This is a genomic window from uncultured Comamonas sp. (assembly GCF_964277875.1).
In the GTDB taxonomy this organism is placed as follows: Bacteria; Pseudomonadota; Gammaproteobacteria; order Burkholderiales; family Burkholderiaceae_C; genus Comamonas; species Comamonas sediminis.
Genome location: NZ_CAXYJV010000020.1, coordinates 1 through 55,521, shown reverse-complemented (window position 1 = coordinate 55,521; position 55,521 = coordinate 1). Strand labels below are relative to the sequence as shown.

The 55,521-nt window shown below is 64.0% G+C and carries 53 protein-coding genes (1 of these 53 only partly in view); 30 read left to right on the top strand and 23 right to left on the bottom strand.

Annotation, left to right across the window (positions count from 1 at the left end):
- The 3 genes in view from ACHWUQ_RS07765 to ACHWUQ_RS07755 are tightly spaced (at most 24 nt apart) and all read left to right on the top strand, a layout consistent with a single transcriptional unit that may run on beyond the window.
- On the top strand, positions 1-100 hold the final stretch of the coding sequence (locus ACHWUQ_RS07765) for an amidase (RefSeq protein WP_394680792.1). It extends 1,337 nt beyond the left edge of the window; only the last 100 of its 1,437 coding nucleotides appear in the window; its start codon lies off the left edge, out of view; its stop codon occupies positions 98-100.
- 24 nt (positions 101-124) lie between these two features.
- Positions 125-760, top strand: coding sequence for an FMN-binding negative transcriptional regulator (locus ACHWUQ_RS07760; RefSeq protein WP_394680791.1), 636 nt, complete (start codon positions 125-127; stop codon positions 758-760).
- Positions 757-1,545, top strand: coding sequence for a peptidoglycan DD-metalloendopeptidase family protein (locus ACHWUQ_RS07755; RefSeq protein ID WP_394680790.1), 789 nt, complete (start codon positions 757-759; stop codon positions 1,543-1,545). The genes ACHWUQ_RS07760 and ACHWUQ_RS07755 overlap by 4 nt, the downstream gene beginning before the upstream one ends.
- Before the next feature lie 9 nt (positions 1,546-1,554).
- Here ACHWUQ_RS07755 and ACHWUQ_RS07750 read toward each other — a convergent pair whose 3' ends face one another.
- Both ACHWUQ_RS07750 and ACHWUQ_RS07745 read right to left on the bottom strand, forming a co-directional pair.
- Positions 1,555-1,854 (bottom strand): hypothetical protein, encoded by a 300-nt coding sequence (locus ACHWUQ_RS07750; protein WP_312414581.1) that lies wholly within the window; start codon positions 1,852-1,854, stop codon positions 1,555-1,557.
- A 68-nt stretch (positions 1,855-1,922) separates the two neighbouring features.
- Positions 1,923-2,183, bottom strand: coding sequence for a DUF2061 domain-containing protein (locus ACHWUQ_RS07745; RefSeq protein ID WP_394680789.1), 261 nt, complete (start codon positions 2,181-2,183; stop codon positions 1,923-1,925).
- Between the two features lie 214 nt (positions 2,184-2,397).
- Between ACHWUQ_RS07745 and ACHWUQ_RS07740 the strand changes: the two genes are divergently transcribed.
- The 4 genes from ACHWUQ_RS07740 (at position 2,398) to ACHWUQ_RS07725 (ending at position 7,815) form a co-directional block, all read left to right on the top strand.
- A complete protein-coding gene (locus ACHWUQ_RS07740; RefSeq protein ID WP_394680788.1) occupies positions 2,398-3,963 on the top strand; it encodes a DUF4178 domain-containing protein in 1,566 nt (521 codons plus the stop codon).
- Positions 3,964-4,031: 68 nt separating this feature from the next.
- Positions 4,032-4,250: a DUF350 domain-containing protein gene (locus ACHWUQ_RS07735; RefSeq protein ID WP_021027983.1), complete on the top strand. Its 219-nt coding sequence runs from the start codon at positions 4,032-4,034 to the stop codon at positions 4,248-4,250.
- Positions 4,251-4,557: 307 nt separating this feature from the next.
- Entirely contained in the window at positions 4,558-6,045 is a 1,488-nt protein-coding gene (locus tag ACHWUQ_RS07730; RefSeq protein ID WP_312526622.1) for a polyamine aminopropyltransferase, read from the top strand.
- 42 nt (positions 6,046-6,087) lie between these two features.
- Complete coding sequence (locus ACHWUQ_RS07725; protein WP_394680787.1) at positions 6,088-7,815, top strand: FAD-dependent oxidoreductase; 1,728 nt, start codon at positions 6,088-6,090, stop codon at positions 7,813-7,815.
- Between the two features lie 57 nt (positions 7,816-7,872).
- Here ACHWUQ_RS07725 and ACHWUQ_RS07720 read toward each other — a convergent pair whose 3' ends face one another.
- Positions 7,873-8,856: a Bug family tripartite tricarboxylate transporter substrate binding protein gene (locus ACHWUQ_RS07720; protein WP_394680786.1), complete on the bottom strand. Its 984-nt coding sequence runs from the start codon at positions 8,854-8,856 to the stop codon at positions 7,873-7,875.
- A 236-nt stretch (positions 8,857-9,092) separates the two neighbouring features.
- On the opposite strand from ACHWUQ_RS07720, the gene ACHWUQ_RS07715 reads away from it, so the two are divergent.
- Positions 9,093-9,878, top strand: coding sequence for an enoyl-CoA hydratase/isomerase family protein (locus ACHWUQ_RS07715; protein WP_394680785.1), 786 nt, complete (start codon positions 9,093-9,095; stop codon positions 9,876-9,878).
- Between the two features lie 40 nt (positions 9,879-9,918).
- On the opposite strand, the gene ACHWUQ_RS07710 is transcribed toward ACHWUQ_RS07715, so the two are convergent.
- The 7 genes from ACHWUQ_RS07710 to ACHWUQ_RS07680 all read right to left on the bottom strand — a co-directional run bounded on the left by ACHWUQ_RS07710 (position 9,919) and on the right by ACHWUQ_RS07680 (position 16,394).
- Entirely contained in the window at positions 9,919-10,734 is an 816-nt protein-coding gene (locus ACHWUQ_RS07710; RefSeq protein WP_394680784.1) for an amidohydrolase family protein, read from the bottom strand.
- A complete protein-coding gene (locus ACHWUQ_RS07705; protein ID WP_394680783.1) occupies positions 10,731-11,306 on the bottom strand; it encodes a carboxymuconolactone decarboxylase family protein in 576 nt (191 codons plus the stop codon). Before ACHWUQ_RS07705 ends, ACHWUQ_RS07710 begins: the two co-directional genes overlap by 4 nt.
- 76 nt (positions 11,307-11,382) lie before the next feature.
- Complete coding sequence (locus tag ACHWUQ_RS07700; protein WP_312526342.1) at positions 11,383-12,351, bottom strand: LysR substrate-binding domain-containing protein; 969 nt, start codon at positions 12,349-12,351, stop codon at positions 11,383-11,385.
- Between the two features lie 33 nt (positions 12,352-12,384).
- Positions 12,385-13,239 (bottom strand): alpha/beta fold hydrolase, encoded by an 855-nt coding sequence (locus tag ACHWUQ_RS07695; protein WP_394680782.1) that lies wholly within the window; start codon positions 13,237-13,239, stop codon positions 12,385-12,387.
- A 4-nt stretch (positions 13,240-13,243) separates the two neighbouring features.
- A complete protein-coding gene (locus ACHWUQ_RS07690; protein WP_394680781.1) occupies positions 13,244-14,269 on the bottom strand; it encodes a Bug family tripartite tricarboxylate transporter substrate binding protein in 1,026 nt (341 codons plus the stop codon).
- 83 nt (positions 14,270-14,352) lie between these two features.
- Positions 14,353-15,420: a mandelate racemase/muconate lactonizing enzyme family protein gene (locus tag ACHWUQ_RS07685; RefSeq protein ID WP_394680780.1), complete on the bottom strand. Its 1,068-nt coding sequence runs from the start codon at positions 15,418-15,420 to the stop codon at positions 14,353-14,355.
- 5 nt (positions 15,421-15,425) lie between these two features.
- Positions 15,426-16,394: a tripartite tricarboxylate transporter substrate binding protein gene (locus tag ACHWUQ_RS07680; RefSeq protein ID WP_312526334.1), complete on the bottom strand. Its 969-nt coding sequence runs from the start codon at positions 16,392-16,394 to the stop codon at positions 15,426-15,428.
- A 175-nt stretch (positions 16,395-16,569) separates the two neighbouring features.
- Between ACHWUQ_RS07680 and ACHWUQ_RS07675 the strand changes: the two genes are divergently transcribed.
- The 4 genes from ACHWUQ_RS07675 (at position 16,570) to ACHWUQ_RS07660 (ending at position 20,446) form a co-directional block, all read left to right on the top strand.
- Positions 16,570-17,808: a CaiB/BaiF CoA-transferase family protein gene (locus ACHWUQ_RS07675; protein WP_312526332.1), complete on the top strand. Its 1,239-nt coding sequence runs from the start codon at positions 16,570-16,572 to the stop codon at positions 17,806-17,808.
- A gap of 67 nt (positions 17,809-17,875) precedes the next feature.
- On the top strand, positions 17,876-18,481 hold the full coding sequence (locus ACHWUQ_RS07670) for a glutathione S-transferase (protein WP_312834851.1): 606 nt from the start codon (positions 17,876-17,878) through the stop codon (positions 18,479-18,481).
- A 147-nt stretch (positions 18,482-18,628) separates the two neighbouring features.
- A complete protein-coding gene (locus ACHWUQ_RS07665; protein ID WP_394680779.1) occupies positions 18,629-19,366 on the top strand; it encodes a hypothetical protein in 738 nt (245 codons plus the stop codon).
- 237 nt (positions 19,367-19,603) lie between these two features.
- Positions 19,604-20,446: a siderophore-interacting protein gene (locus tag ACHWUQ_RS07660; RefSeq protein WP_394680778.1), complete on the top strand. Its 843-nt coding sequence runs from the start codon at positions 19,604-19,606 to the stop codon at positions 20,444-20,446.
- Between the two features lie 13 nt (positions 20,447-20,459).
- Here ACHWUQ_RS07660 and ACHWUQ_RS07655 read toward each other — a convergent pair whose 3' ends face one another.
- From ACHWUQ_RS07655 to ACHWUQ_RS07645, 3 genes are all read right to left on the bottom strand, one after another.
- A complete protein-coding gene (locus tag ACHWUQ_RS07655) occupies positions 20,460-20,933 on the bottom strand; it encodes a lysozyme inhibitor LprI family protein (protein ID WP_394680777.1) in 474 nt (157 codons plus the stop codon).
- Between the two features lie 40 nt (positions 20,934-20,973).
- Complete coding sequence (locus ACHWUQ_RS07650) at positions 20,974-23,664, bottom strand: transglycosylase domain-containing protein (protein WP_394680776.1); 2,691 nt, start codon at positions 23,662-23,664, stop codon at positions 20,974-20,976.
- A 277-nt stretch (positions 23,665-23,941) separates the two neighbouring features.
- Positions 23,942-24,730 (bottom strand): 3-hydroxybutyrate dehydrogenase, encoded by a 789-nt coding sequence (locus tag ACHWUQ_RS07645; protein ID WP_312526322.1) that lies wholly within the window; start codon positions 24,728-24,730, stop codon positions 23,942-23,944.
- 199 nt (positions 24,731-24,929) lie between these two features.
- Here ACHWUQ_RS07645 and ACHWUQ_RS07640 point away from each other — a divergent pair, with 199 nt between their 5' ends.
- The 4 genes from ACHWUQ_RS07640 (at position 24,930) to ACHWUQ_RS07625 (ending at position 27,629) form a co-directional block, all read left to right on the top strand.
- Positions 24,930-25,400 carry a peptidylprolyl isomerase gene (locus ACHWUQ_RS07640; RefSeq protein ID WP_239810051.1) on the top strand — a complete coding sequence of 157 codons (471 nt, stop codon included), beginning with the start codon at positions 24,930-24,932 and terminating at the stop codon, positions 25,398-25,400.
- Positions 25,401-25,515: 115 nt separating this feature from the next.
- Positions 25,516-26,079: a GNAT family N-acetyltransferase gene (locus ACHWUQ_RS07635; protein WP_394680775.1), complete on the top strand. Its 564-nt coding sequence runs from the start codon at positions 25,516-25,518 to the stop codon at positions 26,077-26,079.
- A gap of 279 nt (positions 26,080-26,358) precedes the next feature.
- Positions 26,359-26,721, top strand: coding sequence for an HPF/RaiA family ribosome-associated protein (locus ACHWUQ_RS07630; protein WP_239810053.1), 363 nt, complete (start codon positions 26,359-26,361; stop codon positions 26,719-26,721).
- Positions 26,722-27,341: 620 nt separating this feature from the next.
- Complete coding sequence (locus tag ACHWUQ_RS07625) at positions 27,342-27,629, top strand: hypothetical protein (protein ID WP_394680774.1); 288 nt, start codon at positions 27,342-27,344, stop codon at positions 27,627-27,629.
- Between the two features lie 2,533 nt (positions 27,630-30,162).
- Here ACHWUQ_RS07625 and ACHWUQ_RS07620 read toward each other — a convergent pair.
- A complete protein-coding gene (locus ACHWUQ_RS07620) occupies positions 30,163-30,726 on the bottom strand; it encodes an acyloxyacyl hydrolase (RefSeq protein ID WP_239810054.1) in 564 nt (187 codons plus the stop codon).
- 159 nt (positions 30,727-30,885) lie between these two features.
- Positions 30,886-31,440, bottom strand: a complete 555-nt coding sequence (locus ACHWUQ_RS07615; protein ID WP_312414544.1) for a Spy/CpxP family protein refolding chaperone — start codon at positions 31,438-31,440, stop codon at positions 30,886-30,888.
- A 310-nt stretch (positions 31,441-31,750) separates the two neighbouring features.
- On the opposite strand from ACHWUQ_RS07615, the gene ACHWUQ_RS07610 reads away from it, so the two are divergent.
- Entirely contained in the window at positions 31,751-32,830 is a 1,080-nt protein-coding gene (locus tag ACHWUQ_RS07610) for a recombination-associated protein RdgC (protein ID WP_312834844.1), read from the top strand.
- A gap of 76 nt (positions 32,831-32,906) precedes the next feature.
- Here the strand turns inward: ACHWUQ_RS07610 and cueR are convergent, their stop codons facing one another.
- The 3 genes from cueR to gstA all read right to left on the bottom strand — a co-directional run bounded on the left by cueR (position 32,907) and on the right by gstA (position 34,359).
- Positions 32,907-33,383 carry a Cu(I)-responsive transcriptional regulator gene (gene cueR, locus ACHWUQ_RS07605; RefSeq protein WP_312414541.1) on the bottom strand — a complete coding sequence of 159 codons (477 nt, stop codon included), beginning with the start codon at positions 33,381-33,383 and terminating at the stop codon, positions 32,907-32,909.
- 2 nt (positions 33,384-33,385) lie between these two features.
- Positions 33,386-33,580: a heavy-metal-associated domain-containing protein gene (locus ACHWUQ_RS07600; RefSeq protein WP_394680773.1), complete on the bottom strand. Its 195-nt coding sequence runs from the start codon at positions 33,578-33,580 to the stop codon at positions 33,386-33,388.
- Between the two features lie 176 nt (positions 33,581-33,756).
- Positions 33,757-34,359 carry a glutathione transferase GstA gene (gstA, locus tag ACHWUQ_RS07595; protein WP_239810059.1) on the bottom strand — a complete coding sequence of 201 codons (603 nt, stop codon included), beginning with the start codon at positions 34,357-34,359 and terminating at the stop codon, positions 33,757-33,759.
- 210 nt (positions 34,360-34,569) lie between these two features.
- Between gstA and mnmG the strand changes: the two genes are divergently transcribed.
- From mnmG to ACHWUQ_RS07560, 7 genes are all read left to right on the top strand, one after another.
- Positions 34,570-36,549, top strand: coding sequence for a tRNA uridine-5-carboxymethylaminomethyl(34) synthesis enzyme MnmG (gene mnmG, locus ACHWUQ_RS07590; protein ID WP_394680772.1), 1,980 nt, complete (start codon positions 34,570-34,572; stop codon positions 36,547-36,549).
- Positions 36,546-37,202 (top strand): 16S rRNA (guanine(527)-N(7))-methyltransferase RsmG, encoded by a 657-nt coding sequence (gene rsmG, locus ACHWUQ_RS07585; protein ID WP_312453212.1) that lies wholly within the window; start codon positions 36,546-36,548, stop codon positions 37,200-37,202. The genes mnmG and rsmG overlap by 4 nt, the downstream gene beginning before the upstream one ends.
- 163 nt (positions 37,203-37,365) lie before the next feature.
- Entirely contained in the window at positions 37,366-37,980 is a 615-nt protein-coding gene (locus tag ACHWUQ_RS07580) for a LysE family translocator (RefSeq protein ID WP_394680771.1), read from the top strand.
- Between the two features lie 23 nt (positions 37,981-38,003).
- Positions 38,004-38,777 (top strand): ParA family protein, encoded by a 774-nt coding sequence (locus ACHWUQ_RS07575; protein WP_230774034.1) that lies wholly within the window; start codon positions 38,004-38,006, stop codon positions 38,775-38,777.
- A gap of 177 nt (positions 38,778-38,954) precedes the next feature.
- Positions 38,955-39,518 carry an RBBP9/YdeN family alpha/beta hydrolase gene (locus tag ACHWUQ_RS07570; protein WP_373449284.1) on the top strand — a complete coding sequence of 188 codons (564 nt, stop codon included), beginning with the start codon at positions 38,955-38,957 and terminating at the stop codon, positions 39,516-39,518.
- 5 nt (positions 39,519-39,523) lie between these two features.
- Positions 39,524-40,441, top strand: a complete 918-nt coding sequence (locus ACHWUQ_RS07565; RefSeq protein WP_312414524.1) for a ParB/RepB/Spo0J family partition protein — start codon at positions 39,524-39,526, stop codon at positions 40,439-40,441.
- Positions 40,442-40,648: 207 nt separating this feature from the next.
- A complete protein-coding gene (locus tag ACHWUQ_RS07560) occupies positions 40,649-41,689 on the top strand; it encodes a peptidoglycan-binding protein (protein WP_312453210.1) in 1,041 nt (346 codons plus the stop codon).
- Positions 41,690-41,752: 63 nt separating this feature from the next.
- Here ACHWUQ_RS07560 and ACHWUQ_RS07555 read toward each other — a convergent pair whose 3' ends face one another.
- The 3 genes from ACHWUQ_RS07555 to ACHWUQ_RS07545 form a co-directional block, all read right to left on the bottom strand.
- Positions 41,753-43,822, bottom strand: a complete 2,070-nt coding sequence (locus tag ACHWUQ_RS07555; RefSeq protein WP_394680770.1) for a hybrid sensor histidine kinase/response regulator — start codon at positions 43,820-43,822, stop codon at positions 41,753-41,755.
- A 5-nt stretch (positions 43,823-43,827) separates the two neighbouring features.
- Complete coding sequence (locus ACHWUQ_RS07550; RefSeq protein WP_394680769.1) at positions 43,828-45,336, bottom strand: ABC transporter substrate-binding protein; 1,509 nt, start codon at positions 45,334-45,336, stop codon at positions 43,828-43,830.
- A gap of 83 nt (positions 45,337-45,419) precedes the next feature.
- Entirely contained in the window at positions 45,420-46,073 is a 654-nt protein-coding gene (locus ACHWUQ_RS07545; protein ID WP_239810066.1) for a response regulator transcription factor, read from the bottom strand.
- A gap of 136 nt (positions 46,074-46,209) precedes the next feature.
- Between ACHWUQ_RS07545 and ACHWUQ_RS07540 the strand changes: the two genes are divergently transcribed.
- The 5 genes from ACHWUQ_RS07540 (at position 46,210) to ACHWUQ_RS07520 (ending at position 52,324) form a co-directional block, all read left to right on the top strand.
- A complete protein-coding gene (locus tag ACHWUQ_RS07540) occupies positions 46,210-46,434 on the top strand; it encodes a hypothetical protein (protein ID WP_312453206.1) in 225 nt (74 codons plus the stop codon).
- Positions 46,435-46,441: 7 nt separating this feature from the next.
- Positions 46,442-47,017, top strand: coding sequence for a hypothetical protein (locus ACHWUQ_RS07535; protein ID WP_394680768.1), 576 nt, complete (start codon positions 46,442-46,444; stop codon positions 47,015-47,017).
- Positions 47,018-47,035: 18 nt separating this feature from the next.
- Complete coding sequence (locus tag ACHWUQ_RS07530; protein ID WP_394680767.1) at positions 47,036-48,418, top strand: CsgG/HfaB family protein; 1,383 nt, start codon at positions 47,036-47,038, stop codon at positions 48,416-48,418.
- A gap of 119 nt (positions 48,419-48,537) precedes the next feature.
- Entirely contained in the window at positions 48,538-51,549 is a 3,012-nt protein-coding gene (locus ACHWUQ_RS07525) for a beta strand repeat-containing protein (protein WP_394680766.1), read from the top strand.
- A 145-nt stretch (positions 51,550-51,694) separates the two neighbouring features.
- Positions 51,695-52,324 (top strand): N-acetyltransferase, encoded by a 630-nt coding sequence (locus ACHWUQ_RS07520; RefSeq protein ID WP_312414495.1) that lies wholly within the window; start codon positions 51,695-51,697, stop codon positions 52,322-52,324.
- 15 nt (positions 52,325-52,339) lie between these two features.
- Here the strand turns inward: ACHWUQ_RS07520 and ACHWUQ_RS07515 are convergent, their stop codons facing one another.
- Positions 52,340-52,954: a flavin reductase family protein gene (locus ACHWUQ_RS07515; protein WP_394680765.1), complete on the bottom strand. Its 615-nt coding sequence runs from the start codon at positions 52,952-52,954 to the stop codon at positions 52,340-52,342.
- 48 nt (positions 52,955-53,002) lie between these two features.
- A complete protein-coding gene (locus ACHWUQ_RS07510) occupies positions 53,003-53,914 on the bottom strand; it encodes an AraC family transcriptional regulator (RefSeq protein WP_394680764.1) in 912 nt (303 codons plus the stop codon).
- A gap of 131 nt (positions 53,915-54,045) precedes the next feature.
- Between ACHWUQ_RS07510 and ACHWUQ_RS07505 the strand changes: the two genes are divergently transcribed.
- A complete protein-coding gene (locus ACHWUQ_RS07505) occupies positions 54,046-55,347 on the top strand; it encodes an MFS transporter (protein ID WP_394680763.1) in 1,302 nt (433 codons plus the stop codon).
- Positions 55,348-55,521: the final 174 nt, after the last annotated feature.

Here is a 55,521-nt window from a genome sequence, read left to right as displayed (position 1 = left end):
CATCGCCCCCTATGGCGCAGAAAGCCGGCTGCTGCAGCTGGCCGCGCAGCTGGAGCAGGCCCTGCCCTGGAACCAGCGCCTGCCCCCCGTCCACGCCTGATTTTTCTCTGACCCGCCCCCCCTCATGCTCTACACCAAACCCTATTACCAACCCCAGCAGCCCGCGCAGATCAAGGAGCTGGTCGACCGCGTGGTGCTGGGCACCCTGGTCACGCCGCACAGCGAAGGCGTGGCGCTGTCCCACCCGGTGTTCCGGCTCGACCCCACGCGTGGCGCGCTGGGCACGGTGGTGTCGCACGTCGCATCGGCCAGCGACCATGTGCGCTTTCTGCGCCAGGGCCTGCCGAGCATCGCCATCCTGATGGACCCGGGCAGCTATATATCGCCGTCCTGGTACCCCCACTACCCGCATCGCGACAGCGCGCCGACATGGGGCTTCCAGGTGGTGCACCTGCATGGCACCCCGCGCATGCTGGAAGAAGATGAACTGGTCGCCCACCTGCAGGACCTGGTGGGCCATATGGAGCGCGGCCGCCGCTGCCCCTGGGACAGCAGCGAGCTGGGCCCCGGCGGCCTGGAGCGGCGCCTGCCCGGCATTGTGGGCTATGAGATGCCGGTGGCGCGCTGTGAAGCCAAGTTCAAGCTCGGCCAGGACGAGCGCCCCGCTGACATGCGCGGCGCCGTGGCGCGCCTGCGCGAGCAGAACCAGCATGCGCTGGCCGATACCATAGAGCAACACTGCCAACTCCAACAACCATGACCACCGCCGACACACAGACCGACCCCATCGCCCAGGCCATTGCGCGCCACCAAAGCGGCCTCAGCGCCGTGCCGGAGGCTGCCGCCTTCCATGCCTGGGTGGCGCAGCAGCGCGGCAGCTGGAGCGGTGTGATGCCCGGCCTGGCACAGGCCCGCATGGGCCATATCGATTTCCGCAGCGCTGACTCTGCGGTGGCCGCCGCCAGCGCCAGCATGGACCGCGAGGGTGCCATCCGCGCCTATGAGGCCCTGCAGCAAAGCCAGGGGTTTGAGATGGGTGTGGGCCACTGGATGGAGCAGCGCTGTGTCTACCAAAGCAGCAACTACGCATCCACCCGGCTGGAAGGCGCGATGCGCGACTGCCACCTGGGCGTAGACCTGTTTGCGCCAGCGGGCACCACGCTGCGGCTGCCGCTGGCCGCGGAGGTGGTGGTGGCTGAAGTGCGTGATATCCGGCTGGACTATGGCGGCATGCTTGTGCTGCGCCACCAGGGCCCTGCGCACCCAGAGTTTTTCAGCATCTGGGGGCATCTGAGCCATGCATCGGCCCGGCGCTGGCAGCCGGGCGATCAGATTGCCGCTGGCAGCGAGTTTGCCCACCTGGGTGACTTTGCAGAGAACGGCTGGTGGCTGCCCCATCTGCACCTGCAGCTTTGTTTGCTGCGCCTGCCCGACTTCAGCGATGCACCCGGTGTCGGCGAGCAGGCCTTTGCACCGGTCTGGCAGGACATCTTCCCGAACCCGGCGCCGCTGCTGCGCGCCAACGATGAGGCGCTGCGCAGCTGAGGTCCGCGCTTATTGGCCAGCCGGGTCGCAGCGCACCTGGTTCATGTAGATCGAGCAGTTGTACTTGTTGCCCTGAAAACGCGCCTGGTAGCGCGTCGATTCACGCTGCCGGTCAAAGCCGAAGACCTGCACATGCGCCTCGGTGCTGCTGAAGTAGTTGGCGGTTTTCTCGGCAATGGCCTGGTCCGACAGCACGGCATTGCTGCCAATGGGCGCCACCACGTCGCAGCCCTGCAAGGCCAGCACGGCGACGCAGAGGGCGGGCCAGGCGGCCAGGGACAATCGCTTGCGTGAAATGGAGGGGGTCATCGGTGCATCCTGTGGGTAGCGGCAATGCGCTACTGTCGCACATCCGGCCGCTGCTGTCAGGGGGCCTGTCAGCTGGCTTGCACCGCTACGGGCGCGGTTGCCACAGCGGCAGCCGAGCGCGCATTCCAGCGCTGCCAGGCCTTTTCATGGAAGAAAAAGGCAAAGGCCTGCACCGTGGGCTCCAGCAGGCTCAGCGTGAGCGAGGCGATCAGGTTGCCGGTGACGGCGTACGCCACCATCGCGGCGACCGTGATGTGGATCAGGTAGTAGCTGGCGGTCTTCTTCAGCGTCTGGCGTTTGTTCTGCAGGCTGCGGCGGATGGAGGACATGGCGGGCTCTTTCTTGCAATAAATCGATGGCAGTTCTGTAAATGATATTGATTAGCAATGGCAAAGGCCAATGAATCCTCGCTAAAAAATCCATAGGCCTGGCTAATACCGCCAGTCGCACGCTGGCGGCCCGCGCGCCAAGCCCTGCGCTATGATGCGGTGCGGTTGCCGAATGGGCGCCTCCATAACACCTTCATAACAAGCCAGACGACCTATGACGACGGACCAGCAACGCAGCTATACGGCGCCCTGCCCGGGCTGCGGTGCACCTGTGGAATTTGCCAGCGCCCAGTCCGCCTTCGCCGTCTGCCCGTATTGCCAAAGCTCCATCGTGCGCAATGGCGATATCCTGAAGCGCATCGGCAAGATGGCCGAGGTCTTCAACGACTACAGCCCGCTCAAGCTGAACCAGACCGGCCAGTTTGCCAAGGGCAGCCAGGGCAAGCCCGAGGGCTTCCGCCTGGTGGGCCGGCTGCAGTACAAGGGCGAGACCGGCAGCTGGAACGAGTGGATGGCGCTGGGCGACAGCGGCGAGACCGCTGTCATCAGCGAAGACAATGGCCAGTTTGTGCTGAGCCGCGCCAGCCAGGCCCCCACCAAGAACCTGCCGCCGGCCGACCGCTGGCAACCGGGCCAGCGCATAGCGATCAGCGGCGTGCAGTACAGCGTGACCAGCGTCGTACTGGCCCAGCTGATGGCGGCCGAGGGCGAGATGCCGCACCAGCCCGAACTGGGCAAGCCCTTTACCGTGGTGGAGCTGCGCACCGAGGACGACAAGGTGCTGTCCATCGACTACAGCGAGAACCCGCCCGCCGTCTACCTGGGCGCGCCGGTGCTGCTGGGCGCGCTCAAGATTGCAGGGCTGAAGACCACGTCCAACAAGAAGGACCAGGGCCGGCACTTCAACTGCCCGCGCTGCGCGGCGCGGGTCGATATCAAGCTGGACACGACCCAGGCGCTGACCTGCCCGAGCTGCGGCTCGCTCATAGATGTGTCGCAAGGCATTGGCGGGGAGCTGCGCGCCGCCATCCAGAAGGACCCGGTCAAGCCCCTGGTGCCGCTGGGCAAGATAGCGAACCTGGCTGGCAGCAAATGGCAGCTGGTGGGGTTTCAGCACCGCATCGGCATCGAGCCCGATGACGACGAATACTTTGGCTGGGACGAGTACCTGCTCTACCACAGCCAGCAGGGCTTCCAGTTCCTGGTCAACAGCAGCGAAGGCTGGAGCCTGGTCAAGACCCTGACCGGCGCACCCGACTACCGCGCAGGCCGCAGCACGGCGACCTGGAAACAGCAGACCTACCAGCTGCAATCGCGATACCGCGCCGAGACCACCTATGTGCTGGGCGAGTTCTACTGGCCGGTGGCACGGGGCGACAAGACCGACAATGTGGACTTTGCCCGGGGCAAGGATGGCGCGCAGCTGCTGAACCTGGAGCAGGGCCCGCGCGAGCTGAGCTGGTCGCTGGGCCGCAAGATGACGCCCGAGTCGGTGGCATCGGCCTTTGGCATGGGCGACCAGGTGGCACTGTTCAAACCCGAGACCAGCAGTTTCACGGTGCCCAAGCTCGGCTGCATGCCGGTCATCATTGGCCTGTTCCTGCTGTTCTTTTTGCTCATCTGGTTGTGGCCCAAGGGCTGCGATACTGCGCTGGAGCGGCGCAAACTGGCCGCCGACCCGACCTATGTTAGCAAGTGCAGCAGCAGCACGGGCACGAGCAGCGGCCGGTCGTCCAGCGGTTCATGGGGTGGCTACAGCTCCGGCGGCAGCCACAAATAAACAATCGCTGGCAACAGCACGGCGCACAGCCCAAGCCGGGCGCGCTTTTGACGAAGGAGAGAGTTGTGATGGATTTGGAATGGTTCCGCCCTGCGGCGTTTTTTGGCTCCATCCTGTTCGCCATGGTGGGCGTGGTGGTCTTCTGGCTGTGCTTTCTGATCATCGACAAGATCACCCCCGTGGACATGTGGGCCGAGATTGTGGAAAAGCAGAACCTCGCGCTGGGCGTGGTGGTGGCGGCGATGAGCCTGGGCATCAGCATCATCGTGGCAGCGGCGATCGGCTAGCTCTGCGGCGGCGCGGGCGCTGATGGCCATTGCTGTCAGCCGCCTATTGCCACGCTGGCGGCGCCTGGCCTGTGCACGGGCGCCCTGTCTTTTTTCTCTTTTTCAGCCAACACTGCGGGCGCCTGCGCGCCCTGCACGGCTTCTGCAGCTCCCGCCCGTGTCGACCTCCACCCCCGCCACCCCTTCTGCCAACGCATCCCCCAGCCCCAGTCCGGGCAGCCCCCTGGGCAGCGGCGACGCGCTGGAGTTTGGCCACGCCGCCCTGCCGGAAGGCGAGGTGCGGCGCGCCAGCCCGTTGGAAGTGGCGATGCTGTTCAGCGTGTTTGTGGTGGCGGCCTGCGGCCTGCTGTACGAGCTGGCCGCAGCAGCGCTCGCGTCCTACCTGCTGGGCGATTCGGTGCTGCAGTTCTCCACCATCATCGGCACCTACCTGTTTGCGATGGGCATCGGCTCCTGGCTGTCGCGCTACCTGGTGCGCGAGCTGCCGGCGCATTTTCTGCGCATCGAGCTGATGGTGGCGCTGGTGGGCGGGGCCCTGCCTGCCGTGCTGTCCATCATCAACGCCTATGTGCCCAGCGCCTTCCACTGGATGCTGTATGGCACGGTGCTGGTGGTGGGCACCCTGGTGGGGCTGGAGATACCGCTGGTGATGCGCATCCTCAAGCGCAATGTGGTGCTGCGCGATCTGGTCTCCAAGGTGCTGACCTTTGACTACCTGGGCGCGCTGGCGGTGTCGCTGGCCTTTCCGCTGCTGCTGGTGCCGCACCTGGGGCTGATCCGCACCGGGCTGGTGTTTGGCTTGCTCAATGCGCTGGTGGCGGTCTGGGCGCTGTTTCTCTTCAAGGAAGAGCTGCGCCGCTTTGGCAGCCATGTGCTGGCCTGCGGCCTGGTGATTGCCGCCTTGCTGGGCGGCCTGGTGGGCGCCGAGCGGCTGACATCGCTGACCGAGGACCACTTCTACCAGGAGCCCATAGTGCTGGCGCGCACCACGCCCTACCAGCGCATTGTGGTGACCCAGGGCAAGCGCGGCGCGCGCCTGTACCTGAACGGCAACCTGCAGTTTGCCCAGAGCGATGAATACCGTTACCACGAGGCGCTGGTGCATCCGGTGATGAGCCGCTTTGGCGCGCCGCGCAAGGTGGCGGTGTTTGGCGGCGGCGACGGCATGGCCGTGCGCGAGGTGCTCAAGTACCCCTCGGTCGAATCGGTGACCCTGGTCGAGCTGGACCCGCAGATGACCGACCTGTTCCAGAACGTGCCGAGCATGCAGGCGCTCAACAGCAATGCCTTGAACAACCCGAAGGTGCGCATCATCAATGCCGACGCCTTCCAGTGGCTGCAGAAGGCCGACGAGGTGTTCGATGTGATCATCGTGGACTTCCCCGATCCGACCAATTTTGCGGTGGGCAAGCTGTTCACCAACAGCTTTTACGCAATGCTGGGCCAGCATTTGGCGGCCAGCGGTTTTGCGGTGATCCAGACCACCTCGCCGCTGATTGCGCGCGAGAGCTTCTGGACCGTGGTGACCACCGTCGAATCGGTGGGCATGCAGGCCACGCCCTACCACGCCCATGTGCCCAGCTTTGGCGAATGGGGCTTTGTGATTGCCAGCCGCCGGCCCTGGAGCCTGCCGAGCACCTTGCCCGAAGGCATGCGTTTTTTGAGCCTGCCCAGCCTGCCGCTGTTGTTTGACTTTCCGCCCGACATGGCGCGGGTGCCGACCGAGGTGAACCGCCTGTCCAACCAGGTGCTGGTGCACACCTATGAGCGCGAATGGGGCAAGGTGGCGCACTGACATGATGGCCTGCCACCCTTGCCCACTGCGGACCGCCCAGTGATGCAGCGCCGCTCTGTCCTGAAAGGCGCCGCCGCGCTGGCTGGCAGCAGCGCGCTGGCCGGCTGCAAGCCCGCGCCACCCAGCACCAGCGCCGCCCATATCCAAGGCGGCTTTGTGGGCCAGGCCTGGGAGCGCGGCCATGCGATGCGCGACCGCCTGGCGCAAGGCCTGCCGCTGCCCGCGCCCAGCCGAATCCACCGCGTGCAGGTGCTGATTGCCGGCGGCGGCATAGCCGCGCTGTCGGCCGCCCGTGCCTTGCGGCTGGCAGGCACCAGCGATGTGGCCCTGCTGGAGCTGGAAGACCAGGCCGGCGGCAACAGCCGTGGCGGCACCGTGCAGGGCCTGCGTTGCCCCCTGGGCGCCCACTACCTGCCCGTGCCTGGTGACAACGCCCCCGAGGTGCAGGATCTGCTCGAAGAGCTGGGCGTGCGCCAGCGCGTGGCCGGCAGATGGCAGTACCAGGACGAGTACCTGTGCTTCAGCCCGCAGGAGCGCCTTTTTATACACGGCGAATGGCAGGACGGCCTGCTGCCCACGCAGGACGTGGCCGCCAGCACCTTGGCCCAGTACCAGCGCTTTGCCCAGCTGGTGGACCAGGCCATGCGCGCCCAGCCCTTCAGCATGCCAACGATGCGCAGCTGGCAGGCCCCAGGCGGCCTGGCGCCCGCCCACCAGGCGCTGGATGCGATCCGCTTTGACACCTGGCTGGCCCAGCAGCAGCTGGACGACCCGCACCTGCGCTGGTACCTGGACTATGCCTGCCAGGACGACTTTGGCGCCGGCTGCGCCCAGGTATCGGCCTGGGCCGGCCTGCACTACTTTGCCAGCCGCCACGGCTTTCAGGCGCCAGGCACGGCGGACGATGCGCATGACAGCGTGCTGACCTGGCCGCAAGGCAATGGCTGGCTCAGCGAGCAGCTCACGGCCCCGGTGCAGGCCGCCGGCTGGCTGCACAGCGGCCACACGGTGATGCGGATTGCCGAGACGCGCCAAGGTGTGGAGATCGACAGCTTCAACCACGCCAGCCAGCGCATGGAGCGCTGGCTGGCCGCGCACTGCATCGTCGCGCTGCCGACCTTTATCGCGGCCCATGTGGTGCAAGACCCGCCCGACTTTCTGCGCGCCGCCGTGCAGGCGCTGGACTGGGCACCCTGGCAGGTGACCAACGTCCACATCCGCGCGCCGCTGCGCGACCGCCCCGGCGCCGAACTGGCCTGGGACAATGTGCTGTACGACGATGTGGCCCACGGCGGCCTGGGCTACGTTAACGCCGGCCACCAGCGCCTCAATGCAATGCAGCAACTGCCCACGGTGCTGACCTGCTACCGCGCCTTGGGCGGCAACCAGCCCGGCGCCAGCGCCCGTGCCGCGCGCCAGCAGCTGCTGGCCCAAACTTGGGAAGCCGCCCGCGACCAAACCCTGGCCACCCTGGCCCGCGCACACGCCGACATCTACGAAAAAACCACCCATGTCGAGGTCATGCGCTACGGCCACGCGATGGCCATCCCCCGCCCCAGCACCCAAACCGTGCTGAGCCGCATCGGCCAGCCCGCCAGCAGCGCCAAGCGCCCAGCGCTGATCAACGGCGAACGCCTCCAGGCCCTGCCGACCCCCAGCACCGGGCGGCTGCATTTTGCGCACAGTGATTGGTCGGGGTATTCGGTGTTTGAGGAGGCGTTTACGCGGGGGTTGTATGCGGGGTTGTATGCGGGGGTGAATGCCGGGTAATGGCGTCTCAACCCAAGGGCCAGCGAGGTTCGCTGACCTGGCGCGCTGCGTTGCGGATCAATCCGCCTGGACGTTGGCCGAATTGACCACTGCCGCCCATTTCTTGCGGTCCTGGTCGATGACGTTGGCAAACGCCTGCGGGCTGCTGTGCAGCGGCTGGATGCCGAAGGGCTTGAGCGAACTTTCCATCGACGGTTCACGCATCACCTCGACCAGCTTGCGGTTGACGTAGGCCACGATCTCCGGCGAGGTCCCGGCCGGCGCCAGCACGCCCAGCCACAGCGAGACGTCATAGTCCTTGAAGCCGGCCGTCTCGGCCATGGCCGGCACCTCAGGCATCGCCGGCATGCGCGCACGCGAAGTCACCGCCAGCGGGCGCAGTTTGCCGCTTCGGGTGTACTCGCCAAAGAGCGATGCGGTGTCGAACGTCATGTCGATGCGCCCGGCCAGCAGGTCGGGCAGCCCTGCCGAGCTGCCCTTGTAGGGGACGTGCTGTATGTCCACCCCGGCGATCGATTTGAACAGCTCGCCCGACAGGTGGCTGCTGGTGCCGTTGCCCGCCGAGCTGAAGCTCAGCCCACCCGGTTTCTTGCGCGCCAGCGCCACCAGCTCGGCCACTGATTTTGCCGGCACCTGCGGATTCACCACCAGCAGGTTGGCGGTGACATGGGTCAGGCCCACCGGCGCAAAGCTGGTGGCTGGATCGTATTTGAGGTTGGGATAGAGGCTGGGATTGATGGTCAACACCCCCATCGTCGAGTACAGCAGCGTGTAGCCATCCTTGGGGGCGTTGGCAACCGCCTCGGCACCAATGCTGCCGCCCGCGCCGGCCCTGTTGTCCACGATCACCGGCTGGCCCAGCGCCTCTGCCAGCTTCTGCCCCATACCGCGTGCCATCTGGTCAGTGGCGCCGCCTGCCAGGAAAGGCACCACCAGACGGATAGGCTTGCTCGGGTAGCCACCCGGCCCCTCGCCCGCATGCACGGCGGTCATGGCCACGGCAGCCAGAGCGAGTCCGGCGATGAATTGCTTGCGTTGCATTTGATGTCTCTCCATTTTTTAGGTGCGGTAGGGCCACGGCGGACCAGCCCCGCTCCAAGTGTAGGCACTGCGCGGCGCTGTCCCAGCCAGGCTGCAGCAAGGCTGGCATGCATCCGGAGACATAGCGGGGGGGCCTGCCTGGCTCCAATGCGCATAACAGAAGTGATCCTGCAGAGCTGGCTGGCACCGGGGGCCCTTGGATAGACTGGTTCTTTGCCATCACCGAGAGAAGAGACATGAGCGACTGGAAAGAATTGACGCAGTTGAAGGTAGAGGCCGGCGACCATATTGCCGTGATGACGCTCGACAGCCCTCCGGTGAACGCGCTGACGCGCACGCTCAATGACGAGCTGACCTGGGCGCTGGACCGGGTCTCGGAAATGGACGAGGTCCGCGTTGTGGTGCTCACCGGGGCGGGCAAAGTGTTCTGCGCCGGCGCAGACCTCAAGGGCCGGGCCGATGTCATCAAAGGCCCCGGCGACCTGCTGGCGCACTCGCGGCGCACGCGCGAGTGTTTCCATGCGATCCGCGAATGCGCCAAGCCGGTGATCTGTGCGATCAATGGCGTGGCGCTCGGATCGGGCCTGGCGATGGCTGCGTCGTCCGACTTGCTGCTGTGCTCGGACAAGGCCTCGCTGGGTCTGCCCGAGGTGGATGTGGGTCTGCTCGGCGGCAGCCGCCATGCGATGCGGCTGTTCAACCATACCCAGCTGCGCCACATGATGCTGACGGGCTACCGCATGCCAGGCGCCGAGCTGTACCGGCTCGGCATCGTTCTGGCCTGCACCCCGCCTGAAGAACTGATGCCCACCGCGATGCAGCTGGCGGCCGTCATCGCCTCCAAGAGCCCGGTGTCGACACGCATGGGCAAGCACACCATGAATGTGGTCGAGGACATGAGCCTGCGCGATGGCTACCGCTATGAACAGGACATGACCGCGCAGATCGCCAAGACCGACGATGCCAAGGAAGCGCAGCTCGCGTTCAAGGAAAAGCGCGCCCCAGTGTTCACCGGGCGTTGAGCGCAGGCGGCGCGCATGGCGCGCGCGCTGCCACGCGCCGTCACCCGTAGAGTCGCGCCGGATTGTCCTGCAGCACCTGGCGTGCCACTGCATCGCTCCCGCACCACTGCTTGAAGGTGTCCAACAGCTTCCCGGCATCGGGCTCGGGCACTACGCGCAGGTGCGGCCAATCGCTGCCCCAGACCAGTTGCTCGGGGTTGGCCTCCAGCAACCGGTCATGAAACGGCCGGGCGCGCTCCAGGTCCGCGTCACCCATGACGTTGCGGTAGGCGCAGAGCTTGACCCACACCGCGCCCTCCTCCAGCAAGGACAGCAGCTCGCGAAAGCCAGGCGCATCCACGCCAGCGGCGGCATCGAAACCGCCCATGTGGTCGATGACCACCGGCACCGGCAGCTGGCGCAGGCGCGGCGCCATATCGGGCAGCGCCTGGCCATCGGTCCACAGCTCGGCATGCAGTCCTTCGCTGGCCAAGGCGCCAGCCATGTCCTCCAGATCCTGCAATGACGCGCTGCCAGCGAAGTTGCCGCCGGCGCTGCGTTGGCTGAAGCGCACCGCGCGCACGCCTTGGGCGCGCAGCCCGCGCAGGCGCTCCACCGCATGGGGGCGCAGCACGGCAACGCCGCGCAGCTGGGGCAAGGCGGCGAGCGTGTCCAGCAGCAAGCGGTGGTCTTCCCCATAGGCGCTGGGCTGCACCAGCACGCCGTGCGAGAGGCCCAGGCGCTGCAACAGCGCCAGATAGCCGGCCTGCAGGGCTTCGGGTGGCGTATAGCTGCGGTCCTTGTTCAGCGGATAGCGCGCGTAGGGCCCGAACAAGTGGGCATGGCAGTCCCAGCCCCGAATGATCGCATCGCTCATGGCCTATCTCCCTGGTGTTGCGGCAAGGGGAAGGCCGGCTGCTGGCCTTCGGGCAACGGAATCTCGTGGGCATTCAGCGTCATCGCCACCATGGTGTAGTAGCCCACCAGCGCCGTCAGCTCCACCACAGCGCGCTCGCCAAACACCTCCAGCGTCGCGGCGTAGGTTGCATCCGATACCGAGCGCTGCTGGTTGAGCTCCAGCGCAAACTGGTACACCAGCTGCTCCTCGGGCGCGCGGAACGGTGGCGGCGTCTGGGCCAGCAAGGCTTCGAGGATATCGGCCTCGATGCCGATCTTCTCCGACTCACGCCGGTGCGCATACCACTCGAACGGAGACTGGCAGGCACGGCCTGTCACCAGAATGGCGATCTCCGACTGCCGAGGCGTCAGGCTGGTGCGGTAACGCAGCAGCGCACCAAGGGCTTGCCAGCAGTCGGCCAACTCGGCGTTGTGCAGCGCCGCGCGCAGCGGGCCTTCGATCTTGCCGCGCGGGCCGGACACGACCTTGTCGTAGACCTGGCGTTGGGCGGGCGACATCTGCTCGGGGGCGGGTAGGGAAATGCGGGGCATGGGTCTCCTTCGTATGCTGGTCATCGATTTCACCATGCATGCCAGCCGGCGCACCCCCCGGCAGCCGGCAAAGCTGTTATGTCTGCAGCGTGGAGCGCCACATGCCGGCGTGCGCCTGTTCATCGACGATCTGCGCGATCTGCCGCGCCACGGCCGAGGCCGCGCGGCCCGGGCCCTTGTTCCGGGCAAAGACCATGGAGACGATGCGTTGCATCGGTGGATTGACGATGCGCGCAGCGCTGAGGCTGCCATCCTGCACCTCGTTCCAGACGGCATGGATCGGCAGCACGGTGTAGAGCCGCTCCTGCGCTACCAGCGAGCGCATCAGCGGCAGCGAATCGGCTTCGATGACGGGCACCAGATTCATGTGCTCCTGGCGCGCCAGCGCGTCCAAGGTCGTGCGCAGGCCATTGGGCGCACCGGGCAGGATGAAGGGCAGATCGTGCAGCGCGGAAAAGGCCACTTCCGGCGCCGAGGTCAGCGCATCGCCTGCCGGACCAATCAGAAAGCTCTCCACGCTGGCCAGCGCCTGCTCCTGCTCGGGCACCGCATGGCTGTAGCGGTAGAGAATGGCGATGTCCACGCGCGCATCGGCCAGCCATTCCTCGACCTGGCCACTCGAGCCTTCGAGAATCTTCAGGTGGATGCCAGGAAACTGCGCCCGGATCTGCTGGAACAGCCGCCCCACGATGGGGCCGGAGATGGACGGCAGCGAGCCCACGGTGACACGCCCGGCGGGCTCGCGCGCCTCGCCACGGATCTCGACCTCCAGCTGCTCGGCATCCGCCAGCAGGTTCTTCACATGGGGAAAGATGCGTTCGCCCACATCGGACAGGGTCACGCCGCGCCCGGTGCGGTTGAACAGCCGCGCGCCGCAGTCGCGCTCCAGCGCATTCAGTTGGCGGCTCAACAGGGATTGGTTGCTGTCAAGAAAGAGCGCGGCCCGCGTCAAGCTGCCCAGCTCGGCAATGGCCAAAAACGTGCGCCATTTGTGCAGGTTGGAGGCGATGTCGAGCTGGAGTGTGGTGGCTTTGGCGCTGCACATTGAATGGGAAAGAGGCATCAGGACGATGGCTGATTAAACCCCATGTGCTGCGCCTGCGCTGCGTCCGCCCCCCTCCGGCAGCAGGGCCATCCAGCGCGCGATGGCGCCGGCCACCGCAACGGGTTGCTCCACCACCAGCGCATGGCTGGCCTGGTCGATCACCTGCACTGCCACCTGTTGTGCACCCAGCAGATCCTGCAGCTCGCCGCGGCTTTCCGGCGGGCGCCAGGGGTCCTGCGCGCCTTGCAGATCCAGCACTGGGGCATTGGCCACGGTCCACCAACGGTCCTTGGGCGGCACCGTGCCTGCCGCGCGGTAGACCGCACGCAACTCGGGATGCCAGCCTTCGAGCCAGGCCGTGGGGTCGTTGCCCTGGGCAAAGAAGGCGCGCTGCAGATGGGCGATGCGCAGGGCAGCGGGCTGGCGGGCGTCCGATGCCAGGTCCAGCGATTCCGCCATGCCTGCCGGAAACACGCGCGCTGCAGCCCCCGCCACGACCACACCGCGCACGCATTGCGGGTGGTCCATGTCGGCGACGCGTGCGATGAAATGGCCAAACGCATGGCCGACCAGTACCGCGCTGCCGCCGCCCAGCGCCTGAACGGTGTCGATCACGTCTTGCGCAAGCCTGTGCAGCGTGAGCTGTTCGAGGGGCAGCGTGGTGCGCCCCATGCCACGGGGCTGGGGCCGCAGCACGCGGTGACCGAGCAGCGCCAGCTGCTGCGCCAGGGGGTCGAAGTCCAGCGAATCGCGCTGCGACGACGGCAGCAGCACGATGGCCGGGCCCGCACCGTTCTCGGGAGCGTCGATCACGACATCGATCTCGCCGGCACTGGTGCAGACCATCTCACGGCGGCGCCACACTGCCGCTGGGGTCATGGTGTGCATGGCGTCAATCCACCGTCGCACCGGACTGTTGGACGATGCTGCGCCACTTGGGGATCTCGCTGCGCACCAGCTGGGCGAACTCCTCCGGGCTGCTGGAGGTGGGCTCGATGCCCAGTTGCGTGAGCTGTTTGCGCAGCTCGGGCGCTGCCATGGCTCGCACCAGGGCGGCATTCAATTTGTCGATCACAACCCGGGGCGTACCGGCCGGCGCCACGACGCCCAGCCAGTTCGAGACGTCGTAGCCGGCCAGTCCCGACTCGGCCAGTGTCGGAATGTCGGGCAGCGAACTGAGCCGGGTACGCGATGTCACGGCCAGCGCGCGGGCCCGTCCACTGCGGATCTGTTCTTCGTAAACGGTGTAGGAGTCAAAGGTCATGTCGACCCGCCCCGCCAGCACATCGGTGAGCAGCGGCGCACTGCCCTTGTAGGGCACATGCACCATCTTCACCCCGGCAAGCTCGTCGAAGAGCGCACCCGACAGATGGCTGGAGCTGCCGTTGCCGGCCGAGCCGTAGGTCAGCACGCCGGGCTTGCTTTTTGCCAGCGCAATCAGCTCCTTGACCGTACGCGCCGGCACTGCTGCGCCTACCACCAGCACCCGCGGGGTGGTGTGCGTCAACGCCACCGGCGCGAAGTCCTTGACCGGGTCGTAGCGCAGCTTGGCATACAACGCCGGATTGATGGCCTGCGTGCCCATGGTGGCAAAAAGCAGCGTGTAGCCATCGGCTGGCGCACGTGCCACCTGCTCTGCCGCAGTCACGCCACCAGCGCCACCCCGGTTGTCCACCACCACCTGCTGCCCCAGCTCGGTGCCCAGGCGCTGGGCCATACCGCGCGCCATCATGTCTGCAGCGCCACCGGCCGGAAAAGGCACGACCAGCCGCAGCGGCTTGTCGGGAAAGCCTTCAGCCCGGGCTAGCGAAGGCACAGCGGCGCACAGCACCGCCGCCGCCACCGCCAGCAGCCAGGTGCGCCGGCCGGTGCCGGCTGCTGCGCATGAAGGTGCAGTCAGGTGGTGGGGAAATGTCATGGCGCCTGTCTCCTCGTTATTGAAATCCTGCCATCGCGTGATAGATGATCCATCGTCTCGGGGCGGAGGTCCTCCGCCCGGCCTCAGTGACGCCAGCCCACGCCGCAACCCGGCCCGTCGGGCAGCGCCAGGCTGCCGTTCTGCACGGGCAGTGCCGTGAACGGGTCGTCCTGCAGATGCAGATGCTCCGACAGCTCGCAGGCGTAAGGCAGCGCCTTCGGAATGCATGCCGCCTGCAGGGCCATGGACTGCATCAGCGCCGGCCCGAACGCGGCACCGATGCGGCAGGCCACCTGGCCGGCCTCGCAGATGCGCACGGCTTCGAGGAAGTGGCGCAGCCCGCCGAGATTGGTGACCTTGAGGTTGATCACATCCACCACGCGTTCGGACACCAGCCTGAACACATCGCGCACGCTCTGCGCGCTCTCGTCAGCCTCGATGGCCACCGGCAGCGTGCGCGTCAGCAGCGCCAGCCCGGCGATATCGGCCGCAGGCACGGGCTGCTCGATCAGCGCGATGTCATAGCGCTCCATTTTGGAGAACGCACTGATCAGCTGCTTGGCGTGGTACGACTGGTTGGGGTCGAGCGTCAGCGCCACATGGGGCCCCACTGCCGCGCGCACAGCGGCAATGCGCTGGATGTCGGTCACCGTATCGCCCGACAGCTTGAGCTTGAGCTGCGAATAGCCTTCACCCGCCAGCCTGGCCGCGATGGCCGCCATGTCGTCTGGCGACTTGATCGGAAGAATGCGTGACAGCGCGGCGCCATTGCGCATCTTGCCACCCAGCAGCACATGTACCGGTACGCCCAGGCGGCGAGCCAACAGGTCATGCAGTGCCATGTCGACACCGGCCTTTACGGTGGGGTTGAAGGCCAGTGTGGCGTCGACCTCCTCCATGATGGCAGCGATGTCATCGGCGCGCCGGCCGATCAGCCGTGGCGCGAGGAATTCCAGCGCCGCCAGCGCGCCGGCGCCGTGTGTGGAGATCGCGGGAATCGCATGCACATAGCCAAGGCCGATATGACCGTCCTCGTCCTGCAGCTCCAGCACCGCCGCTTCAAGACGCGGCACCTGCGCGCGAGCAAACTTCCATTGCGGATCCGCCAGCCCCTGGATGCAGGGCTTGACCAAGGCGTGGGTAATCTTCATCGCGATCAGTCCAGCGTGATCTTCGCGCTGCTGATCACGCCACGCCATTTATCAGACTCGGCCTGCATCAGGCTGCGGTACTCCGCTGGCGTCGAGGTGGCAGCGATCGCGCCCTGCTTGAGAAACCGCTCCTTCATCTCCGGCGAGTTGATGGCCGCCACGGCGGCTTCGCGCAGCTGGGTCTGCACGCCGGCAGGAATGCCCTTGGGCGCAATCAGCCCGTAGGTGGTCTCCATCAGCACATTGGGCAGCCCCAGCTCCACCGTGGTGGGGACATCCGGGAGCTGCGGCGCACGCGTCTTGCCCGCGACCGCCAGCACCACCAGATTGCCATTGGCGGCAAAGGGCAAGATGGGCAGCAGATCGACCATGGTCATCTGCACCTCGCCCGAGAGCACCGCGCTGATGGCTGGCGCCGCGCCCTTGTAGGGCACATGCACGATGGCTGCGCCCGTCTCTTGCTTGAACAGCTCAAAGCCGATATGCGGCGTGGTGCCCGCCCCTGCGGAGCTGTAGTTCAGGGTGTCGGGGGCAGCCTTGGCCTTGGCAATCAACTGCGCCAGCGAGGTGATGCCGGACTTGCGGTTCACCACGATCACGCTGGGGATGCGCGCCGCCAGCGTGAGAAACTCCAGATCGTCGAGCGCGTACGGTACTTTCGTCAGGTTGGGCATGCCGGCCAGCGGCCCCGGCGCGACCAGCGCAAATTGGTGGCCGTCCGCTGGCGACTTGGCGGTGGCATCGACGCCAATGGTGCCGCCCGCGCCTGCCCGGTTATCAACCACCACCGGCTGGCCCACAGAGGCTGCCATCTTGGTTCCGATCATGCGCGCGATGGCGTCGGTCGGGCCGCCAGCGGCATAGGGAACGATGAGCTTGAGCGGCTTGTTGGGCCAGTTGTCGGCCCATGCGTGGCCGCTTGCGAGCAAGGGGCCGATAGCCGCCAAGAGGCTGGTGAAAGTACGTCTATGCATGGTCGTTGTCTCCTTTTTCGCCAGTCTAGGCAGAGCCTTCCACCCAAGTAAGACCCTTGCATCGCAAGCCTGTTATGTGCCTCGAAGCATCTCAGCCTTGCGCGCGCCCCGGCTAGGCGCCCTGCCAAGGCAGGCCTAAAGTCCAGGCATTGCATATCTGACTGGAGTCTTGCTGATGACCAATGCCAAAGTGGCTGCTGGCCCGTTGTCGCACCTGCGGGTGCTGGATCTGAGCCGTATTCTTGCGGCGCCCTGGGCCGGGCAGATCCTGGCCGATCTGGGAGCCACGGTCACCAAAGTGGAGCGACCGGGCGCCGGCGACGACACGCGCTCCTGGGGCCCGCCCTTCCTCAAGGATGCCGATGGCAAGGACACCAAGGAGGCCGGCTACTACCTGGCGGTGAACCGCGGCAAGCGCTCGATCACCGTGAGCCTGGACACCGCAGAAGGCCAGCAGATCGTGCGCGACCTGGCCCTGCAGTCGGACATCGTGCTGGAGAACTACAAGGCCGGCACGCTCGCGCGCTATGGCCTGGACGAAGCCAGCCTGCGCAAGATCAATCCGCGACTCATCTACTGCTCGGTCACCGGGTTTGGACAGACCGGTCCGCGCCGCGACCAGCCCGCCTATGACTTCCTGATCCAGGCCATGGGCGGTCTGATGAGCGTGACAGGGGAGCGCGACGGCCAACCGGGTGGTGGCCCGCAAAAGGTCGGTGTGCCCATCGTCGACCTGATGACCGGCATGTATACCGCAGTGGCGGTGCTCGCGGCCGTGGCCCGCCGCGACCAAAACGGCGTGGGCGACTCCATCGACATCGCCATGCTCGATGTGCAGGTGGCGATGCTGGCCAACCAGGCCATGAACTACCTGGTGTCCGGCAAGACGCCCCGGCGCAACGGCAATGCGCACCCCAATATCCAGCCGCAGGATGTCTACGCCTGCGCCGATGGCGATGCCATCCTGGTGGTCGGCAACGACGGCCAGTTTGCCAAGTTGTGCGATGTGCTCGGCCACGCCGAGTGGGCCCAGGACGAGCGCTTTGCCACCAACGCCCAGCGCGTGCGCAACATCACGACCCTGTCGGCCATGCTGCGGCATGCGTTCTCTCAGCGCCCGCGCGCCGAGTTGATCGCTGCACTCGACGGCGCGGGCGTGCCCTGTGGCGCCATCAACTCGGTGCCCGACGTGTTCGAAGACCCGCAGGTCCAGGCCCGTGGCATGCTCCAATATGTGCCGCATCCCAGCGGTGTGCAGGTGCCGCAGGTGGTGAGCCCGATGCGCTTCTCCGAGACCCCGCTGCAGCAGCAGGTGGCGCCGCCGCTGCTGGGTCAGCACTCGCGCCAGGTGCTGGAAGAGCTGGGCTATTCGGCCGAGCGTATCGAGGGGCTGCTGGCCAGCGGTGTGGTGTAGCTCCGCACTGGGCAACACATGCGTACCCGCGCCGGTACGCTCCTTTGTTTTCTCTTCCTGGATTGCTATGCAACTGCACTGGTCCCCCAAATCTCCCTATGTCCGAAAAGTCATGATCTGCGCCCATGAGCTGCAGCTGACGCAGCAGCTGGAGCTGGTCCGCTCTGTGGCCGCGATGCTCAAGCCCAATGCCGTCCTGATGCAGGACAATCCGCTGTCCAAGATCCCGACGCTGATACTGGACGACGGCCGGACGCTGTTTGACTCGGTCGTCATCTGCGAATACCTGGACGGTCTGGCCAGCGGCTCACTCTTCCCTCGGGAAGGCGACGCCCGCTGGTTGGCGCTGCGCTGGCATGCGCTGGGTGATGGCCTGCTCGATGCGCTGATTCTGTGGCGCAACGAGCGCGAGCGCGCCGTGCCGCTGGCGGCCCTGTTGGCCGCGTTCGAGCACAAGACCCGCGCCAGCCTGGATCTGCTGGAGGGCGAGGTACCGGCACTGGAAGCGCGCGCCTTTGGCATCGGCCATCTGACCCTGGTCTGCGCGCTGGGCTACATCGATTACCGTTTCGACACGCTGGGCTGGCGCGAACAGGCACCGCAGTTGGCGGCATGGTTCGCGAAGATGCAACAACGCCCATCCGTGGTGGCTACCGAGCCGGTGGACGGCTGATCGCATCGCAGTGTGTGGAACTCCTTTTGTCTGAATCATCGCCAGGACGAAGGTCGTAGCAAACGGTTCATCGATGCGGCTGGGTCGATTCTCGGTTCAATGCCCCAAAATCCGAACGTAACGGCAATCTCACGGAGTGCTACTGCGATGGCCTACGCCAAGGAATTTTTTGATCTCCAGATCTATTTCGCCAGAAAGATCGCGGTACTGGCGAACCTGAAGCTGGAGACGGCCCTGCTCGACTACACGAATGTCTACGTCCGACTAGTGGGCGGTCGAGATTTCAACCCCCACCATCCCAGGTGGGTGGCCTACATTGCGGGACTGAAAAACCATCCGGACCTTGGTGCATGGACCTACCATGTCTACACCCAGCGGCCGCACCTTGATCGTCCCGACTCGGTGATCGCAACATTCGGCTGTTTTTCGTATGCGCTGGGGGAGCCGGGTCAGATCCGGCTTCATTTCCACAACGACGACCACAGCTTGCAGGGACCCTTGAGCGACGAACGCATGGGGTTGCGGCTATCGGAGCTCGCTGCACTCGTGGCCCATGTTCGCGCCGAGCAACCATCAGCCAGGCAGATAGCGGGTGTCTCCTGGCTGTACCACTTGCCAGCCTACCAACGGCTTTTTCCTCCGCAATACACCACGCAGGCAATGGTGGCCAGCAACAGATTTCGCAACATGCCACTGTGGGGCCAGTTTTTGGACCGCCACGGCGACGTCCGAAAGGGCACTGCGGCAGCGTTCCTTCAGCGGGTCGACAGTCAAACCAACTTGGACAACCTTGCGCAGTGCTTTCCGCTGCAGCCATTGGCCACTTCCGCACCTGTCGAGGCCTTCCACGATTTCTACAAGCCAAAACTGGTCACCAAGTTTTAGTGCTGCCAAGCCTTGCGGTAGGGCTCAAGGGGAATGCCCAGACCACGCGTTCATGCCCCTCTGTGAACCATCCCTTCACTGCCGGCTCCTTCTGATCTTTGCGCACACCCCCCACCCTTTCGCAACCCCACCCCCGCCATAGCCACACCCCAACCAGGGATTGCCACCCCGCCCTAGCCGTAGGAATGGTTCTCATTTAAGATAAAAGATATATCTTAGAAACGGATTGAACACACCATGCCCTTGCAACTGAGCCTACCCACGTCCCCTTCCCCCGAGCTGCTGGCTGCGCGTGCGCCTGAGCGGGCGCGCCATGAGATCAAGCTGCGCCGTACCACCGTTGCATCGGTGGAGCAGCTGACGCCACATATGCTGCGCATCCGTTTGCAGGGTGCCGACCTGGCGGGATTTACCAGTCTGGGCTTTGATGACCATGTGAAGCTGCTGTTTCCGGATGCCAATGGCGAGCTGCAGTTGCCGCCGCCCGGCAGCGATGGCCTGCCGCCCGCGATGCGCGAGGCGATGCGGGACTACACGCCCCACTCTTACGATGCCCAGGCGCAGACCTTGGCGATTGACTTTGCGGTGCATGAGGCCGGCCCTGCCACGGCCTGGGCGCTGCAGGCGGCCGCGGGGCATGCACTGGGTATTGCGGGGCCGCGTGGCTCCTTCATCGTGCCCACGGCGTTTGATGGCCACCTGCTGATTGGTGACGATGCGGCGCTGCCAGCGATCACGCGCCGCCTGCGCGAGCTGCCTGCCGGCACCCAGGCGGTGGTGGTCGTGGAGGTGAATGACGCGGCCGACGAGCAAGCGCTGGACAGCGCTGCCGACCTGCAGGTGCACTGGGTGCACCGCCAGGGCCAGCCGGCCGGCGATGCGCAGCGGCTGCTAACGGCTTTGCACCAGATCGATGCGCCAGCCGGCGATTACTACAACTGGGTGGCGCTGGAATCGGCGGCCGCCAAGGCGCTGCGTGCGGCGCTGATTGCCGAGCATGGCGCCCACCCCAAATGGACCAAGGCAGCGGCCTACTGGAAGCGCGGCAGCTCCGGTGTGCATGAAGTCATTGAAGAGTGACCGCACACATCCATCATAAAGGATAGGAGCGCAGATAGTCCAGCAGCTGGACGATACGCGCCTTGGTGACGCTGTTGCGGTACTCGCTGCGCGACAGCGCTGAGGTGCTGCCGAAGTCCTTGGCGTTCCAGGTGCCGTCGATAAAGGCGGCCTCGGTGGTCATGAAGGCCAGCCAGTTACGCTGCGAGGCGCGCAGCTTTTGCGCGCCGGTGGCGCCGACCTTGGCCATCAGCTCGCGGTAGGTCTGGTTCAGTTCCACATCGAGTTGCTTGGCATAGGCGCTGCTCGCGCGCAGCATGTCTGCCGTCGTGTTCTGGTTGGCGACGGCGGCCTCCAGCGGCTGTATGCGCTGCTCAAAGGCGGCCAGGCGGTCGGGGGCATCGGGGTTGTCCACGGCCATCGCGGCGGTCGATGCCAACATGGCAGCGCCCAGGCATGCGGCGCGCATCCATTGCCAGCGGGTGTGGCGGCGGTGGTTGAAGACCATGGTTTACTCCTTAAAACTGCTTAAAAACTGGGCAATGGGATCAGTTGATCTCGCTGGCCGCAATACCTGCATTGCCGGACTGCGGCGCGGCCGTGCCGGACGGGGTGGCGCGGCGCCAGACCATGCCGCCATCGGCCGTTGGCACGGGCTGGCCCACGGTACCGGATGACACCGGCGAGACGACCACACCGCGCTCAATCGGCGGTGGGTTGCCCGAGGGCTGACCCTGCGGCGCGCTGGCGCTACCGGGGAAGGCGGGTGCTGCCGTTGCCGGGTTGGAAGGCACCGGGTTGGACGATGGGCCAGGCACCACGACACCGGGTTGCGGCTGGCCCGCATCGGCCGGGCGCTGCGCAGGCATTTGCGGCTGCTGCGCTGGCGGTGGGTTGTTCTGGAAGACGGGGTAGTCGCCCTCGCCACTTGGGCCACGCGGGCCGGCGCCGCTCTGGCCTATCGGCCGCGCTTCGGGGTCGTCGATCACAGGCGCATCACCGGGGTTGCCGCGATCGGGCAGCGGCTGCATCGCAGGCGGTTGCTCAAACGGATCGACCGGTTGCTTGTTGTCGCCAAAGCCCAGCATCCAGCTGCGCAGGCGCTGCACAAAGGTGTTGTTCTCGGCCGGCATCTCAAAACGGGCCTGGGCCTGCACCAGCTTGGCGCGCTGCGATGCGGCGGCCACCTCGGCGACGACCGGCAGCGCACTGTGGGCGCCCTGGCCCCAGTAGTCGTTCAGCTGCACGCGGCTGTCGTTGAAGCCGACCCAGGCGCCGCCCACCCAGTCGGGGTGCGCCAGCATGAACCAGCCGTCGGCATTGTCCTGCGTGGTGCCGGTCTTGCCGATCCAGTCGCCGCTGACGCCGTAGCGCGCCACACCCCGGCCGGTGCCCTTGGTGATGACGCCACGCATCATGTCGATCAAGCCATAGGTGACGCCGCTGTCCAGCGCCAGCTCGGTGGCGGGTGGCTCAAACTCGGCCAGTACCTTGCCGTCGCGGTCGCTGATGCGGGTGACCATGACCGGCGCGCGGTAGCCGCCGCCATTGGCCAGGGTGGAATAGGCCGTCACCATCTCCTGCAAGGTGACCGGGCTGGTCCCCAGCGCCAGCGACATCACATCTTCAAGCTTGCTGTCGCGCACGCCCAGCGCCCGCGCCAGCTTGGCCACCTTGGCGGGGCCGACCTTGGCCATCACCTGGGCGGTGATGGTGTTCTTGGAGTAGGCCAGGCCATCAGCCAGGGTCATCGGTTGGTCCGATGGCGGGCCACCATCGGTGGGGCGCCAGAACTGACCGCCGCCCAGCGGAATGCGCACAGCCTCGTCCATCAGCTGGTCGCTGGGCAAGGCGCCGTCCTGCAATGCGGCGCCATAGACAAAGGGCTTGAAGGTGGAGCCGGGCTGGCGGCGCGCTTGCGAGACATGGTCAAACGGGTCGATGGCAAAGTCGCGGCTGCCCACCCAGGCCAGCACATGGGCACTGCGCGGGTCCATCGCCATAAAGCCCACCTGCACGCGCACCTTGTCCTGGCGCAGGTTGGCCATGAAGTCGGCATCGGCCAGCAGGCGCTGCAGCGCTTCGTCCTTGTCCTGGCCATCGGCCACCGCCTGGCGGTAGACGGCGCTTTCGCGCACAAAGCTTTGCACCAGCGGGTTCTTGGCGGTCCATTGGTTGCGGTTGCTCCACAGGCCATTGGCCGTCACCTGCAACTGCCGGCCCTGGCGCGCTACGGCCTGATTGGCCCATTGCTGCATGCGCGAGTCGATGGTGGTCTGCACCACCAGGCCATCGGCGTAGATGTTGTAGTCGTTGGCATCGGCCCATTCGATCAGCCATTTGCGCAGCGCCTGTGCAAAATGCGGCGCCATGCCCACGGCCTCGTCCTGGCGCTCAAAATCCAGCTTGATGCCGCGTTTTTTGAGAGTCTCAAAATCCTGGTCGCTGAGCTTGCCGTGCTTGTTCATCTGCGCCAGCACGGTGTTGCGGCGCTGCTGGGCCCGCTCGGGGTTTTGCACGGGGTTGTAGTAGCTGGTGCCCTTGAGCATGCCGACCAGGGTGGCGGCCTCAAGCACGCTCAGCTTCTGGGCGGGCTTGTCAAAGTAGGTGCGTGCGGCCATCTCGATGCCAAACGCGTTGTAGAGAAAGGGCACGGTGTTGAGGTAGGTCTCCAGGATCTCGTCCTTGGTGTAGGCCGATTCGATCTTGTAGGCCGTCACGGCCTCCTTGAGCTTGCGGTTGAGCGAGCGGGCGCGGCCGATTTCCTCGGGGAACATATTGCGCGCCAGCTGCTGGGTGATGGTGGAGCCGCCCTGGGGCCGGCCCATGGCCGTGTGCAGCACCGAGCCAAAGGTGCGGCGCCAATCGAGCGCGCCATGCTCATAAAAACGGTGGTCTTCGGTCGCGATCAGCGCATTGATGACATTGGGCGAGATGTCCTTGAGGGCCACCCATTCGCGGTTGGAGCGCTTGTACTGCGCCAGCACCTTGCCGTCGGCCGACAGCAGCTGGGTGGGTGCCTCGACCTTGTTTTTCTGGATATCGCCGATCGACGGCGTCAGCGGAATCAGCAGCAGCACATAGAGCAGCAGCAGGACCGGCAAGGCCGCCACCGCCAGCAGCCATTGCTTTTTGCTGCGCGCGGCCAGCCACTGGCGCAGGCGCCGCGCCAGCACGGGCAGGGCGCCCGCTGCGCGGCGCACGGTCGTTGTCAAAGCGGAAATAAGGGGTATCGCCATGGAAAGAGTCTGCAAAACCTGGGCCGGCATCGCGCTGCGCGCAGCGCTGCTGAGGCCAATCCGCCATTGTCGGGCAGGCGGGGTTTCCCCGCCTGCCGGCTGTGCAAAGCAGACTGCAAACCATGTAACAAATGTGGGCTTCTGCCAACGTCAGACGCGGCGCCAACAGCGCACTTTCAGCGGCTTTGGCTGATTTAATCATCAGATTAACGGCGGATAGCGCCTGGCAGCCCGCGTCCCCCGATGCTTTGTGCCTGCGTGTTGCCGCAGACCGGCATCACTCCATGAACCAGCCGTGGCTGACAATCAGCGACTGCCCTGTCAGCGCATTGGTGGGAAAGGCCGCAAAGAACAGCGCGACACGCGCCACATCATCCACGGTGGTGAACTCGCCATCGACGGTGTCCTTGAGCATCACGTTCTTGATCACATCGGCTTCGCTGATACCCAGCTCCTTGGCCTGCTCGGGGATCTGCTTGTCCACCAGGGGCGTGCGCACATAGCCCGGGCAGATCACATTGGCGCGCACACCTTGTGGGCCGCCCTCCTTGGCGACCACTTTGGCAAGGCCTTCGAGCCCATGCTTGGCCGTCACATAAGGGGCCTTGAGCTTGGAGGCCTCTTTGGAGTGCACCGAGCCGGTGTAGATGATGCTGCCGCCACGGCCTTGCGCATACATGTGCTTGATGCAGGCGCGGGTGGTGAGGAAGGCGCCATCGAGCTGGATGGCCAGCATTTTTTGCCACTCCTGCAGGCTGAATTCCTGCACCGGCTTGACGATCTGGATGCCAGCATTGCTCACCAGGATATCGATGCCGCCATAGGCCTTCACCGCGGCTTCGACCGAGGCGTCCACCTGGTCTTCCTGCGTCACATCGACCGCCAGCCCCAGGGCGGTACCGCCCTTGCCTGCAATATCCTTGGCCGCCGCCTCGGCAGCTTCCTGCTTCAGATCGGCGATCACCACCTTGGCGCCCTGCTGCGCATACAGGTCGGCGATGGCCTTGCCAATGCCACTGGCGGCGCCCGTCACATAGGCTACCTTGCCTGCGAGTTGCTGAACCATTTCTTCTTCCTTTCGACCGCAAAAGCGGTCACAAATCCCAAGTCTCGCGCTGCACTGCAGCATGCATCCGTAGGAGAGCAAGCCGTTTGCATGACAAGCGCCAAACCCTTGGCGCGTCCCCTGCCATCCGGCCCCGCGATGGAGCGCAGCGGCGGCAAGCCCTACACTTGCGGTTTTGCCAGACTCTTCGAACAAGACCATGAACATCACCAAAGACTGCGCCGTCACCATCCAATACAAGGTGACCGATGCGCAAGGCAAGCCGCTGGACAGCGGCAACCTCGCCTACCTGCATGGCGGCTATGAAAACATCTTCCCCAAGGTGGAGGCCGCTTTTGAAGGCCAGGCCGTGGGTTTCAGCACCAGCGTGGATCTGGCGGTGGAAGATGCCTTTGGCGAACGTGACGAGAGCCTGGTGCGCGTCATCCCCAAAAGCGAGTTCCCACCGGGCGTGAAGGTGGGCGGCCAGCTGCGCGGCGCCAATGACCGTGGCGAGCCCCAGGCCTTCTACGTCAAGAAGATCAAGGGCCCGGAAGTGCACCTGGATGGCAACCACCCGCTGGCCGGCCTGGCGCTGCGCTTTAGCGGCAAGGTGGTCGATGTGCGTGCGGCCAGCGAAGAAGAAATTGCCCACCGCCATGTGCATGGCGCGCACGGCCACCACCATTGATACAGTGGTGCAGCAGGGCGCTTGAGAGCCCGCTGCGCTTGGCATTGTTGATCATCCCAGCGGCTCACGCAGATGCCTTGCGTGCCAGCCGCTTTTTCATTCATGAAAGCCACCCATGACCGCCCCCCTGATCGAGCCCCGCACCGCCCGCCTGCAGCTGCGCCAATGGCAGCCGCAAGACCGGGAAGCCTTTGCCGCGATGACGGCCGACCCCGAGGTGATGCGCTACTTTCCCGCGCCGCTGACCCGGGCGCAAAGCGATGCGATGGCGGACCGCTGCGAGGCGCTGATGGCAGAGCGTGGTTGGGGCGTCTGGGCGGTGGAACGGCTGGAAGACCAGCAATTCATTGGCATCGTGGGCCTGCATGTGCCGCAGGCCGACCTGCCTTTTTCTCCCTGCGTTGAAATCATGTGGCGCCTGGCGCGCCATGCCTGGCACCAGGGCTTGGCCACCGAGGCGGCGCAAGCAGCACTGGCCGTGGGCTTTGGCCCCTTGCAGCTGGCTGAAATCGTGGCCTTCACCACCACCAGCAACCTGCCATCGCAGGCGCTGATGCAGCGCCTGGGCATGGAGCGCGACCAGGCGGGAGACTTTGAACACCCTGCCCTGCCCGAAGGCCACCCGTTGCGCACCCATGTGCTGTATCGCCTGGCCGCTTCAACATTTGCAGCAAGCTAAAACGCGCAGCGCCCTGCAGCCAGGGCCGTCTGCTGGGGACGGTCCGCCGCGTTTCAAGCCCACCGCTGCCCCGCCCGGCCGTCCGAACGCCTCCCCTTGGGGCTGTAGGACGCTTGATCTTTCTCAGGGCTTTTACGCATATTGACCATATCGCGGTCTGAGCTGCAGTTTTGCGCGTTAGGATGTATCTAACTCAATGCCGCAAGGCGATGGCCTTCGCGGCATCCGGTTGTCAAAGCTGGGCCGCCCGCCCAGCAAGTTCGAGAAAGGAGCACATCCATGCAAGTTCAAGTGCACGCTGGTGACAATGTTCAAGGCGGAGAATCTCTCTCCCAATGGGCACAGACCGAGGTACAAAACAAGCTTTCGCGCTTTCGCGAATATGTGACCCGTGTGGAGGTTTACCTCACCGATGTGGACGCGCTGAAAAACGGCGGCAAGGGCAAGCGCTGCGTCATGGAGACACGGGCCAACGGGCGCCAACCCCTGGCGGTCAACGCCGAGGCCGAGAAGGTTGCCGAGGCCTTCAATGCGGCGCTGGAAAAGCTGCACCGCGCGCTGGACACCGACGTCGCCAAGATGCGTGACAAGAGCAACCGCGAAACCATTCGCACCGCCACCGACGAAGACGCCGAAGCCTGAGGGCTGAAACGGGCCTGAAAAGGCCCTCCTCCTGAACAAAGCACCGCCTGGCGGTGCTTTTTTGCGTCTGGGCTGATGCGTTTTGCTGGTCATGCGCCTGGAGCTTGGAGGTTTGCTCCCGGCCCGCTGTGGCGCCAATGCGCTGTGGCGCTCTGCAGCGCGGCCCGCATGCAAGATCCCTTTGCACGAACGAGCGCTGCAGCCACTGTATTTGGGTAATTGGCCGGCCGCACCCGCACCAGTACCAGCATTTATCGCGCACCCGCACCCAGACACCTGGGGCGGAAAGCGCATGGCTTTGCAGCGTGCCTATCTGCCGCTCACCAGCGCCTAAAGCGAAAGGAAGTGGGTCAGGAGTAGCTGCTGGCTGCCCTGGCGTCCGCCTCACAGCATGTTCGCCGCATCTTCGTGGCCTCTCTTCCCACCCTGCTCAGCTGCGCCATCACCTCCCCAGGCGCAAACAGCCCTGGGTACGCACCTACCAACGCTCGATAGCGGTGATTCGAATTGACTGAATGCACCGTGCCGGTGGTGTCTTGGAACGCTGAAAAACCGGTGGATATCTTCATGTGTTAAATGGATAGATCCATACACAAGTTATGCACATGTGACAAAAATCCATGGCTCTTGTTGCTTTCATAAAAGATATCCACAGACTCATACCACTTTTTGAAAGCACGCACTTTGCCGCAAAAGTACCTGAAACTATCTATTTTTGGCACATCTCTTTGCAATATACCGTTATTTTCTATATCTCACTCCGAATGCGTTTTCAACAGCCATCGGCACCAAGTACAAACAATACACAAATTTTTCCACAGTTTTGGACTTGTTTTGCTGATTTTTTAGGCAATCTTCTTAAAGAAATTTATCCATATCCAATTGTGGATAAAGCCACAAGCAGCTAGTTTTTCACCAAAAATCCCCTCTGTTCTGTGCATAACTCATCTAAAAACAGATCGATTTATCCACAGGAAACACCAACGACATGCCAGCAAGTCAATTTGTGGATAAGTAAGATCCGAACAGGTGGCTGTCGTTCTAACGCATAAGTGCTTTACTTATCCACAAATCTGGTCCATCGTATAGCGGGATGCCGGTTAGAGAAATGTGCATAACTCTTTCTCTTCCATTTTCACAGTGTGGAATTTATCACGATGTGAAAGATTATTCACAATCGTGTCCAGGATAACTTGTTGACAAATTGCACCATGTCACGGTCCACTTTGCATAAAAAAACAGCATTTATCGATTCATCTATTGATAGCATTGGGATAGCAGATATGAAGTGAATGGCTTTTCATTTCAGTTTATTTGAATCATTCAAATTGAAATTTTGGATTTGACGCGGGAATGCTGGGGCGGCGCTGTCTCGCTTGAAGGGGGCTCGGCCGCGTTCTTGATGCCGTATGCCGCGCACAGGCCATGTGGTAAAAAAACAGCCGAGTTGCATCCGCTGATGGGCGCTGCTGCAGTGAAAGCCCGTCCGATGCTGGTGGCCCGGATGCGGAAAGCGTTCCAAACAGGCCGCTGCGATCCAAAAAATGGACTTTAGAGCCCGGGGATTGGTATGCACCGCCCCATCGCGCAGGGGCTCAACGGCTACTTCCAGCGTTTACAGCCAAGCCTGTAGCGCCAGCGGCTTGGTCTGATCGTCTGGAGTGACGGAAGGGAAGCAGAAAAGACCAGCGGCCCGTGATGGGCATCGACGGCTCCCGGCGACCGGCGAGCCACAGAAGTCATGGGGATTAAGGCGCCAAGCCGAGCCTGGCTGCGGCTCCATGGATGCGAGATGTTCACAGGCGGCGCGCTCCCCTCCGTCAGCGGTGCCGAGTCATCGATATCCACTCGCAGCCGTGACCGCACAGAAGGCGCGGAGACCCGCGTTCTGCACATGCCGATTTTTTTCACCCAAAAGGCGCATTGCTGCCCACAAGACAGCGCCAAAGGCTTGGGTGCACACACCATCCATCTCGGCGAAATGACAGCAATCCATTGTTTTTGCTGGTTATTTTCAGATTCACAGCCTTACCCACAGGCGATGTCATCGAATCTGCAGACTCTGGGACCCAGAAGAACTGTGGATAACTTTCGGGATAAAGCAACAACAACCCGCCAGTTATCCACAGACATGCGCCTATCCAGGAACTTGCTCCGCTAGCATGCACCGGCAATAAGGCCTGGTGCACACAGACCGACGGCGTGCTAGAGGACTGATTTATCAGTAAAAAATACTTATCCACAGATTTCTCAGCCAAAACGTTCAGCGCCAAAAACCTCCAACGCTGCCCTGGGCGTTGTGGGTAATTTTTAGCACGCACGCATTCATACGCACAGCAGACGCCAGTAGGCACGCCATCTGTGGGGACAGCAGAACAGATGTGGATAAGTTATTATTTATCAAACACTTGTCGAAATTTTGGCGCGGCAGAATGCTTGTGGATAATACATACGCCCAAACCAACTTATCCACAGAAATAACCCACGCCCTCTACTTATCCACTTTGCAGTGACAAGCGTAGACGGGTACCATCAACATGGTTGGGAAAATTTCAAGCTTTTGAAAATTTTTGCTTTATTGCACTTATCCACAGAAGTGGGGGCCCTTCTACTACTACCTACTATTCTTTTAAAGAAAATAAAAGAAAAACCAAAGGCAAGCTCGGCAAGGTTTCATATCTTGAAATTTTTCAGACTGTGAAAATTCAGACGGCCAGGGGGTAAGAGACGTCGCGCTGAGCGCTTCCAAAAAGTGCCTCAGGCTTCCCGCCACATCCTGAACGCAGAGGGAAGAAGGGCTTCGCCATTCCGTGGCTTCGTCAGCGAGATCCTGTCGCTCTATTCGAGAGTTCCTGCCCGGGAGATGCACTGTGCGCAAATGCACAGCCCAACATAGGTGTTAGCTATACTTTTGGATGCGTGTCGCTAACGGTGATGCCGCTTAGCAGGGAATGGAAGAGAGTTGTTGACCGGGTATCGCGCATGGCGTCGTGCTGCGGGTAGCAGGGGATTCGCTGGTCGGCGGCGCAAATCTCCATCGGTTACCGGGCTCGGCTCCAAGAAAGCCGTCTACCGCGCACACGGAGCCTGTGGGCGCCTGGGAGGTGGGTGGGTAGGGCAAGGGGTTGGTAAAGCGTCCAGCGCACCTCCTGCGGGCCCTGCTGCCGTTCAAACGCACTCGCTGGCGAACATCCATCGGCTATGGGCGGCCACCCTGTAGCACAGGCCACTGCGCTATTTCTTTGATACTGTATGTTTATACAGTTATTAACTGGGTACGTGCTCTGGCCGTGTTGAACTGGCCGCTACGGCATACAGGCTCTCCAGGCTGCCCCGGCAGCTCCACTCGACGTTAGACGCCTCCCTGATCACCATCCCCTGCGCCAGGCAAAAAAATACCGCCAGAAGGCGGTAGCAAGGGAAAGAGGGGGATTGAGGGGATCAGAAGTGCCGTGCGTAGCGCAGTTGCACAAAGTTCTCGCCCGGGTTGGGACGCTTGATCGACGCGTTGGAGAGATGCTCCAGGCGCACGGACCATTCGTTCTCACGGCGCATGCCGGTGAAGTAGCCCACGCCGATATGGGTACCGAAATTGAACGCGGTCGAAAAGCGCTTTTCACGGCTTTCGTACAGCTTGCTGGAGACGTAGCCGCCCAGACCGGCTTCGACGAACCAGGGGTACTGGCTCTTGCTGTGGAAGCGCAAGGTGGGCACCAGACCGACCACGGCAATGGTGCGGCTGCCTTCGCGTTCCATGCGGTCCGAGTTCCAGGCCGACAGGCTCATGTCCCAATGGGCGGTGACGGGATGGCCCCACCAGAAGGTCTTCCAGTCCATCGGGATGGTCGAGCCAATAGTGAGCGCACGTGCGTCACGCTCGGCAACACCGGCTTGTAGGTACAAGGTGGCGGTGTTGCGCTTATCGGCGAATTGCGCATGGGCAGAAGCACTCCAGACAGTCAGCGCGCACAAGCCGACAGCGGAGAGGAGAGGGCGGTATTGCATCAAATAATGTTACACCTGGTCAACTCTTGCTTCTGTCAGCAAAAGCAGGTTGTTGTCTGTATGCAACCGCTGACGAGACCACAAGCAAAAAAAGCGCAGCTGATGACAGCTGCGCTAGCGGGGATGGTGAGCGATCCGAGGGGGGAGGGGGTGTCCGCCTTATTTACTGTCGATAGGTGGAACAGTCTGTTTCGCATTTGGGCCTTGATGGCGCTGGCCATGGGGCCCCTTGCCCTCCGGCCCGTGCCCACGGCGTTCATGCATCTTCAAGGTCTCCGCATCAAAGGTCTTTTGCTGCTCAGGCGTCAGCGTCGCATAGAAAGCCTTGGTCGCCTGGTTGCGTTGGTCCATGGCCGCCTGGTGCTTGGCATGCATGGCCTGCATTGCGTCAATGCGCTCTGGGGTAGTCAACTTGGCCAGATCAGCACGCTCAGGGCGCTCACCCGGGGCAGGGCGCTGGGGCTTGATGGCCGCCACATAGCTGGTCCAGGCTGCTTCCTGGCTGGCATTGAGCTTGAGCGAGGCCTTGAGGGCCTGCATGCGCTGGGCCATGCGGGCCTCGCGCGCTTCAGGACCATGGCCCTTTTTGGCGGGGGCGGGGGCGCTTTGCACGGTAGGGGCTGCTGCTGGCGTGCTGGGGGTCTGGGCAAAGCTGGAAACTGACAGGCTGGCCAGCATGGCGGTCACGATGGCGCTGCGTTGCAAGAGAGACATGGTGTTTCCTTTCCGGGTTGTGATGTCTGATGCGATGTATGCAGTGTCCGCCTGCCATGTAAGAGCCCCGTCACCGCCCGGTATGGCTGTGTAAAGAATTACCAATTTTGGTTGTTCGGCTTGGTGGAAATGCGCTGCTGGCAGCCGGTCAACCCGTCCAAACCCCGGCTTTTTTGCCCGGTTCATCGCTCTGGGGCAGGCCCGATTCGCGGCACAATGGACAGCAGATCAGTGCGGCACACCAGGGCCGCTTGTGTTTTTTTAAAGGGCTGCCCAGCAGGTTGGCAGCCTTCCAGAACAAAGGAATGGCATGTTCAAGAACATGATTTTTTACCGCATCTCCGAAGCCTGGCAGCCGGATTTGGTGGCGCTGGATACCGCCTTGGCCAAGCAGCAGTTTGAGCAGTGCGGTGCCACCCAGGAAAAGTCCACCGGCTGGGTGCCCCCGCGCGGCGAAGAGCACGGGGCCATGGTCGAATCGGTGGGCGGCCACTGGATCTTGCGGCTGATGAGCGAGAGCAAGATGCTGCCCGCGAGCGTGCTCAACCGCAAGCTCGATGAGAAGCTCGCCCATATCGAAGCCCAGGAAGGCCGCAAGCCCGGCAAGAAGGAAAAGCAGGAGCTCAAGGACGAGTGCAAGCTGGATCTGCTGCCGATGGCCTTCACCAAGCAAGGCGGGCTGTGGATCTGGATCGATCCGCAGGCGCGGCTTTTGGTGCTGGACACCAGCAGCCAGGGCCGGGCCGACGAGGTGATCACGATGCTGGTGGAGGCCTCGCCCGGTTTTGCCGTGGCGCTGATCGATACCCAGAACAGCCCCCAGGGCGCGATGTCCGCCTGGCTGCACAGCTACGATGCGCCGGCTGGTTTCAGCATCGACCAGGAGTGCGAGCTCAAGAGCGCCGACGAATCCAAGGCCGTTGTGCGCTATGCCCGCCACCCGCTGGGCATCGACGAGATCCGCGAGCATATCGACCAGGGCAAGCTGCCCACCAAGCTGGCGCTGACCTGGGACGACCGGGTCAGCTTCGTGCTGACCGAGGGCCTGCAGCTCAAGAAAGTGGCCTTGCTCGATGTGGTGATGGAAGGCGCCAGTGAGGATGGCGGCTTCGACGCCGACGTGGCCATTGCCACTGGTGAGTTCAGCCAGCTGATTCCGGATCTGATCCAGGCGCTGGGCGGTGAAGGCCGCACCGAGCTGGGCCAGTTGCCTGACCGGGGCAATAAACCCGCTGCAGCGGCCCTGGAAGGGGCTGCAGCGCCCGTCAAACCGATCAGCCTGGGTGCGGGCGTGGGCAAGCCTTTCGATGCGTCTGGCACGCCTGGAGGCATGCAGACCGGTCCCAAATCGGCGCCGGTGGACCAGGATCCGGATTCCAGCCCCTTCTGACGGCTACCCCACAGAAACAGCAACGCGCTCCCAGGAGCGCGTTTTTTATGGCTGAGGCGGTTGTCTGTCCAAGCGTTCAATGCTTGCAGCAGCTGGCCGCATCTGGCGCCGCCGCAGGATCCGACAGACTGTCGAGAATAGGGCAGTCCGGACGCTGGTCGCCATGGCAGCTGTGCACCAGCGTCTGCAACGAGCGCTCCATCGCTTTCATCGCGGCAATGCGCTCGCGCAAGGTCTCGATATGCTTTTGCGCAATCTCCTTGACCGAACTGCTGGCGCGCTGCTTGTCGTGCCACAGGTTGAGCAGGTTCTCGATCTCCTCCATCGAGAAGCCCAGATCGCGGCTGCGGCGGATGAAGGAGAGCGTGTGCACATCCGACTCGGTATACAGGCGGTAGCCGCTGTCGGTGCGGTTCACATGCGGCAGCAGGTTCAGCGACTCGTAGTGGCGGGCCATGCGTGCAGAAATACCCGCCAGCTGGGCCGCTTTGCTGATAGACACCGGCCAGGCGATGGACCGCTCAGCCGCAGGCTTGCGTGACGGGCGGGCCATGCTTACAGGACCTGGTAGCCTTCGGCCGTGATGGCCGCTGCGATCTTGTCTGCCGGCTGGCTGGAGTCAACGACGACCTTGCCTTGGGCGCGGTCAATCGCTACCTTGGCCTGGGCGTCGAGCTGCTGCACAGCCTGGGTGACGGCGCGCTCGCAGTGGCCGCAGGTCATGCCCTGGACTTGGAAGGTGTTTTGCATGGGGTTTCCTTTCAATGGTTGATGGCCTGATCTTGAAAGCTGACACGGTGTGAAGGTCAAGAGCAGGGTCTTTACGCGATGCACCCGTACAAGGATCGGGACATCGGCACCGCATCACCATCGCATCGGCCCGGATGTGTTTCACGTGAAACAGCATCCCCTGGCCGGCAGAGCGATTACTGCTTTTCTTCTGCAATGGCCTGTTGTACCGCAGGCCGGGCGCCCACGCGTTGCATGAAGCTGGCCAGGTTTTGCAGGCCGCTGGTGTCGACACCGACAAACTTGCTCCAGCCGCACACGGTGAACAGGTAGGCATCGGCCACGGTGAAATCCGTGCCCATCAGGAACTCCTTGCCTTCCAGCTGCGAATCCACCCAGGTCAGACGCTTGAGCACATGCACGCGGGACATGTCCTTGACGGTGTCGGGCAGGTTGGGGTTGAACAGCGGCGAGAAGCCCTTGTGGATCTCGGTGCCGATGAAGCCCAGCCATTCCTGCAGCTGGTAGCGCTCAAAGGTGCCGTTGGCAGGTGCCAGCTTGGAGGCTGGCGCCTGGTCGGCGATGTACTGCACGATGGCCGGGCCTTCGCGCAGGCGCTGGCCATTGTCCAGCTCCAGCACGGGCACATAGCCCAACGGGTTGATGGTGTAGAAGTCGGTGCCATCCTTGAGCTGGTGGGTCTTGGTGCTGGCCATCTCCAGGGTGAAGGGCAGGCCGGCTTCCAGCAGGGCAATATGGGGCGACAGCGAACAGGCGCCAGGAGAGAAATACAGCTTCATCGACAAATCTCCAGTAAAGGTTAAAGCCGAACCATGCTATCGCTTTTGACAAGGCTCTGCAGCAGCGGTGGATGCGGCGCAATAACACGGCTGCCGGCGTGTAAACACCCCAGTCATTAAAATAGCGGGCAAAACCGACTATTTGCCATTTCGGCAGAAGGGCTGACTGACTGCGAGGCGCATGCCTTGCGAGCCCTGGAATGAGGCCCCATGAGCCAAACCCCCTATACCTACCCGCAAGAATTCGATGTTATCGTTGTCGGTGGCGGCCATGCCGGCACCGAGGCAGCGCTGGCCGCTGCACGCATGGGCAGCAAGACGCTGCTGCTGACCCACAATATTGAAACCCTGGGCCAGATGAGCTGCAACCCCAGCATTGGCGGCATCGGCAAAGGCCATCTCGTCAAGGAAGTGGACGCGCTCGGCGGCGCGATGGCGCTGGCCACCGACAAGGGCGGCATCCAGTTCCGCATTCTCAACAGCTCCAAGGGCCCGGCCGTGCGCGCTACCCGCGCCCAGGCCGACCGCATCCTGTACAAGGCGGCGATCCGCGAGATGCTGGAGAACCAGCCCAACCTCTGGCTGTTCCAGCAAGCGGTGGATGACCTGATGGTGGAGGGCGACCGCGTGGTGGGCGCCGTGACCCAGGTAGGGATCCGCTTTCGCAGCCGCACCGTGGTGCTGACGGCCGGTACTTTCCTGGATGGCAAGATCCATGTGGGCCTGAACCACTATGCCGCTGGCCGTGCCGGCGATCCGCCAGCGGTCAGCCTGTCGGCGCGGCTGAAGGAACTGAAGCTGCCCCAGGGGCGCCTGAAGACCGGCACCCCGCCGCGCATCGATGGCCGCTCGATCGACTTCAGCCAGTGTGAAACCCAGCCTGGCGACGGCATGCCCGGTGGCGTGAACGAGGGCCAGTTGCCGGTGTTCAGCTTCATGGGCGATGCGGCGATGCACCCGGCGCAGATGCCTTGCTACATCACCCACACCAATGCGCGCACGCACGAGATCATCCGCAGCGGCTTTGACCGCAGCCCGATGTTCACCGGCAAGATCGAAGGGGTAGGGCCGCGCTACTGCCCCAGTGTGGAAGACAAGATCAACCGCTTTGCCGACAAGGAAAGCCACCAGATCTTTCTGGAGCCTGAAGGCCTGACCACCCACGAGTACTACCCCAATGGCATCTCGACCAGCCTGCCGTTCGATGTGCAGTACGAGTTGGTGCGCAGCATGAAGGGCCTGGAGAACGCCCACATCCTGCGCCCGGGCTATGCGATCGAGTACGACTACTTCGACCCGCGCTCGTTGAAAAACAGCTTTGAGACCAAGCAGATCCAGGGCCTGTTCTTTGCCGGCCAGATCAATGGCACGACCGGCTATGAAGAGGCGGCAGCCCAAGGCCTGTTTGCCGGCCTGAACGCCGCACTGCAATGCCGGGGTGAAGGCCCCTGGACGCCGCGCCGCGATGAAGCCTACCTTGGCGTGCTGGTGGACGACCTGATCACCAAGGGGGTGACCGAGCCCTACCGCATGTTTACCAGCCGTGCGGAGTTCCGCCTGCAGCTGCGTGAAGACAATGCCGACATGCGCCTGACGGAAGAGGGCCGCAAGATGGGCCTGGTCGACGATGCGCGCTGGGATGCTTTCAGCCGCAAGCGCGACGCTGTTTCACGTGAAACAGAACGCCTCAAGGCCACCTGGGTGAACCCACGCATCGTGACTGCCCAAGAGGCCGAACGTGTGTTGGGCAAGGCGATGGAGCGGGAGTACAACCTGTTCGAGCTGCTGCGCCGTCCGGGTGTGGACTACGCGACGTTGATGACCATGAACGAAGGCGCTTACCAAACCAGCGACGTTTCACGTGAAACACTGGGTGGTTTGAGCGAGTCCGTGGTGGAGCAGGTCGAGATCGGCGCCAAGTACTCGGGCTATATCGACCGCCAGAAGGATGAAGTGGAGCGTGCGGCCCATTATGAAAAGCTGCGCCTGCCCGCCGAGCTGGACTACATGCAGGTGACGGCCCTGTCGTTTGAGGTGCGCCAGAAGCTGCAAACCCACCGCCCTGAAACCCTGGGCCAGGCATCGCGTATTTCCGGTGTCACACCTGCTGCCATTTCGCTGCTGATGGTGCACCTGAAAAAAGGCGGCTTCAAAGGATTCAGCACTGCACAAGAGGTAACGACTGCATGAGCGCTCTGTTGGAAGCCCCCCTGCGTGACGGCATACAGCAACTGGGTCTGTCGCTGGATGACCAGCAGATTGCACAGCTGATGGCGTTTCTGGATCTGCTGCAGAAGTGGAACAAGGTCTACAACCTGACCTCGGTGCGCGACCCGCAAGAGATGCTGACCCACCATCTGCTCGACAGCCTGGCGGCCGTGCCGCCGCTGGTGCGCCATTTGCAGGGCACGGGTCTGCCGGCCCCCAGGCTGCTCGATGTCGGATCGGGTGGTGGTCTGCCTGCCGTGGTATTTGCGATCTGTCTGCCCCAGCTGGATGTGAGCTGCGTCGATACCGTTGGCAAGAAGATCGCCTTCATCCAGCAGGCGGCAGCGGCGCTGCGCCTGCGCAACCTGCACGGCATCCAGTCGCGGGTGGAGCAGCTGAGCCAGCAGTACGACGTGGTCAGCTGCCGCGCCTTTGCCGCGTTGCAGGATTTCACCGCCTGGTCGGCCCAGACCCTGAAGGCCGATGGCATCTGGCTGGCGATGAAGGCCAAGCGCCCCGACGATGAGCTGGCTTTGTTGCCCGCCACGGTACAGCTGCTGAACATCGAGCCGCTGCAGGTGCCCGGTCTCGATGCCGAGCGCTGCATTGTCTGGATGCGCCACCAAGCCTCCTGATGCCAGCGTGCTGCGGCTCAGCTGCGGCGCTGAATCCCATCCCTGCAGAGCCCCGATTTTTCGGGGCTTTTTGTTGACGCTCGGGCCGGTAACAACGCGCATTTTGCTGGCAAGCAAGCGGGGCCGTCGTTTACACTCAAAGTTTCCATTGCAGGGGCGGCACATGTTTGGCATTTCTGACTATGGTGCATTTGTCTTCGCCGTGCTCCTGTTCTTGATGATCCCGGGGCCTGGCAACCTGGCGCTGATCACCTCTACGGGCAAGGGCGGCATCAAGGCTGGCCTGGCGGTCTGTGCCGGCTGCATGGCGGCTGACCAGGTGCTGATGTGGCTGGCGGTAGCCGGCGTCGCAGCGGTGCTCACAGTCTACCCGGCGGCCTTCCACGCGGTGCAATGGCTGGGCGCGGCCTACCTGGGCTGGATTGGCTACAAGCTGCTCACGGCCAAGCCGGGGGACCAGCCGGTCATCCAGATTGCGCCCAGGCATTATTTCAAGCAGGGCTTTGTCATCACCCTGATGAACCCCAAGGCCATCGTTTTCTACATGGCGTTCTTTCCGCTGTTCGTCGATCCGGCGACCCACCGCGGCATCCCCACCTTTGCCGTGATGGCGGCCACGGTGGCCGTGATCAGCCTGGCTTACTGCACGGTGGTGGTGCTGATCACCAAGATGCTGGCCGAGCGCCTGCGTGCCAACCCCGCGCTGGTCAAGTGGATGGAAAAAACAGCGGGCGTGTTTTTGATCGGTTTTGGCCTCAAGCTGGCCCTGACCAAATAAGTTAGTGGACGAAGCGAGTTCTCATGGCAAAAATCTTCTGTATCGCCAACCAAAAAGGCGGCGTTGGCAAGACCACCACGGCAGTCAATCTGGCGGCGGGTCTGGCCCGGATCAAGCAGCGTGTGCTGCTGGTCGATTTGGACCCGCAGGGCAATGCGACCATGGGCTCGGGCATCGACAAGCGCGCGCTGGAAACCTCGGTCTACGACGTGTTGCTCGAATCGAGCACCATCAAGGAAGCAGCTGTCCATTCCGAGCGCTGCGGTTACTGGGTGCTGGGCGCCAACCGCGAGCTGTCCGGTGCCGAGGTGGAGCTGGTCGAGCTGGAGCGCCGTGAAAAGCGCCTCAAGGCCGCACTGGAGGCGAGCGATGCCGACTTTGACTTCGTGCTCATCGACTGCCCGCCCAGCCTGTCCATGCTCACGTTGAACGGCCTGTGCTCGGCCCATGGCGTGATCGTGCCGATGCAATGCGAGTACTTTGCGCTCGAAGGGCTGACCGACCTGGTCAACACCATCAAGCAGGTGCATGCCAACCTGAACCGCGACCTGGAGATCATCGGGCTGCTGCGCGTGATGTTCGATCCGCGCATCACCTTGCAGCAGCAGGTGAGCGACCAGCTGCGCGAGCATTTCGGCGACAAGGTGTTCGACACCGTGATCCCCCGCAATGTGCGCCTGGCCGAAGCGCCCAGCTATGGCCTGCCGGGCGTCGTGTTCGATCCGGCCGCCAAGGGCAGCAAGGCCTTTGTCGAGTTCGCCAAGGAAATGGTCAAGCGCATCAAGCGCATGAAGTGACAGCTTGCCTTGGCCGCTGCACGACAGACCTCCGGTGCCCGGCATGCGGAGGTCTTTTTCATGGCCGCAGCGATGCCGCTGGCGCCCGCATTGCGTGCGAGAGACATTCGGGCACAATAAGGGTTTGCATTTCTTGGAAACAGCGCAGTACGGTGGCGCTTTTTTTGCTATTAAAAAATGAGCATTGAATCCTCGTCCATCAAGCTGCTGCCAGGATGGCAAAACAGCGGGCCAGGCCATTGGCAAACGGTGTGGGAGCAGCAATGGGGCTATGAGCGCGTGCAGCAGCACGACTGGCTGCACCCCAAGCGCGGTGACTGGACGGCACGCCTGCAGGATGTGGTGCTGGATGCGCCGCAGCCCGTGGTGCTGGTCGCCCACAGCCTGGGCTGCATCCTGACGGCCTGGTGGGCCGCCCATTCGCCCCAGGCGGCCAGCAAGGTGCGTGGCGCGCTGCTGGTGGCACCGGGCGATGTGGAGCGCCCCGACCTGGCCGAACACATACCCGGCTGGTCGCCGATTGCGCTGCAGAAACTGCCCTTTCCCGCCATTCTGGTGGGCAGCCAAAACGATCCCTATTGCAGCGCCGAGCGCGCGCAGTGGCTGGCCAGCAACTGGGGTGCCCGCTGGGTGGACCAGGGCGCCTGCGGCCATATCAATGCCGAGTCCGGCCTGGGCGACTGGCCGCTGGGCCAGGCGCTGCTGGCCGAGCTGATGGCCGAACCAACAAAGGTGAACTGAAAACCATGGCAACCAAAAAACCCAAGGGCCTGGGACGCGGCCTCGAAGCACTGCTGGGCCCCAAGGTCGAAGACGCGGCGCCCGCCAGCGACGACAAGGGCCAGCTGCCGCACCAGTTGCTGCTCGATGACATGGTGCCTGGCGTCTACCAGCCGCGCACGCGCATGGACGAGGGCGCGCTGTATGAGCTGGCCGAAAGCATCAAGGCCCAGGGCATCATGCAGCCCATCCTGGTGCGCAAGCTCGCTGCGGGGGACAACGCCGGCAAGTACGAAATCATCGCCGGCGAGCGGCGTTTCCGCGCCGCGCGCATCGCTGGGCTGGCCGAGGTACCGGTGCTGGTGCGCGAGGTGCCCGACGAGGCCGCCGCCGCGATGGCGCTGATCGAGAATATCCAGCGCGAAGACCTCAACCCGCTGGAAGAGGCACAAGGCCTCTCGCGTCTGGTGGGCGAGTTCCAGATGACGCACGAGCAGGCTGCGCAGGCAGTGGGCCGTTCGCGCTCGGCCGCCTCCAACCTGTTGCGTCTGCTGAACCTGGCCGAGCCGGTGCAGACCATGCTGATGGCAGGGGATCTGGATATGGGCCACGCGCGTGCCCTGCTGGCGCTGGACCGCGCTGCACAGATCACCGCTGCCAACCAGATCAATGCGCGCAAACTGAGCGTGCGCGAGGCCGAGAGCCTGGTCAAAAGGGTCAGTGCCGAGTTTTCCGGAGAAACCCCGGTCAAGGCCAAGGCGGCCAAATCCCGCGATTTGAAGCGGGTGGAAGAAGAGCTGTCCGACCTGTTGATGGCGGAGGTAGAGGTACGGGTTAAAAAACGCGTCAAGCGTGCCGGCAAACTCGAAGAGATGGGTGAACTGGTAATCCAGTTTGGTTCTCTGGATGCTCTGAATGGATTGATTGATAAATTACGTGGATAATGCACCGGCCATGTGCTGCACGCCGTTATTTTGGTGACATTCGCTAACAACTTCGCTTAAGAGTGGATAACGCTCCGAGGCGGGTTCTGGAATCAGGTAATCCGTGTCCGCAGCGCAAAGCAAAAATACGAAATCGAAGCCATCGAGCCTGGAAGCCATTCCGGGCTCGCTTTGAATGCACAACTGATTTACTTGCGGGAGAGCGACATGAAAAAGGCAGCATTGGCGGCACTGGCCGTCTTGGCATTGGCAGGCTGCGAAAGCACCGGTATGAAGCTGGGCGGCGGCACCAACAACATGGTGACCGGTGGCGCTGCTGGGGGCAGCAGCCAGGGTGAAAACAGCCAACTCGAAAAATGCGATTCGCCGGTGGGTACCGTCTCCCTGGTCGAGAACCAGCAAGCCGGTTGGTACACCATTCTGCGCAATGAATACCGCCTGCCACCGACTGCCAACCTGCTGCGCGTGCTGATCCAGCAGTCGAACTGCTTTGTCGTGGTCGAGCGCAGCGCTGCCGGTATGAACGCGATGAACCGCGAGCGCGCGATGATGGACAACGGCGAAATGCGCAAGGGCAGCAACTTCGGCAAGGGCCAGGTGGTCGCGTCGGACTACGGCCTGACGCCTGAAGTGACCTTCAGCGAAGACAATGCCGGTGGCTTTGGTGCGGCCCTGGGCGGCATCCTGGGTGGCCGTGGCGGCGGCGCGCTGGCAGGTGTGGCGGCCAACAGCAAGACCCGTGAAGCCTCGGCCATGCTGACCCTGGTGGACAACCGCTCGGGCGTGCAGGTGTCCTCGTCGACCGGCAACGCCAGCAATACCGACTGGGGTGGCTTTGGCACCTTGTTCGGCGGTGCAGCAGGCGCTGGCATCGGGGGCTACTCCAACACTTCGCAAGGCAAGGTCGTGTCGGCCGCTTTCGTCGATGCCTACAACCAGATGGTGCAGGCGCTGCGCAATTACAGCGCGCAATCCGTCAAGGGCCAGGGCCTGGGCGGTGGTGGCCGCCTCGGTGTGGATGGTGCCGCAGCGCCCAGCCAGACCTCGGCACCTGGCGCCAAGACCAATGTGCGCCTGACGATGAAGCAAGCGCAGCAGCGCCTCAACGAGCTGGGCTACGACGTGGGTACGCCTGATGGTGCCTCCGGCCCCCGCACGCAGAACGCCCTGCGCTCCTTCCAGCAAGACCAGGGCCTGTCGGTGACCGGCCGCCTGGACCAGGCGACGATGCGCCAGCTGTCGGAATAAGCCTTCCGCGCAGACTGCAGCCTCGCCCGGCTACCCGCCCGCCGCTCGCCCCGGCGGGCTTTTTCATGCCTTGTCGGTGGCCTCGTCGATATCGGCAGGGGGCTGGGTTTCCATGAACTCCTCGATATCGCAGCGCAGCCGCAGCTCCCGTGCGAGCAGCTTGTGCAGCTGGCGTGGGTCCATCGGCTTGTGCATCAACGTCGCTCCCAGGCTGCTGGCCATCTGCAGCCGTTTGGGAGCCGTGTCGCCGGTCAGAATCACGTAATGGGGGAGTGTCTGCTGCCAAGGCGCATGCTCGGCCGTGGCATCGCGCACGGCCCGCACCACCATGCTGCCGTCTTCGGTGGGCGACAGGCGCAGGTCGGTCAGTACCACGTCAAAGGGCTTGCTGTTGCTCTCCTGCATATGGCCGATGAGGCGCCGCACCTGGTCCACCGTGGCGGCGCTCATCACCTGGCAATGCCATTGCTCCAGCATGCTGGCCAGGCCCACGCGCACCAGCGGCTCATCATCTACTACCAGCACCTTGAGGCCATGCAGGGACGAGTAGTCGCCGTCGTCAGGCTGCTCCCACAACCCGGCGACCAGGCCATAGCCGCCGGCGGGCACGGCCTCGGCCATCAGGCTGACGCGGAACACGCTGCCGCGCCCAGGGATGGACGATAGCGCGACCTGCACGTTCAGGATATCGGCCAGCTCGCGCACGATGGCCAGGCCCAGCCCCAGGCCCTTGCTGCCCATGTGGTGGTCCTCGCCCACCTGGCGGAACTTCTGGAAGATCAGGTCGTGGTGTTCGTCATCGATGCCCACGCCGGTATCCCAGACCTCGATCACGCGCTGCAGGCCGCGTTTGCGCACCCCCAGCAGGACACCGCCCTGGTCGGTGTAGCGCAGCGCGTTGGACACCAGATTGCGCAGCAGCATGAACAGCAGCGACTGGTCGGTGTAGATCCAGTCCTCGCTGTCGCGCACGCGGAAGACCAGGTTCTTGGCATCGGCCTGCGGGCCGAACTCCTTCTCCAGTCGGCGCAGAAAGCCGGCAATGGCTACCGGCTGAAACTTGGGATCGAGCACCCCCGCCTCGATGCGCGAGTAGTCCATCAAGGTGTCGAGCATCTCGCGGCTGGCCGACAATGCGGCGCGCGCATGCTCCAGCACCACCGCCTGCTGGCTGTTGAGGCCCGAGCCGCGCAAGGTTTCCAGAAACAGGTTGAGTGCCTGCACCGGCTGGCGCAGGTCATGGCTGGCGCCGGCCAGAAAGCGGTTCTTGGCGCGCACCGCGTTCTGTGCCGAGCGGGTGTGGTCGCTCAGGTGCTTTTTGTAGGAGGCAATGGCGCGGCCCAGCTGGTCGATCTCGTCGCCCCATTGCTGGGGCACCGCATAGATGCCGCCAAACTCGTCATTGCTGACCTCGCGGCGCAGCGCCACCAGGCGGCGCGACACCGAGGCATGCATGTAGATGCCCGCCATCACCACGCAGAGGATCAGCACGGCCACCAGCCAGTTCAGGTTGCTCTGCTGCGCGGCCACATCGCGCGACAGCTGCATGCTGCGCTCATTGAGCTGGCGCCGCAGGTCGGCTGCGGCGCGGCTGGCCAGCAGTGACATGTCGGTCGCCAGCATCTGGTTCTCGGCCACCAGATGGAAGATGCTGCGCTCGTCCTGGCCATGCTGCGCGGGTTGGAAGATGGCCTGGCTGAGCTGCTGCACATTGGCGTTGAGCGCGTTGCGCTTGGACTGCATCAGCGGGTCGATGCTGCCATCGAGCTGCGTCTGCGTCATCTCGCCGAGCAGCTTGTCCAGCCAGCCCATGCGGTCGGTCAGCTCCACCATGTTCAGGCGCCGCTCGCCGATGTCATTGGTGATGGCCACCAGGCGCGCATAGCTGCCGATCATCTCGCTTTGCTGCATCACGCGGGTGCTGGCGATGAGCTGCTCCATCTCGACGCTGGACAGCTGCTGCAAGGCCTGGTTGGTGCGGCGCAGGCCCTGCAAGGTCAAGGCAAACACCACCGCAATGCCCACGGCCAGAATCACCAGCATCAGCAGGATGCGCGAGGTCACCGACATCGGAAAACTGCGTTGGTCCGTGGCGGTCTGTGCAGCAGCAGGGGAATGGAGGCGGTCTGGCATAGGCATCAGTTCTGCCAGCGCAGGTCTTCGAGCGCAAAGGTCGGGATCGGGCACCGCGACCACATGCCCACCAGGCCCTTGCGCATGAAGTTGCGCTCCGGCCGCACGACGATGAAGGCATTGACGGCGTCTTCGGCCAGCTGCTTTTGCGCCTGGCCCAGCCATTCATCCAGCTCCTGGGGCGACGCCGAAGCGCGCAGCTTTTCCCAGATCTTCTTGAACACCCGGTTGTGGTAGTTGAAATAGTAGTCATCGCGCGCATAGATGCCGATGTCCATCGGCTCCACATGCATGATCAGGCTCAGGTCATAGTCCTTGCGCTTCATCACCTGGTCCAGCCAGGTGGGCCAGTCCATGCGGATGATCTCGACCTGCAGGCCGATGGCTTCCAGCTGCGCCGCCACGATCAGGCTGCCATAGCGCCCGTAGTCGGTGGGCGGCACGGCCAGCCGCAGACTGGTGCCGGGAGCGGTCCCCGCCTGGGCGAGCAAGGCCTTGGCCTGGGTCAGGTCGTAAGGGTAGCGCTGCACCAGATCGACATAGGCCGGGTGGTGCGGTGAGAAGTGGCTGCCAATGGGCAGCACCTCGATCGAGCTGCCGTAGATGCCCTGGTAGCGGCTGCGGTCCAGCGCATGGTTGATGGCACGCCGCACCCGGATATCGTCGAGCGGAGCGCGGGCATTGTTCATCGCGATCAGCAGCTTGCCTTCGACACCGCGCTGCCCCATCACATAGTCGGTGCGCGCCATGAACGAAGCCGTCAGCCGGGTCACCGAGCTGAGCGCATCGATGCGGCCTTCGGCCAGCATGTTTTCGGTCTCGGCCGCGCTCGACATAAAGAGGAAATCGGCCATGCGGATGGCCGGCTTGCGGCTGTCCCACCATTGCTCATTGCGCACCAGCGTGATGGACTTGCCCTTGGTCCATTTCTCGACCCGGTAGGGGCCGGTGCCCACCGGCGTGCTGGCATTGCTGGCTGCGCTGTCGGGGTGCACCATCACCGCACCGGGCATCGCCAGTGCATAGCTGAGCAGCGCGTCGGGCTCGCTCAGGCGGATGCGCAAAAGGTACTCGTCCTTGGCCTCGACGGATTCGAGCTTGTCGAACCATTCCAGGTAGGCATTGGTGTTCCTCATCTGCAGCAGCCGCTGCAGGCTGAAGGCGGCGGTCGCGGCATTGAAGGGCTTGCCATCGTGGTAGCGCACATTGCGGCGCAGCACCATGTCGACCTGCTTGCCGTCTTGGCTCACCGTCCAGCTCTGCGCCAGGCGCGGCTTGATCTGGCCTTGGCCATCGATGATGGTCAGGCCCTCGAACACATTGGCATAGGTGATCTCGCTGGCGGTGGCGGCCGCGGTGCTGGTGATGTCGAACGAGGAGGGCTCCAGCGGTATGCCGATGCGCAGGCGGTCGGACGCAGCCTTGGCGGGCGCGAGGCCGACCAGGCAGCAGAGCAGCAAAACGGCCAGGGCCCAGCGCATCCACTGGGGCTTGTCTTGGGGGCCTGTGTCCATCATGGCTTCCTGGTTGTGCACTTGCCTGGCAAGGGGCCGGCAAGTGGCATGGCGCTGGCGCTTGGGCGGCGCCGGCAGCGGCTTTATTTGATGGCCGTGGCGGGCAGGATTCCGTTGCGCTGTGCCACCAGCACCGCCTGGGTTCGGGTATCGGCGCCCAGGTGCTTGAGGATGGATGCCACCTGGTTGCGGATCGTGTGTTCGCTCAGCCCGAAATGCTTGGCAATGGCCTTGTTGCTGAAGCCCTTGGCCAGCATCTTGAGCACCTCGTACTGGCGCAGCGGCAGCACTTCGGCATGCGGCTTGGCGTCTGGCGTCAGGCTGCGGCCGCTGGCCTTGTGGATGTTCTGCTCCATGCCCAGGCTGCGCAGCAGCCAGTGCTGCACCTGGGCGCAGATGGCCTCGGGCTCCAGCGCCTTGGAGATGAAGCCGGAGGCGCCCTGGCGCACCGCATCGCGCATCAGCTCCGGGTGGTCATGGCCGGAGAGCATCACCACATAGGCACCGGGCCAGCGTTTGCGGATCTGGCCAATGCCTTCGAGGCCATCGCAGCCCGGCATGCTGATGTCCAGCATCACCAGGTTGACCCAGTGCGCTTGCGCCACGGCATCGGTGACCGAACCGGCCTCATGGATGTCGGCCTGCAGCATGTTGCTGCTCGACAGCATCATGCGCAGGCCCTGGCGGAAGAGGGGATGGTCGTCCACCAGCATCAGTGATGGGAGAGGAAGTGTCATATCCGCAGTCTCCTTCTTGCGGCATCGGCGAGGCAGGTCGTCATGGGCCGTACCTTACATCTATTTACTAAAGCGACCAATAGTCCAAATGCACTAGTGCCTCGACCGAAGCCGTGATGCCAGCAGCTGGGGCAGCATGGATAACCTGCATCTTTATGATTTTAATGAATTAAATTCCAAATACGGCCTGAGTTCCGGCGCGGATTTTGGTCATTTTTCAGCCCCCGAGCTAGTACATCTGGTCTATTTACAATTACTTACGGTCAGCCGAACATCCTTCCCATGCGATGGCTGGCCGCCATGGGATGCCTGTCGTCGCTCCATCTGTTTTGCCCATGAACAGCACAACACCCAACTGTGAGGACGACATGAAACACAGCGCCATCTACCTTGCCGCCGCCCTGCTGGCGGCGGCCGCTTCCAGCCACGCTCAAGGCTGGCTCGGCGAATCGGTGCCCTGGCAGTTCCAGACCAGCGCCGACCGGGCCAACCGGGCCCTCACCAACGACCTGGTCGAGAAGAAAAAGGGCGGCTACTACGACGCCTTCAAGAGTACCTACATCACCAATATCGAGCGCCAGGTGAACTGCAATTTCCAGCCCACCGCCGCTGGTAACAGCAGCTCGGCCGACCAGGCCAACCAGGTTGCATCGCCGCAGACCAATGCATCGGCCGGCAACAGCGCATCGAGCACCGGCAGCGCCAGCCAAAGCAGTGACAACCTGGGCCGGGGCGGTGTGGCCAACAACAACCAGAGCAACACAGGCGCCATCAGCAGCGGCGTGCAGGGCAGCCCATCGAGTACCACGATGGCGCCCATCAACAGCGAAAACGCCCATGGCCAGCAGGACATGCAGGTCGCGCAGAACAACAGTGGTAACCAAAGCACCAACGTGAGCGGCAGTTCAGCCTGCCAGTTCGGTGCCAGTGGCGCCATCAACTAAGCGCGGACGGAGGACCCCATGCACGCATTGAACCTTTCCCCCCTGTCCACAATCAGCCCGTTGCGCCGCCGCACGCTGACCGCCTCGGCCCTGGCCGCAACTTTGCTGCTGAGCGGCTGCGCGCTGCCCACCTACCAGCAGGTGCGCATGGCCGATGACGAAGCGCCCGTGATGCAAGGCCCCGGCCCGCGCCACAACGGCACGCCGCTGGACAACAGCTTTGCCTGCCTGTCGCACCGCATCGTCGAGCAGCGCAGTGGCCGCGCACCGCTGTCCATTGCCGTCGGTGACATCAAGGACTACACCGGCAAGTACTCGCAGGGCGATGGCAATGTCGTCACCCAAGGCGGGTCCTTGATGGTCTATTCGGCGCTCGGCAAGCTCGGCGGTGCCATCGATGTGCGCGAGCGCTTCGACACCCGCGTGGCCGAGCTGGAGCTGGCCTATACCGACCGGCGCCAGCTGGGTGACGGCAACCAGCACGCACTGGCCGATGAGAAGGGACAGCGTGCGGTGCCCTGGCTGCCGTACTACGGCGGCTCCATCCTCCGTTCCGACTACTACATCATCGGTGGCCTGACCGAGGTGAACTACAACATCCAGTCCGGCGGCATCGAAGCCCAGGTCAACCAGATCGGACCGCGCTTCCGTGTCTTCACGATGAATGTCGGGGCCGACCTGCGCATCGTCGAGACCAAGACCTTGCGCGTGGTGCGGGCCGTCAGCCTGCAAAAGCAGATCGTGGGCCGCGAGATCGGTGCGGGCATCTTCCGCTTCTTCGGCAGCAACCTGTTCGACATCAACGCCGGCAGCAAGGACCTGGAGCCCGTGCAACTGGGCGTGCGCACCACGTTGGAGCAGGGCGTGCTGGAGCTGATCAGCACCGTGACGCAAACCCCGGCAGGCCCTTGCATGGACGGCGCCAGGACGGCGGCTGGCGAGCCCGCCGCAGTACCACCAGCAGCGATGCCCGCCGACACCGCGGCAGCTGCCGCTGCGCCTGCGCATGCAGCGGCCGCCGCTCCTGCTGCTGCGGCCACCCCGGCCATGCCGGAGAAGACGGCTGCTGCGATGACCTCGCTGGATGTGGTCTTTGAAGAGAACAACACCCGCATTGCCCAGCAATCGGCCACCGCCGCAGAGACCGTGGCGACCCGGCTGCGTGCTGGCCAGGGCGTGCGCATGGCGCTGTTGGCGCGTGAGAACGAAAACGACCAGAACCCCGCCCGGCGCGATGCGCTGACCGAGGAGCGCCTGCAAGCGCTGCGCGCCGAGTTGGCCCAGCACGGCATTCCACCCAGCCTGGTGCAAGTGCAGTGGCGGCCTGCGCCCGGCGACACCACGGTGCACCGCTACGGCGCCGGCTACCGCCTGCTGGCCCGCCTGCAGATCAAGCCCTGAGTGGCGTCGTTCCTGTAGCTACCAATTTAATAGCTTATAGCGCTTTATAGACGGGCACTTAGAGCATAAAACACCCAAATCACGTCTAGTTTTCCTCCCTGTACCACTAGGAGACAGTCATGTCCCACAAGCACCCAACCTCTCTTCGCCGGGCACGCCTGGCTCCACTGGCCGCTGCGGCCGCATTGATCGCTGCCACCTCGGGCGTGGCGCTGGCGCAGAGCAACGGAACCCTTCCGGTGACCGGGCCCACAACCAACCAGACCAGCGATGGGGTCGTTAACGCACAAAACAACAGCAATGCGCAGTACACCACCTTTCCCGGCAACGGTGTGGTGAATGGCAATGGCGTGGATGCGCTGGCTATTGGCAACCAGCACCGGCTCGATACCGGTGCCGCTGCTGCCCTGACCATCAACAACCAGCTACCAGCGCAGCCAACGGTGGACATTGCCCAGCAGGTCAATAGCACCGTCAGCAGCATCACCTCGGGCACGGTCGGCGTCAATGCCGCCAATGTGGTCGGCAACCACGATGGTGATACCGCCAGCGTGAGTAACAACGAAGCCAGCGCAGCGGCGATCGGCAGCACGGCAGTGGGCACCATGCAGATCACCGGCACGGCGGTTGACATGAACACCCCGGCGACGGCTGCCGTCACCCAAGGCCAGGCGGCAACCGGCGCGGTGACAGCCATCACTACGCTGAACCAGGTGGGTATCCGGCTGAACCAGACCGGTGGTGCCAACCCCGCCAATGCCATGGACAACCTGAGGCTGAGCGTCTCGGGCAACAAGATCGATGCCAGCGCGCAGGCCAATACCACCCAGGCAGGTATCCAGGTGCAGGGCAGCAGCGTCAATGTGGGGGCCGATGCCAGCAGCAGCGTTGACCAAGTGGCCGAGGGCAACGTTTTCGGCATCAGCTCGGTCGGTAATTTGCTGGGTATCCGGGTTCAGGGCACCCCCAACCAGCCCATGACGGACAGCACGCTGAGCGTGAGCGGCAACCAGGTGCAAGCCTCCGCTGGCGGCAACCAGCAGACCAGTACCCTGCAGATCACGTCATCCGGTGACGTGGTGCAGGCGCCCAATACGGTTTTGGGCACCACGGCGACCCAGGCCAATAGCGGTGTTGTCATCGCCTCAGGCTCGGCAACCACGCTGGGCATCGACAACCAGAAGCCTGGCTCGGCCAACAACAGCTACAGCGTCGCCGGTAACAGCGTCAGTGCCCAAGCCGATGGCAATAGCGGCAGCAACCGCACGGCCGTGGCGGCTGCAGGCTCCATCAGCGGTGCGGCGTTGGAGACTACGAATTCCCAAACCCTGAGCTCGCCCGTTGTCACAGCTGGTGCCAATGTGGGATCGCTGGGCGTGCAGACCCTGGACAGCACCAATGACACCCTGAGCGTCAGCGGCAACCTGGTACAGGCCCAGGCCCAGGGCTCCAGCGCCAGCAACCAGACCCGTGCCGGCGCCAGCAACATCGCTGACAGCCAGGCCACCACGTCCAACACCCAGCTGAACATGGGTGGTGCCGTTTCGGCCAGTGCCAGCGTTGCGCGCATCGGCAGCAGCTCCACCAGTCTGTCTGGCACCAGCCTGACGGTGAGCGGCAACCAGCTCAGTTCCGAAGCGACGGCAGCCTCCGCCACCAACGACGCCCAGCTCGGTGCCGATAATGCGGTGACGCAATCGTCCGCGCTGGTGACCAACACGCAGGGCCATGCGACGGGCGAGGTCCAGGCTAGCACCGGATCCAACCTGGTGGGCGCAACTACCACCAGCGCCAGCAATGCCACCTTGGTAGTCAGCGGCAACCAGTTCAACGCCAACGCTGCCAGCCAGAAGGCCAGTAACCTGGCCCGTGTCAATGCCACCAACGGCGTGACAGACGCTGCCACTGCGGTCATCAACCAGCAGGGCCATGGCTCAGGCGATGTCAGCGCCACGGTCGCCGGGCTCACCAGCCTGAGCCCTTCTCCCGATCCGGTCCCCATGCTGATCGGTCTGCGTGCCAATACGGCCTCGGGTTCCAGCCTCACGGTCAGCGGTAATGTGGGCGGCTCGGACGCGATCATCAACCAGGCGGACAACCAGGTCGCGCTCTCTGGCAGCCGCATCAATGGCAACTCGGCAGCCTACCTGTTCAATGTGCAGGCCGTGCAATCGGGCAATGCAAGCGCACTGACCAAGGTCAACCTGGGCGTTGAGGGTACGAGCAACCTGACACCTGTCACCACGCGCGCAGGCGGCCATGAACTGGTGGTGAGCGGCAACCAGTTCAGCGCCAATGCCAGCCAGAACCAGGCAACCAATGCGCTGGACATCCAAGCCACCAGCACCTTGAGTGCGGCCGGCACCCAGCCCAACCTGTTGGGCAACCTGCAGTTGTCGGCAGGTGACACCACGGCCACCACCGAGATGCAGATCCTCAGTGGCCGCAGCGTGGTCACCGATCCCAGCGGCAACACCACCATCACTGGCAACCAGGCCAGCAGCCTGGCCCGTGCCAACGTGGCCAACAACCAGCTGACCGTGACAGCCGGCACGCTTGCGAGCGACCAGGCCGTCTTACTGGGCAATGTGCAGGGTAATTCCGGTGCCGTGGCTTCTACCGCCAGCCTGCAGATGCAAGGCACTGCGGCCAACCGCCTCGATGGCAACATCACCACCACCGGCAACCAGGCGCTGGCAGTGGCTGCAGGCAACACCTCGCTCAACAGCGTGCAAGTAGGTGCAGGCACGGCGCTCAACAGCGGATCGGCCGTGGGCCTGCTCAATGCGCAGACCAACAGCGGCAATGTGGTCGCCACCGCAAGCCTGAACGCCGATGCCTTCACCCGTGGCAGCTCGCTCAACCTGAGCGGCAACACCGCCAGCGCCACCGCCGTAGGCAACAACGCTGACAACGTGGTGAATGTGTCGGCCTTGCCCGGTCAGCAAATGGCCAGTGCGGCACTCGTTTCCAACCAGATCAACAGTGGCAACGTGTCGGCCGTCGTCAATGGCAGCTACAGCGCCTCCGGTGTGCCCGCTACCAACGGCATCAATGTATCGGGCAACCGCTCGTCTGCGGTGGCGATTGGCAACCGTGCCACCTCGTCGATGACATTGGGTGTGCAATAAGCCGTAAGGCCTTGCACTTTGACAGCCCGCCTGGGAAACCAGGCGGGCTTTTTTGCGCGCGTCGGAGGCAGCCGCATATCGCACCCTTTGCGTGCGAAATGGTGGCGGGGCTAACCTGCCGGGTTTTCCACTGCAGGAGTTTTTGATGAACCTCGCGATACCGCCCTTCTGGGCATCCTGGCTGTACCGGCCGGTGGAGTTGCGCATCGATGTGAGCCCGATTCCACCCCAGCAACTCGAAGGCGAATGCGCCTCCATCCACGATCGCATCCACACCCCCGGTGACAGGCTCCATGGCCTGCCCGAAATCCCTTTGTCCGACCCCCGTTTCGCGATCCGCTACCGCAGCGCCGATGGCGAGTTCTACGTCTATGTCGAAGACCAGCTGGAGCACCGCATTGCGGGCTTTACCGTCTTCAACCGCCTGATCGAGCTGGACAGGCGCGCCGACCGCTACATACGCGGCCCGCACAGCCGCTTTGACCCCGCCTACCAGCGCAAGGGCCTGGCCTCCTGCATTTACCGCTGGGCGCTCGATGCAGGCCTGTGCCTGGTCACCGGCGCGCGCCAGTCGCCCGGTGCGCATGCGCTGTGGCACAAGCTCTCGGCCAGCCACCGCCTGGGCTATGTCGATATCACCAACAAGAAGATGCAGTACCTGGGCGACCGCATTGCACCCGAGCGGCTCGATCCGCTCAGCACCCGCATGTTTCTGCTGGGCCAGGGCTGGTCACTGGGCAGCTTTGCGGCAGCGACTGGCATGCGCTGCGACTGAGGCCGGCCTGCCGCATCACGTGGGCCGGCGCATCACGAACTTGCCGGCCTCGCTGATCGTGAAATAGTCACCCGGCCCGCCGCCGCGCAGCAGCGGCTTGCCCGCTGCCGTCTGGTAGATGCCGTCCTGCAACAGCTGCTCGTCGATGTGCACCTTGACCACCTCGCCCAGCACCAGCCAGGTAGGCACCTGCGTGCCTTGCGCGGTCTGCAGCTGCACGATCTGGGTGCAGCGGCATTCCATCGTCACCAGGCTGGCTTGCACGCGCGGTGGGCGCACCAGGTGCGAGGGTTCGGTGGTCAGGCCCGCCAGTTCGAACTCATTGACCTCGGGGCCGACGGCTGCGCAGCTCTGGTTCATCGCCTCGGCCAGCGATTCGCTCGCCAGGTTCCACACAAATTCGCCGGTGGCCTCGATGTTGTTCAGGCTGTCCTTGCGGCCCACACTGGCAAAGCCGACGATGGGCGGCACATAGTTGAAGGCATTGAAGAAGCTGTAGGGCGCCAGGTTCAGCACTCCGCTGCTGCTGATGCTGGAGATCCAGCCAATCGGGCGCGGGCCGACGATGGCGTTGAACGGGTCATGGGGCAGGCGGTGGCCTTGGCGGGGTTCGTAGCTGTGCAGGGGCATGGTGGGGCAATGACAGAGGTTGGAGACGAGACGGGGGATAACAGATTCTTAGCGGGTTTGCATACCCAGAAAACGTACCGGCGACAGACCGCAGGCGCGCTGCACCATCGCACTGAAGGCACTGGGGGTGTAGCCCAGCTCGGCGGCAATCTGGCCAATGGCCAGGCCGCTGGCACCCAGCTCCACCGCCTTGGCCAGAATGACCTGCTGGCGCCACTGCAGGTAGGTGCAGCCCAGCTCCTGGCGGAACAGGCGCGCAATGGTGCGGGGGCTGGCGCCGCTGTTGTGCGCAAAGGCCTGCAGGCTGTCATGCGCCAGCGGGTCGTCCAGCACCGCCTGGCACAGGCTGTGCAGGCGCTTGTCGCGCGGCATGTCCACCCGCAGATCGAGCTGGGTGGCCTGGCGCAGCTCATCGAGCAGCAGCGCGCTGACATGGCGCTCGCGCGCCAGTTGCGCGGCGCTGGGCGCAGGCCCGCCATCCGGTTCGGTGGACAGGTCGCAGACCAGGGCGCGCATCAGCTCCGAGACTTCCAGCACGCGGCAGCGCCGCCACAGATTGGAGGCGCTGTCGCCCGGGCCCGGGCCGCACTGGCCCTCGGCCTGGTAGATGTAGAGGGTGCGCAGCTCGGCCGTCTCCACCAGGGTTACTGCATGCTCGACCCCGGGCGGAATCCACAGCGCGCGCCGGGGCGGCACCACAAAGGTGGCCGACGGCACGCGCAGGTGCACGGTGCCGGTGACCGAGATGGCCAGCTGCGCCCAGGCATGCTGGTGGGGCAACACCCGGGTGTCGCCGCTGAGCTCACGCAGCTTGGCGCGCACCGGCCGCTCGGCGGTGGGCACAAACAGATGCGGGGTGAGCGAGTCCACATACAGCCAGGCACGGCGGGCGCTGGCAGCGTCGCCTCCGGCGGCAATGCGTGCCGGTGGGGGCGGGGTGGCAGTCACGGCAGAATTCATGGCGGCAGGGCGCAAGGCGGTTCGCGGTGGGCAAGGGCAAACGTGCCAGGCGCAGCAGCTTGGCACATTGGCGATAGTAATCGTCCTTCTGTCGCATACATGCCGACAGGGCTTTGGCTAACATCGCTGCCATGACAACCAGCACAACAACATCGACCGCCGCACCGGACCCCGGCGCACCCGACCCGAGCGCCTTGGGCAGCCTGCGGCAGGATTCGCGCACCATCGGCCTGGTGGGCCTGGCCCATGGCTCCTCGCACTTCTTCCACCTGCTGCTGCCGCCGCTGTTTCCCTGGTTGATTGCGGACTTCGGCTTCAGCTATTCCGAGCTCAGCGTGCTGGTGTCGGCCTTTTTCATCGTCTCGGGCGTGGGCCAGGCGCTGGCCGGCTTTGTGGTCGACCGCTTTGGCGCCCGCCCCATCATGTTTGCCGCGCTCAGCAGCTTTGCGGTGGCCGGTGTCATTGCCGGCACCGCCAACAGCTATGCGCAGCTGATGCTGGCCGCCATCTTTGCCGGCCTGGGCAATGCGCCCTTCCACCCGGTGGATTTCACCATCCTCAACAAGCGCCTCTCGCCGCAGCGCCTGGGCCATGGCTTTTCGGTGCATGGGCTCTCGGGCAACCTGGGTTGGGCGGCTGCACCGGTGTTCATGGCCGGCATCACCTCGGCCACCGGCTCCTGGCGCATCGCCTGCCTCTGCGGCGCTGCACTGGCGGCCATCATCCTGGCCATCATGGTCATCAACCGCGATGCGCTCGATGACCGCGTCAGCCTGGCTGGCGCTGCGCCCAAGGCCGCCGGTGCGGCCGCCGTCCCGCAGGAGCACCCGATGGCCTTTCTGAAGCTGCCATCGGTCTGGCTGTGCTTCTCCTTCTTTTTCTGGACCACCTGCGCGATGAGCGCCATCCAGTCCTTCTCCAGCCCCGCATTGCAGCAGCTCTACGGGCTGCCCGCCAGCATCACCGCCTATGTGGTGACCGGCTACATGCTGTTTGGCGCCGCCGGCATGGTGCTGGGCGGTTTTCTGGTGGGCCGGGTGGAGCGGCTGGAGAAAGTCATCTCCGCCTGCCTGCTGTTCTCCGGCATCTTGCTGGCGCTGGTGGGCACCGGCTGGCTGCCCGGCTATGTGGCCTTGGGCGTGGCCGCGCTCGCCGGTATCGGCACCGGCCTGGCCGGCCCTTCGCGTGACATGCTGGTCAAGCGCGCTGCGCCACCGGGCGCCACCGGCCGGGTCTACGGCACCGTTTACTCCGGCCTGGACCTGGGCTTTTGCCTGGCCGCCCCGGTGTTTGGCTTCATGCTGGACCACCAGATGAACGCCGGCGTGTTCTTTGGCGCAGCCGTGGGCATGGTGCTGAGCGTTGTCTCCGCCGGCTTTGTCGGCGCCGGGGTTGCCGCACGCAAGCAGAAAGCCGCTGTGGTGCCTGCATAACCACGACTCTGCCTACCCCCCAGGTAGCAGCAGAAAACCCGCCAGAAGGCGTTAAAAGGCCCGCGCAACCGCTTGGTGGCGCGGGCCTTTGGCTAAGAACCTGTTCAAAGTCTCTACGCAGCCGCGTTGGAGTGCAATCGGGATGAGTTCGAAGCGATGGTCCGCAGCTTGCAC

Excerpts from the sequence above, each read along its gene's own strand:
- ACHWUQ_RS07760 (WP_394680791.1), top strand. The coding sequence starts at position 125 with ATGCTCTACACCAAACCCTATTACCAACCCCAGCAGCCCGCGCAGATC.
- ACHWUQ_RS07755 (WP_394680790.1), top strand. The coding sequence starts at position 757 with ATGACCACCGCCGACACACAGACCGACCCCATCGCCCAGGCCATTGCG.
- ACHWUQ_RS07750 (WP_312414581.1), bottom strand. The coding sequence starts at position 1,854 with ATGACCCCCTCCATTTCACGCAAGCGATTGTCCCTGGCCGCCTGGCCC.
- ACHWUQ_RS07745 (WP_394680789.1), bottom strand. The coding sequence starts at position 2,183 with ATGTCCTCCATCCGCCGCAGCCTGCAGAACAAACGCCAGACGCTGAAG.
- ACHWUQ_RS07740 (WP_394680788.1), top strand. The coding sequence starts at position 2,398 with ATGACGACGGACCAGCAACGCAGCTATACGGCGCCCTGCCCGGGCTGC.
- ACHWUQ_RS07735 (WP_021027983.1), top strand. The coding sequence starts at position 4,032 with ATGGATTTGGAATGGTTCCGCCCTGCGGCGTTTTTTGGCTCCATCCTG.
- ACHWUQ_RS07730 (WP_312526622.1), top strand. The coding sequence starts at position 4,558 with ATGCTGTTCAGCGTGTTTGTGGTGGCGGCCTGCGGCCTGCTGTACGAG.
- ACHWUQ_RS07725 (WP_394680787.1), top strand. The coding sequence starts at position 6,088 with ATGCAGCGCCGCTCTGTCCTGAAAGGCGCCGCCGCGCTGGCTGGCAGC.
- ACHWUQ_RS07720 (WP_394680786.1), bottom strand. The coding sequence starts at position 8,856 with ATGCAACGCAAGCAATTCATCGCCGGACTCGCTCTGGCTGCCGTGGCC.
- ACHWUQ_RS07715 (WP_394680785.1), top strand. The coding sequence starts at position 9,093 with ATGAGCGACTGGAAAGAATTGACGCAGTTGAAGGTAGAGGCCGGCGAC.
- ACHWUQ_RS07710 (WP_394680784.1), bottom strand. The coding sequence starts at position 10,734 with ATGAGCGATGCGATCATTCGGGGCTGGGACTGCCATGCCCACTTGTTC.
- ACHWUQ_RS07705 (WP_394680783.1), bottom strand. The coding sequence starts at position 11,306 with ATGCCCCGCATTTCCCTACCCGCCCCCGAGCAGATGTCGCCCGCCCAA.
- ACHWUQ_RS07700 (WP_312526342.1), bottom strand. The coding sequence starts at position 12,351 with ATGTGCAGCGCCAAAGCCACCACACTCCAGCTCGACATCGCCTCCAAC.
- ACHWUQ_RS07695 (WP_394680782.1), bottom strand. The coding sequence starts at position 13,239 with ATGCACACCATGACCCCAGCGGCAGTGTGGCGCCGCCGTGAGATGGTC.
- ACHWUQ_RS07690 (WP_394680781.1), bottom strand. The coding sequence starts at position 14,269 with ATGACATTTCCCCACCACCTGACTGCACCTTCATGCGCAGCAGCCGGC.
- ACHWUQ_RS07685 (WP_394680780.1), bottom strand. The coding sequence starts at position 15,420 with ATGAAGATTACCCACGCCTTGGTCAAGCCCTGCATCCAGGGGCTGGCG.
- ACHWUQ_RS07680 (WP_312526334.1), bottom strand. The coding sequence starts at position 16,394 with ATGCATAGACGTACTTTCACCAGCCTCTTGGCGGCTATCGGCCCCTTG.
- ACHWUQ_RS07675 (WP_312526332.1), top strand. The coding sequence starts at position 16,570 with ATGACCAATGCCAAAGTGGCTGCTGGCCCGTTGTCGCACCTGCGGGTG.
- ACHWUQ_RS07670 (WP_312834851.1), top strand. The coding sequence starts at position 17,876 with ATGCAACTGCACTGGTCCCCCAAATCTCCCTATGTCCGAAAAGTCATG.
- ACHWUQ_RS07665 (WP_394680779.1), top strand. The coding sequence starts at position 18,629 with ATGGCCTACGCCAAGGAATTTTTTGATCTCCAGATCTATTTCGCCAGA.
- ACHWUQ_RS07660 (WP_394680778.1), top strand. The coding sequence starts at position 19,604 with ATGCCCTTGCAACTGAGCCTACCCACGTCCCCTTCCCCCGAGCTGCTG.
- ACHWUQ_RS07655 (WP_394680777.1), bottom strand. The coding sequence starts at position 20,933 with ATGGTCTTCAACCACCGCCGCCACACCCGCTGGCAATGGATGCGCGCC.
- ACHWUQ_RS07650 (WP_394680776.1), bottom strand. The coding sequence starts at position 23,664 with ATGGCGATACCCCTTATTTCCGCTTTGACAACGACCGTGCGCCGCGCA.
- ACHWUQ_RS07645 (WP_312526322.1), bottom strand. The coding sequence starts at position 24,730 with ATGGTTCAGCAACTCGCAGGCAAGGTAGCCTATGTGACGGGCGCCGCC.
- ACHWUQ_RS07640 (WP_239810051.1), top strand. The coding sequence starts at position 24,930 with ATGAACATCACCAAAGACTGCGCCGTCACCATCCAATACAAGGTGACC.
- ACHWUQ_RS07635 (WP_394680775.1), top strand. The coding sequence starts at position 25,516 with ATGACCGCCCCCCTGATCGAGCCCCGCACCGCCCGCCTGCAGCTGCGC.
- ACHWUQ_RS07630 (WP_239810053.1), top strand. The coding sequence starts at position 26,359 with ATGCAAGTTCAAGTGCACGCTGGTGACAATGTTCAAGGCGGAGAATCT.
- ACHWUQ_RS07625 (WP_394680774.1), top strand. The coding sequence starts at position 27,342 with ATGGCTCTTGTTGCTTTCATAAAAGATATCCACAGACTCATACCACTT.
- ACHWUQ_RS07620 (WP_239810054.1), bottom strand. The coding sequence starts at position 30,726 with ATGCAATACCGCCCTCTCCTCTCCGCTGTCGGCTTGTGCGCGCTGACT.
- ACHWUQ_RS07615 (WP_312414544.1), bottom strand. The coding sequence starts at position 31,440 with ATGTCTCTCTTGCAACGCAGCGCCATCGTGACCGCCATGCTGGCCAGC.
- ACHWUQ_RS07610 (WP_312834844.1), top strand. The coding sequence starts at position 31,751 with ATGTTCAAGAACATGATTTTTTACCGCATCTCCGAAGCCTGGCAGCCG.
- cueR (WP_312414541.1), bottom strand. The coding sequence starts at position 33,383 with ATGGCCCGCCCGTCACGCAAGCCTGCGGCTGAGCGGTCCATCGCCTGG.
- ACHWUQ_RS07600 (WP_394680773.1), bottom strand. The coding sequence starts at position 33,580 with ATGCAAAACACCTTCCAAGTCCAGGGCATGACCTGCGGCCACTGCGAG.
- gstA (WP_239810059.1), bottom strand. The coding sequence starts at position 34,359 with ATGAAGCTGTATTTCTCTCCTGGCGCCTGTTCGCTGTCGCCCCATATT.
- mnmG (WP_394680772.1), top strand. The coding sequence starts at position 34,570 with ATGAGCCAAACCCCCTATACCTACCCGCAAGAATTCGATGTTATCGTT.
- rsmG (WP_312453212.1), top strand. The coding sequence starts at position 36,546 with ATGAGCGCTCTGTTGGAAGCCCCCCTGCGTGACGGCATACAGCAACTG.
- ACHWUQ_RS07580 (WP_394680771.1), top strand. The coding sequence starts at position 37,366 with ATGTTTGGCATTTCTGACTATGGTGCATTTGTCTTCGCCGTGCTCCTG.
- ACHWUQ_RS07575 (WP_230774034.1), top strand. The coding sequence starts at position 38,004 with ATGGCAAAAATCTTCTGTATCGCCAACCAAAAAGGCGGCGTTGGCAAG.
- ACHWUQ_RS07570 (WP_373449284.1), top strand. The coding sequence starts at position 38,955 with ATGAGCATTGAATCCTCGTCCATCAAGCTGCTGCCAGGATGGCAAAAC.
- ACHWUQ_RS07565 (WP_312414524.1), top strand. The coding sequence starts at position 39,524 with ATGGCAACCAAAAAACCCAAGGGCCTGGGACGCGGCCTCGAAGCACTG.
- ACHWUQ_RS07560 (WP_312453210.1), top strand. The coding sequence starts at position 40,649 with ATGAAAAAGGCAGCATTGGCGGCACTGGCCGTCTTGGCATTGGCAGGC.
- ACHWUQ_RS07555 (WP_394680770.1), bottom strand. The coding sequence starts at position 43,822 with ATGCCAGACCGCCTCCATTCCCCTGCTGCTGCACAGACCGCCACGGAC.
- ACHWUQ_RS07550 (WP_394680769.1), bottom strand. The coding sequence starts at position 45,336 with ATGGACACAGGCCCCCAAGACAAGCCCCAGTGGATGCGCTGGGCCCTG.
- ACHWUQ_RS07545 (WP_239810066.1), bottom strand. The coding sequence starts at position 46,073 with ATGACACTTCCTCTCCCATCACTGATGCTGGTGGACGACCATCCCCTC.
- ACHWUQ_RS07540 (WP_312453206.1), top strand. The coding sequence starts at position 46,210 with ATGGATAACCTGCATCTTTATGATTTTAATGAATTAAATTCCAAATAC.
- ACHWUQ_RS07535 (WP_394680768.1), top strand. The coding sequence starts at position 46,442 with ATGAAACACAGCGCCATCTACCTTGCCGCCGCCCTGCTGGCGGCGGCC.
- ACHWUQ_RS07530 (WP_394680767.1), top strand. The coding sequence starts at position 47,036 with ATGCACGCATTGAACCTTTCCCCCCTGTCCACAATCAGCCCGTTGCGC.
- ACHWUQ_RS07525 (WP_394680766.1), top strand. The coding sequence starts at position 48,538 with ATGTCCCACAAGCACCCAACCTCTCTTCGCCGGGCACGCCTGGCTCCA.
- ACHWUQ_RS07520 (WP_312414495.1), top strand. The coding sequence starts at position 51,695 with ATGAACCTCGCGATACCGCCCTTCTGGGCATCCTGGCTGTACCGGCCG.
- ACHWUQ_RS07515 (WP_394680765.1), bottom strand. The coding sequence starts at position 52,954 with ATGCCCCTGCACAGCTACGAACCCCGCCAAGGCCACCGCCTGCCCCAT.
- ACHWUQ_RS07510 (WP_394680764.1), bottom strand. The coding sequence starts at position 53,914 with ATGAATTCTGCCGTGACTGCCACCCCGCCCCCACCGGCACGCATTGCC.
- ACHWUQ_RS07505 (WP_394680763.1), top strand. The coding sequence starts at position 54,046 with ATGACAACCAGCACAACAACATCGACCGCCGCACCGGACCCCGGCGCA.